Consider the following 57671-nt stretch of genomic DNA (forward strand, 5'->3'; position numbering starts at 1 on the left):
TGAGGAACCGGCGCAACTTCCGTCAGGCATCTGGAAACATCCCGATGACAATTGGATGCCTCGGGCAAAAGTTGATGATGCGGTGCCCGTTTGATTGATGGCCAAAACATTTAACCCTCCTGCGAAGGTTGAGGTGGCTGTGGTGGTGGCGGTGAAGTATGCACCGACGATTTCTCCGACGACGCTTAACTTGGCGTATGGGGAGGTGGTGCCGATGCCGAGGTTGCCGGCGGAAGTAAGTGTTGTAGTTGCCACACCATTACCAAATAATAAATTCCCATTACCCCAACCAAAAATTGCATTGGTCTGGTTATGATACATTTCCAAATAGTCTGTCGCATCTGTTTCGTCTGATGAGTAAATCCTTAATACGGGGTTGGCTGATGTTGTAAGAGGAGACCTGTTCGCATTGTCAGTATCCGCAGAATCAATAATATTAATATACCCGGACTGGTTGGCAGACCCTACACCTATCCCAATTTGAAGACTATCATTCCCTATCGTTGTCCAACGAAATTTTGAATCGTTTACAGTAGTTCCAATATTAATAAAAGAGCCGTCCTCAAAATAATAACCAGTACTAAAAGTTTGACGTATTTCGTCTCTAAATTCAGCAGCAGCGCCTGTTGTAGAGTCAAAAATATATCGGTTTGCCGTAGTCTCAAAATTAATTGTCACATTTTCATTATTCACCCCCCCTGTTCCCCCAAGTGTGAGTAGCCCTGAGGCAGCAGAAATATCAACTCCTGTTGAGCCGCCAACCGTAAGTCCTCCCGCAAACGTTGAGGTGGCTGTGGTCGTTGCATGAAAGTACGGAGCAGCGATCTGTCTCCAGACTTCAAGGCCTCCTGAAAATGTTGAGGTGCCAACACCGGAAACCAGAATGTTTTGGGTTGTCGTTGAAGTAAGCGCCGATTGATTGAAGACGTTCGTGGTGAGATTCCAGTCTTTGAAGTTTTCCCCAATGAAGCCCAATGATGAAGTGGAGGTCAGGGTGTATCCGCTTGAGGAGTTTCCGACAAGCAGTTGTCCGTATGAGGGAGCGGAGGTTAAGCCTGTGCCTCCGTAGAGAACTCCGATTGACGTGGTGGCGGAAACGATTCCTGCGTTTGCTTGGAGGGGCCCATTGAGAGAACCGAGGGAGAAAGCTGTTGTTGAGAGAGTTGTGCCGTCAAAGGTAAGCGCACCGCTGTCGGTAAAGAGGCCGCCTGTGGTGATGAATGGAATTCTTCCTGAAGTGAGGCCTGAAACTGAAAGAGCCGTCGTTGAAGCGTATGGAAATGTGGAGGCGGTAGTTGACGTCGCCTGGAAGTACGGAGCAGCGATTTGTCTCCAGACTTCAAGACCTCCGGAGAAAGTGGAAGTACCGGTGCCATCAATAACCAGGTTGTGGGTGGCGGTGGAAGTTGCTTTGAGAGAAGCTTGGGAAAAAATGTTAGTGGTGATTTCGAATGCTTGGCCGAAGGAAGAACCGCCTCCGCTTCCACTACCGCAGGCAACTCCTGTTGACGTGATTAAGCCACTTGCCGCTTCCAGACAACCGTCGGAAAGTGAGGAGATGGTTAAATCGCCATTGACTAAAACATCGCCGCTTGAAAATGTATTGCTGGAGAGAACACCGAAACTTCCCGAACCGCTTGTAATGTTGGCATCACTCCAGCTTCCACCCGTAATTGAGGGCGACGTGATATCGACTCCCGAAGGAAGATTGTTAATTACATTGAGTAGCTGAACGGGCTGGGGGACAGAAGGAGAAAAGTAACTTGCACCGCCTCCATTGTTCGTAAGAGAGTAAATTTTTTGAAGAAGGGAGTTCGTTGTTTCGCTCAGACGCGTTTCAAATTCACTTTTAGTGACTAGATTTGAGGTACTTACAGAGTCCCCCTTATTAACGGCCGAAACCACAGAGGGTTTCTGTGGTTGAACAACGGTCGTCTCTTTGACGATTATTGTCGTTCCCGGCGGTGCACCTGTTTTAGGACGGGTGAGGTCGACAACGTATGTTGGAATTTCAATACCCCCGTACAAAAATTCATACACAAAACTATTTACGCTTCTGTATAAATCTCGCGATGCAATATCCACCACCTGCTTCGTGCCACTAAAAATATTAGCACCTTGATACCATGATGAAATTGGGCGACTGGCCAAACTTGGGAGTTGTTCCGCGGCCTTTTTTTGTTTTTCTGAAGTAAATGAGAAAGTCAGTTTTTTATTCTCCGCCTCAAAAGTGTCATCCACTTTTTCTGTTCCGAAAAAAGAAAAGAAGTCGACAGCGATTTTTTTCTTCCCCTCATCAATACTTTGATTTAATGCATGAAGAGAATTTTTAAAGGATCGCGGAATATGATTAATTGTTTGAAATAAGGATGGGTATGTTTTTACAGTTAACACATCCTGTTCGGACACAAGCAACTCTTTGGTTTCTCCCACAACAGCGGCAGCCAGGTGTATTGCTTTGCGTGCAGTGTTTTCAAAAGCGCGTGCAACTTTTTCTGCGGATACCGGATTGGTATACAAGTAACCTCCGAACACCACAAGAAGAATCACGAACGAACTGACAAGCGTGTCTACTGAAAATGAGAGGGGTTGGAAAAAATTTCTGGCAATTTTCGTAGTTGGCTTGGAAATACGAGATGAAGAGGTGGTAGCTTTGGAAAATGCTTTTGAAGGTAAAATCGGACCTGTTATTTTCTCCTTTTTCCCATTCGGGGTATTGGCACTCTTATGCTTGAGAATTGATTTTTCACTGACAAACCAACCCCTACCAACAAAGGTGCAATCTATTTTCCCGAGACGACAAAGTTGTCCGATGTAATCTCGTTCATAACCAGTAATCTCGGCTGCTCGTCTAGCCGAGATATATTTTTCACCCCTTATAAGGAGATCATCAGCCATTACTTATATTATATGATTTTGGGGCTGATTTTTATATGATTTTTTCAAAAAAACTGTGGATAAATAAGGCTATCTCGGGTGAGTCTCGTTTACCCGAGATAGCCTTATTTTAACCGAGATTTGAGGAGTTTTATTTTCTCGGGTTGCCGAGTTTTTCTTTGATAAGCTCTGCAAGAGCCTTGGGATTGGCACTTCCCTTGCTTTCTTTCATTCCTTGGCCTACAAGGAATTGGAGTGAAGCTTCTTTGCCGGAAAGATATTTGCTTACAACTTCCGGATTTTTTTCAATAATTTTGGTTACTATGGACCCTAATTCTTCTAGGTCATTTTTCTGTGCGAGCCCTTTTTCCGAAACAATTTCTTTCGGACTTTTCCCGGTCTCATAAAGTATTTTCAAGGTATCTTTTGCTCCGCGGGAGGAAAGTGTGCCTTCCTTGATCATCTTTATTATTTCAATAAAAAAATCTGTTTTTATATTCGTTTGGCTACCTTGAATGGCAGAGTCTCGAAGTAGTCCCGCCATGTCGGATACTATATAATTTCCCGCCAAGCGAATAAGTTCGGGGTCATTTTTCACATGTTCTGTGACAGCCTCAAACATTTCTCGGAGAAAATCATTTTGTAAGAAAATTTCTGCATCACTTGCGCGAAGACTGAATTTTTTTATATATCGCTCTCTTCTCTCCCAAGGTAACTCTGGAAGTTCTTTTGAAAGTACTTGTGTATTGAATTCGGGAATTTCCGAAATAAATAACTTCGGCAAATCGGGGTCGGGAAAATATCGGTAGTCATGTGAGTCTTCTTTTGTACGCTGTGAGAAAGTTATGCCCTTTGTTTCATCAAAACCTCGGGTTTCTTGTGCAACTTTCTCTCCCCTATCAAGCAACTTTGATTGCCGTTCAATTTCAAATTCAATGGCGTGTTCAACAGCCTTAAATGAGTTAAGATTTTTTACTTCCACTTTTGTTCCAAGCGTGCTGTCCGCACTCACGGAGATGTTCGCCTCAACGCGCATTTCTCCTTTTTCCATATTTGCATCTCCCGCTCCCAAGTATTGTAAAAGTAATTGGAGCTCCTTTGCAAAGGCGACTGCCTGTGTGCCATTCTCAATTACAGGTTCGGTAACAAGTTCCATCAAAGGAACGCCTGCACGATTGAAGTTGACGAGACTGTGTTCTTCCTCATGTGAAGAACTTGCAGTATCTTCTTCAAGGTGGATACGACTGAGCGCAATTCCGCTGATCATTCCACCGGTAATAAGAGGATGCTTGTATTGACTGATTTGATATCCCTTGGGAATATCGGGATAAAAATAATTTTTTCTATCAAACTCAGAAAAATCGGCAATGGTTCCCTTGGCGGCTATCCCCACCCTAAGCACATGTTTAACCGCTTCTTTGTTAATAACAGGAAGCGTTCCGGGGTGACCCATACAAATGGGGCACACGTTGACGTTTGGACGCTTTTCTTCGCTGTCATTTTTTGAATTGCAGAACATCTTTGTTCTTGTTTTGAGTTCCGCGTGTATTTCAAGACCAATAGTCGCTTTGTACGTTCTCATTATGTTGTTTTTTCAATATCCCGAAGAAGTTTAACAATTCCATCTTTAAGGATTTTTACGGAGATTTCATCGTTAATTGAAACTGAAAAAACAACAGGAAACGTCTTTCTGGCTTTTTTTATGATTTTTTCGTGCTGTTCTGGAGAGACGAGGTCAGATTTTGTGAGAATGATAGCTTCTTGTTTTCTTGCAAGATCGTGCCCATATTCTTCAAGCTCTTTTCGAATAGTTCGGTACGGAATTTTTAGGTCTTCATGTTCGAGAGAAATGCAGTGAAAAATCATTTTTGTCCTCTTTATGTGCCGCAAGAAAGTGAATCCGAGTCCCTTTCCTTCGGAGGCCCCTTCAATGAGACCGGGAATATCCGCAAGAATGAAACCGTAGAGGTCTCCGAGATTCGGTTCTAAAGTCGTAAAGTTATAATTCCCCACTTTAGCGTGAGCACGAGTCAAGGCATTTAAAAGACTTGTCTTACCGGCATTGGGGAGACCGATAAGCCCGGCATCGGCAATAAGCTCAAGTTCAATAAGAAATTTTGCCTCTTCACCGTCTTTCCCCGGAGTGGATTCCATCGGTCGGACATTGGTTGATGATTTGAAACGTTCATTTCCAAGTCCCCCTCTTCCTCCCTCAAGCAGAAGAACAGACTCTCCTTCTTTGAGAAGATTTCGAACTGTTCCCGTATCAAGATTGGTAATAACCGAGCCCGTTGGAACATCGACAATGAGGTCTTCGCCGTCTCTGCCGTGCTTGCTTTGTTTTTCTCCAGCTTTACCATCTTCAGCTTTTAACACTTTTATATGCCTGTAGCGTTCAAGAATGCTCAAATCGCGCAAAGCATGAGCGTAGACATTGCCTCCCTTGCCGCCATTTCCTCCATTCGGACCTCCAAATTCCTTTCCTTTTTCATGAAGCCAACGGACAACGCCGTCGCCTCCGCGGCCCGCCTTAATGTCAATCTGAATTTCGTCTATAAGTGCCATGTCTTTAAGTATACACGCTCGCCTTAGTTGGCAAGCGCCAAACGAGCGAGTGCGATTGCTCCTTCTTTTGATTTTGCAACTGCAATAAAACGATTATTATGGCAAAAAACTGCATCGGAAACACCGGAAATGAGGGCAAGTTCCTTATCCCTTTTTCCTGCCCATTTTTTTGGAAAAAGCTTTTTGGAAACAAAACTATGCGCTGTTTCGGGCACAGCCTCGACTCTCCACGTCAGATTCCCCATTTCAGGACGCACTACAAAAAGAGTCTTGCGTTTAGCTAGTGCGTCTTTATAGGGATAATGCTTATTCATCACAAGAAAACGCTTGTCTTTTGTCTTTTTATAGATACCCTCAACAATACGCAATCCGTGCTGTTTATTTTTGACACGGATAACTTCACGCTTAAGAAGTTCTTTCGCAATGCCGACAAGATAGAGGAATGCTTTGTCAGTCGAGTACTTTGTTTCTTTCCATGTTGGGCAAAATGCTTGTATAAAATCATCTACGAGATAGGGCCTGATTTCCCCATTCGCTTTGAAAAAAAACGCTCCATTGTCTATTGCATCCACCGATTCAACTATTCTTTTTTCAATGATTTCGGCGGTTTTTACCGAAGCACAGATGCGTGCTCCGAATTTTTTCCACACAAGTCCGAAAGAGGCATAGGGAATTTTATTTTTTCTTATGCCACCCCCCCCTCTTTGGTGGTGGTCAAAGCGATTCTTTTTTTGATTGTACACAGTTCCGACATCAACAACGTAATCCGCAGAAGCAAAAAGATGCGGATCGCGTGTACGAATAATCCGTACTTTCTTTTTTATATGCAAACATAGTGTTGCAACCGCAAATACGTCATCGGCATGGAAATTACCGCTATGCGTTACGATAGTAATAGACTTAGTCATCGTCTCTTTTTATTATTTTTTGGATAAGGAAACTTACCGCCGATATAAGCAAGGTCGCAAGTACCGCATCAAAAAAAGAACCGACGGAAAAACCCGAAACAAAAGTTGAAATAAGCCAGAAAAGAAAACCGTTAATCACGAATGTAAAGAGACCGAGTGTGAGTATATTCAGAGGAAGCGTCAAAATAACAATGATTGGTTTTATGAGCACATTAAAAAGACCCCAGATAAAAGAAACCATGAGGGCGGTGCGAAAACCGTCGATAACAATGCTTGGAAGCAGTTGCGCCGATAAAAGAAGTGTGAGGGCCGTAAAAAGCCAGGTAAGAATAATATTTATCATGCTGTATGATTGTAGACTCTTCCCGTCATAATGCAAGGAGAGATTACGCGGGTTTTACATGAAGATTTTTTTGAGAAACCGGTCGCCCAAAATTGCGATAGAAAAATTTTCTTATCTCTTCAACAATCAGCACTGTTGAGGCAACAAAGACAATGAGCATCCAGTCATGCAAAGATAGCGCGGTTGTGTGTAATATTCCTTGTGCAATAGGATTATAAATAACAAATGTTTGCAATGCGATTACTATAACCGTTGAAAAAACAAGATAGAGATTTGAAAAAGGATTCAGAGAAAAAATGGAAGCCTCTTCGGATCGGCAGTTCCATACATTCAACCATTGGAAAACCGCAAGCGTCGTCAAAGCAATCGTCCAGCCCTTGACTATATCCACTTCATAAAAACGGCTAAAAAGGTACAGGGAACCTGCGGTCATGGTTAGCCCTAAAAGGATTACCCTCTGTATCATGAGCGGGTCGACGAGGTGCCGGCGGCGTTTTCCAAGACGCTCCAATGTCAATTTTTCTTTCGGTTCCATCGCCATAGCAACAACAAGGAAACCATCCGTAACAAGGTTGAGCCATAGGATTTGGGTAGGAAGAAGAGGAAGAGGAAGTGCCAAGAAAAGCGCAAATACTATTGTAAACAGTTCCCCCACTCCTGTTGAAAAAAGATAGAGCAGGACTTTTTTTATAGTGTGATAAATGTTTCTTCCTTCTTCCATGGCAAGGACGATACTTTTAAAATTATCGTCAAGCAGGACGATGTCTGCCGCTTCTTTGGTGACTTCCGTCCCCATTTTACCCATGGCGACACCCAAATCCGCCGCCATCAGGGAAAGAGCATCGTTAACGCCGTCGCCAGTCATCGCGACAATCTCTTTGTTTTTCCGATAACTTTCTATGATGGCAAGTTTGTGTTGCGGAGTAACGCGCGCAAAAACAGTGGTTTTTTTGAGTTTCGCGAGCAAATCTTTTTCACTCATTTCCGTAAGTTCTTTTCCCGTTACAATTTCATCGCCCTCCCTCCAAATACCGGCGTCTCTGGCAATTGCCTTCGCTGTCATTCGATGGTCACCGGTAATCATTACCACCTTCACCCCTCCGGCGCGTGCTTGTTCTATGGATTCCCGGACACCCTGCCTCAGTGCGTCTCTCATTCCGTATAGACATACGAGTGTCAGTTTTGATATTGAGCCGATTGTAATCTCTTTCGGAGCCCGTTCGTTAACTGCAGCGGCAATGACACGCAAGCCGTCCGAAGACATTTTTTCGATAGCGGATTCAAACGTCTCCCTTTCTTTCTGGGTAAATTTTTTTGTTGCGCCATTTATCCAGACGTTATCACACAATTCAAAGATTTTTTCCGGTGCACCAATCACGGTGAGGATGGCGGATTCGCGCATGTCATGCAATGAGGCGTGAAAATTTGTTTCGGCACTCATGGGGATATCGACGATAAGCGGAGTTTCTTTTTCAAGTTCGTTTTTGTGAAAACCGATTTTCTTGCCAAAGACGGCAATGGCGGCTTCGGTCGGGTCTCCCGAAATTTTCCACTGCTTTGCTTCCTCGGAAAGATACACGCGCGCCATTGAACCAAGGGAGGCGATTTTTCCGACAAGCAACAACTCTTGATGGTTAAGTGGGTCGATTACTTCTTTTTCAAGTAATATGTCTCCCTCCGGCTCATAACCGTTCCCCGTCACATCAAACCGTTTATCCGAGACAAATACGCGTTCAACCGTCATTTCATTTTTCGTCACTGTGCCGGTTTTATCCACCGCGATAACAGTGGCATATCCAAGCGCATCAACCGCCTGCAATTTTTTCACAAGGGCATTCTGTTTTCCCATACGGTATACTCCTGTCGCCAAGATAAGCGTAATAACAATTGGCAACCCTTCCGGAATAACAGAGACAGCTATAGCAACCGATGTAAAAAACATTTCTTCGAGAGGAATGCCACCAAGTATACCGAGTACGAAGATAAAAACACTTGCAGAGAGTATTGTCAGACTAAGTATTTGCGAAAGATTTTTTATATCCTCCTTGAGAGGCACATCCGCGTCTATGGAAGACATTTCTTTAGCTATACTTCCGATAACCGTATTGAGACCAGTGCCCACAACAATGGCCTGGGCAGTTCCTGAAGCGATAAACGTACCCTTAAAAAGCATATTTTTTTGGTCGGCTGTAGGTAATTTTTCATTTCTGAGAATAAGCGTATTTTTTTCAACCGGTTCAGATTCTCCGGTGAGCGCCGCTTCGTTGAGTTTGAGATTGTATGTTTCGAGTAGTCGAGCGTCGGCGGAAATTTTATCACCTTCTCCGAGTAAAATAATGTCCCCGGGAACAATGTGGGCATCCTCAACAACCAATTCCTTTCCTCCCCGAAGAACCCGCGCATTTGTTTTTGTAAATTGTTTAAGCGCACGCAGTGTATTTTGTGCTCTTCCTTCCTGAACCGCTCCAATAATGGCATTCACGAAAAGCACAATAAGGATAATGACGGTGTCCACAAACTCTCCGAGAAAAAAGACAATAAGACTTGCAATTAGGAGAATATAAATGAGAGGGCTTTGAAACTGCCTCAAAAAAATTGCCGCAACACTTTCTCCCTTGGATTCGGGAAGTTTATTTTCTCCTATGGTTTTTAGGCGCGTCAGCGCTTCGTCGGAAGATAAACCTTCTTCAGAGGATTCAAACGCCTTAAGAACGTCACGTGCGTCTTTGGTGTGCCATATTATTTTTGAAAGGTCTATTTCCATCTTGCTTACACCGATTTTTTAAGCATGGAAGAATGTATTTCAAGAAGTGCAAAAAAGAGACTGAGCACCACCGGTCCGGCAATAAAACCTACCGGACCCATCACCTCAAGCCCTCCGACAATTGAAATAAGGATGAGAAACGGGTGAATTTTCATTCCCCGTTCAATAAAAATTGGCCCGAGAATATTGTCCACAAGCCCGACTATAAACACCGCCCACAGGAACAAGCCAACGGACGCAAGTAGGTTCCCGGAAAAGAAAAGGAAAAGTATCGCTGGAATAAATACCAGGCTAATACCGAAAAGAGGCAGAAAAGAAACAATCATCGTGATAAAAGCCCACAATACGGCGCTGGGAAGGGAAAAAAGGGCAAAGCCGATACCCGTGAGAATTCCTTGCACCACCGCGATGAGAAGGTAACCGTTAATAACCGAGCGTACGGCAAGTCTTAGTTTGCCTATAATCGCCTTGTCATGCGTGTCCGGGAGCGGACTGACGGAAATAAGATAATCGGTAAAACGCCGGCCATCTTTGAAAAAATAAAAAATGGCAATAATAAGAAAAAGAAACCCCACAATACCGCGCAACACACCGGAGAAAAACGATCCGAAATTATCAAGCACCCATAATAATCCTTGTTCGGCGTAACGCCGTATGTCTACATGTTCCGTGATGTCAAAAGCCACTCGCGGATTAACTTTCTCGATAAGTGATTCGAATTGTCGCAGTACGTTATTAAAAATTTCCGGGATGCCATTTTGCCCGAGACGGACATATAAGTCGGTTGCTTCCTGGAAAAGAAGGGTCCCAAAAAAAATACACGGGGCAAGGATAAGAACCAATACAAGCATTACTGAAACGAAAGCTGCCACCCCTTCATGGTTTCCGCATAGTAAATTAATACGCCGATGAATCGGCTCAAATATAATTGAGAAGACAAGACCGAGGAAAAGTATCGCTATATAGGGTTTAAAAATAAAAAACGTCAGGATTATTACTCCCCCTATAAGAAAAAAGAAAAAATATGACTGAAGACGGTGGACGTTATTTTCAGCCGACATATTCACTTTATAATAACACACGCCTCTAAACTCTGTTCGTTGTACTTCGCTTACGGATGTACATCAACAAAATAAGGTACGCAAATGTAGTGAAAGACATTACGGGAATAGTGATATAACCAAATTCTTTGAAAAATATTTTTGAACATTCCGCGCCTTCTGCGGTACACGGCAGAATGGAAAGGCCGCCCCATTGAATATAAGATTGGTAGAAAGCGAGGACAATTCCCACAAGAGAAAGAGCGAGACTATAGTAAATGGCGGTATTGTCTTTTTTCCATAAAGCAACAGCGAAAATAAAGAACTGGGGGAAAAGAAAAATCCGCTGGTACCAGCATAGCTCACAGGGAGCGAATCCTATGACAGATGAGAAAAACATCGAGCCTAAGATGCCTGCTCCCACCGTAAAAAGCCCGTATTGGAAGGCATAGTGGCCTATATGGGAAAATATTTTTTGATGCCATTTCCCCGATCCTAAAAAAAGAAACAACAACAAAAACGGGAAAAACACATCACCGACAAGCGTAAGTGAAGAAAAAATTTGAACACTTAAAAGAGAAGACTCGAACATGTGTGTATTACTGGGTTGGTATTGGCAACTCGCAACCCGTTTTCTCCGACAGATAATCAAGAGGAATTGTTCCCGTTACACGTTCCCCATCCGCAAAGTCCCAAGTCGGGTAGGCAGTAATACCTTTATCTTTACATGCTTGCAGCTGACTGTTTCCATCCGGTGTCGAGCACTCGATATAGGGAAGTTTCTTCATTGAACGACCAAACATCGCTTTTTGATTAGCACAGTTTGGGCACCAAAATGCACCGTAAAATATGGCTTCTTTATCTTTAAGGCAAGCAGTAAAAGCGTCGAGTTCTCCGGGCTTGTCCGGTGTGGTTATTAGGAAAAAAAGTCCCGCGCCAATAACGGCAACTGCAAGGAAAGGTATAGCGTATTTTTTCATATTGTTTTGATTATAACTTCTTTGTTGTTTAGCACAAGTTACCGGATATTTTATTTCCTTTTTGTAAATCGATATAGAATGAAAAGAGAAATGGCGCCTACAATAAACCACAGAATAATTTTTTCAAGTCGGTCAATGTGCGCCGCGTATGTAAAATATAACTCTCCTACTTGAGCACCAATGAGAGCAAGGATAAAGGCTCTGATAAAAGATCCGATAAACGTTACCAAGAGGTATTTCCATACATTCATTCTCATAATTCCGCACAGCGCTGAAATGGCAACCGAAGGAACGAGAGGAATTGCGCGAAGGAACAAAACGGTTAGTTCGTCTTTATATGTGGAAGTAAATTTGTTTCGTGCAGTATCAATGTCCTGCCAACTGACACCCAGCCATTTCCCCCACCTGTCTATCACCGGTTTCCCGCTTGCATACGCAAGACCATATACAAACAAAGAACCGATGGAAACCCCAAGAGCAGATGGCAACACCACGATAAAAAAAACGTCGGAGAAAAAGGCCGGAGACCACCCTACGTGGGCAGGCAACAAAAATCCGGCGGTAAGCACAACAGCCGCGGAAGGAATGGGAGCAATAACTTCTTCTATAATCGTTGCAAAAAACACACCCCAGGCCCCGAGAGGCAAAAGGACAGTTTGTATGAAATTAACGAAACTTGAAATCATGAGGAGTGGTTATTTAATTTTATTTTTCAGGTCTTCTTCTTTTTTATGGCAAAGCTAATTCCTTTTTTGCCTTGGGAAACCGCAAATGGGATTCCTTCCCAATCCCTAACTTTGCGAATTCGTTTGTTTATCTTCCAAACCGTAGAAAGTAATTCCAAATTGACGCCGCGTTCTTTTCCCGCGCCAAGAAACGCAATCATGTCTTTAGGGAAACATTTTCCACCAAAACCACGTTCGGGTGTAACAGTGAGATGAGAATCATAGATACGGTGGTCGGCGACCACCATCGTTTTTACCTCCTCATATGGAATACCCAGTTTTTGGCACATATCAAACATTTCATTCCCAAAAATGACTTTTGTAGCAAGATACATATTAGCCATGTACTTTACCATTTCAGCGGTCGTAGGGTCGGTCGTGAAAATTTTTGTTTTAGGAAACCTGTTCTTGAACAGCAAAGTCACCCGCTGTAACACTCGATTGTCATAAGCGCCGATAATGATGCGATCCGGGTGTATCGCGTCTTTCAGGTATTGCGCTTCAGCTAAAAATTCGGGACTAAAAGCAAATTTTGTTTTGGGATATTTTTTTTCAAGGAATACCGTTGTGCCCGGTGCCACGGTTGATTTTATGACGATAATTTTATCGGTTCCGTTTGTATACAGTGTTATTTTTGAAATTACATCTTCAATGATAGAAAGGTCGATGCCGGATTCATCCAGTTTCATCGGTGTCGGAAGACAAATAAAAATAAAATCGCTTTTTTTAACGACAGTATCAAGAGGCGACGATTCCTTATATTCGTCATAAAACGATACAAGGTAATCCTTTTTTATTTTAGGACGAGAGAAACTGTACGCAAGCGCTTGTCCGACGATTCCGTAACCGATAACGGCAATAGGTACCGGTTTGTTATGCTTTTTCCCCCGATTATTTACCATGGCATTTTTTGAATTTTTTGCCGCTTCCGCACGGGCACAGGTCATTGCGTCCCACATCTTTAAATTTGGAAGCGGTTTGATTTGCCAAAGTGGGCCCTAAAATAAGATTGGCTTGTTTTTCAATGTCCTGCATTTCTTGAGGAATATTTTTTATTTCTTCTCCCTTTAGATTCGGGAGAAGATGGAGCACCTGTTCTTTGATGGAAGACTCCATGTGCTTGAAAAGTTGCAGCCCTTCTCTTTTGTATTCGACAAGAGGATCACGTTGTCCGTACGCGCGTAAGTTTACGCTGTTGCGCAAATAGTCCATCATTTCAAGATGGTCAACCCAAAACGTATCAACCGCCTGAAGGATGAGAATTCGGAGGGTGCGGGCAAGGGCTTCGTTGCCAAGTTCCGTTTTCTTGACTTCAAGTGTTTTCTTTTCTTCTTCAGTCGCGATATCCGCCAGACTTTCAAGATAGGCCGTAAGTGCTTCGTTGCCGCCGGTTAAAATTTCCCGGCGACGTTTGTAGATAATGTTGCGTTGGTAGTTTAAAACATCGTCAAATTCCAAAACGTGTTTTCGCGCATCAAAGTGAAAACCCTCTATTTTCTTTTGGGCGGACTCCAAAGAGCGTGTAATCAAGCCGTTTTGAATCGGCTCGTCTTCTGGAATACCGAACTTACCCATCATATTTTTAATGGTGTCCGTGGCAAAAATTCGCATAAGGCTGTCTTCAAGCGACACGAAAAATTGCGTTTCCCCTGGATCTCCTTGGCGGCCGGAGCGGCCGCGCAACTGATTGTCGATGCGGCGCGCTTCGTGTCGTTCGGTCCCGATAACGTACAGTCCCTCGGACCCTTTCACCTTCTCATATTCTTCTTTCGAAAAAGGATTCCCCCCGAGTTTGATGTCAACCCCGCGGCCGGCCATGTTTGTTGCAATGGTCACTGCTGCTTTTTTACCCGCCTGCGCAATGATTTCACCTTCCCGTTCATTGTTTTTTGCGTTCAAAACTTCGTATTGGATTCCTTCGCGTTTCAGATACTCGGAAAGTAATTCGTTTTTTTCTATGGATACCGTACCAATCAGGACCGGCTGGCCTTTTTGCGTCAATTCTTTGACCTTGCGTACTACAGCTTTGAACTTTCCCTGTTCCGTTTGGAAAATCAGGTCATCGTGGTCTTTTCGCGCGACTGGCCTGTTCGTAGGAATTGGAAGAACAGGCAGACCGTATACTTTATAAAATTCTTCCGCAGACGTGAGCGCGGTACCCGTCATTCCAGAAAGTTTTTTATACATTCGGAAGTAATTTTGGAACGTGATGGAGGCAAATGTGCGCGATTCTTTTTGAATGGCAACTCCTTCTTTCGCTTCAATCGCCTGATGAAGGCCCTCGGACCACCTTCTTCCCGGCTGAAGTCTCCCCGTAAATTCGTCCACTATGATGACCTCCCCGTCGCGGACGACATATTCTTTGTCATTGGTAAAAAGGGCTTTTGCTTTAACCGAAAGTTCAAGATGGTGCACGTATTTCATTCCCCGTTCCGTATAAATATTCTCAACACCAAGAATTCTTTCCGCATTTGAAATTCCCTCGTCGGTAAGAGTAATGGCTTTCAATTTCTCGTCAACCGTATAATCCGGTCCTTCTTTGAGCGATTGTGCAAGCCGGGAAAATGTTTGGTATAGGTTTTCTGACTGAGATGTGGGCGCTGAAATAATGAGAGGCGTACGGGCTTCATCAATAAGAATCGAGTCGATTTCATCGACAATGGCATAGTGGTACTCGCGCTGTCTTAGGCGTGCCGTATCGACTTCCAGATTATCGCGCAAATAGTCGAAGCCGAATTCATTGTTCGTGCCGTAAGTGACATCCGCCGCGTACGCTTCTTTTCTGCTGCATTCGCGGAGAAAATCGTAAACAACTTTAAATGAACCCACTTCATCGCGGGTCTCGTCTTTTTCCTTATGTGCTGGGTCGTACAGGTATGATTTTTCATGATTGATGACTCCCACCGAAAGACCGAGGGCGGCATATATTTGACCCATCCACACTGCGTCGCGTCTCGACAAATAATCGTTGACCGTTACCACATGCGCACCTTTTCCCTCAAGGGCATTGAGATAGGTCGGAAGTGTCGCGACAAGTGTTTTTCCTTCTCCCGTTTTCATTTCGGCAATACTTCCTTTATGAAGGACGATGCCCCCGAGGAGCTGAACGTCGTAATGGCGTTCGCCGAGCGTTCGTTTCGCCGCTTCCCGCGTTACTGCAAACGCCTCGGGAAGGAGGGAGTCAAGTGTTTCCCCTTCCGTGATACGGCTCTTAAATTCATCAGTTTTTGCTTTAAGTTGGTCGTTTGTAAGGGGAGAGATTGAACTTTCAAGCTCGTTAATTTTTGAAACAAAAGGGCGCAAAGCATCAAGCTCGCGCGCTTCTCTCGAACCGAACAACCCCTGTAAGGAAAACATGATAAAAGAAACTTTAACACAAAATAGGCTTCGTACCAAACAACCAAACGCAAAACCCATCTGTCTTAGGCAGATGGGTTTTGACAAGCGTTACGGAGAAGAGAAAACTAACGTCGTCTCTTTTTTGCTGCTTTTCTCTTTACAGTCTTTCGCTTCTTAGCAGCCTTTTTCTTTTTTTTGGCCATTTGTATTGCGCGACCCGTCGCTAATTACGACTGATCGTGATTACTGCTAAACGCTTAATAGTGCGTGATCTCGAAATTTTATTTCAGTTGAAGAAACAAATTTCTTACGACCTTATATTAATTATCGTATATGCGAATGGACAACACAATGTTTTTTCTTGTACAAAGTGTTGATAACTGCAATTACTTAAAATCACCGATAAAACATACTTCCGGTTCAAGGATAACACCTGTTTTTTTTCTGACAGAGTCAATGACAAAATCACTCATTTCCTTTATTGCCAAAGATTTTGCTCCACCAAGGTTGACTATTGCAAGAGGTTGTCTTTCATAAAGACCCACAGAGTCTTTCTTGAATCCTTTTAGTCCGCACACATTGTCCAGTATCCATGCTGTTGGAATTTTTTTCTCGCCGGAAACAAGGGAAAACATGGGCATTGCCGGAAAACTCTTTTGCAATATGTCGGCCTCTTTTCTTGAAAGAATAATATTTTTAAAGAAAGAACCTGCTGTTCCGTATTGATCAAGCGGAGGAAGTTTTTTTGAACGAATATCAAGAATGATGCGGCGGATGTCCGAAACGTCTGGATTTTCTATAGTGTGTTCCGCAAGATATGTCCGTATGTCTCGATAGGAGGTTAAGAGCGGAGCCGTTTTTGTTAAGAGAAAAGTGACTGACAGTACGACGAGGCCGCTGCCTTTCTTTTTTTTAAATATGCTACTGCGATATGAAAGCTCACATTCTTCCGGTGAGAGGGAAAAAATCTTGGCCGATTCAATGTCAAAAACTTCAACACTAAACAGTGTGTCTTTTATTTCGGTTCCATACGCTCCAATGTTTTGGACGGGTGCCGCACCGACAGTCCCCGGAATGCCCGATAAATTTTCAATGCCGTGAAGACCTCTAGAAACACTTTCTGAAACCAGAGAATCAAAATGAACTCCCGCGGCGGCGGTTACCAGCGTGGTATCGGCATCCTTCGTTTTGAAATGAATCCCGGAAGTTGTTATTTTTATAACAAGACCGGGGAAACCGCTGTCGGAAATCAAAATATTTGAACCCTCCCCCAAAATTAAAAAAGGAATTGATTCTTTTTTTGAAAAAGAGAGAGCCGTACGGATGTCATCAAGGGAGAGTGCCTCGGCAAAATAACGCGCCGTTCCCCCGCTTTTGAATGTATTAAACGATGCGAGAGAAATATCTTCTTTGATAAAAAGCATGGACTGGGGACGTCACGTCCGTTCATGACGGGCGGGGCTAGCTCCAAAAATGTCTATTGTGAGTGCGACCGCCCGTCGTGAACGGGCACGACAGAGTATATAGAGAATAGTAACAAAAGCCTCCTTACAAACGCAAACCCCCTCCGAAGAGGGGGCTTACGCAGACATTCTTATTTGGTAGCTAGCGCTTACACGCGCTCACAGACCATACAGTAGCATACTTTGCAAAAAAACACAAGCTAGGGATTTCTACCTGCCCTAATTTCATTTATGTAGTACTCACCCTGATTTTTGAATTCCGGATTCAGTTGTATCACCTCTTCAATATCTGCAATAGCCAGAGATCGGTTTCCAATCTGCAAATAAATACCGGCCCGTGAAAGACGATTACCCGTATCCTGAGGGTCAAGTTCGATTCTTTTTCCCAATATTTCAAGGGCACGGACGTACTCTCCTTTTGCGGCGTATGCTTGTAAAATTCGGTTGTCAAAATACAGCACTTCTTGCGGAAGAGAGACAAGGAGCTCTTGTTCAAGTTTTTTATCACCGGCATAAATGGCACCCATTGCGTAAATGATTTTTGCTGTCAGGAAAGAGGGCTCGAGTTCGTAAGCGGTTTTAAAAACTTCAAGAGATTTGTCATACTCCTTTTTCCCAAGGTAGGAAGTGCCAAGTTCAAAATATGCGGTTTGTTTTTTAGGCGAAGATTGCGTTGCCTGCGTTGCATACTGTTTCCCTTTATCATAACTGCCGAATGCATTAAACGAGACCGCGGCAAAAAGTTGATAACGAGTATCGTTTGGAGTAAGGGCAAGGTGTTTTTCGAGTTCTTGGGCGGACAAATTTGCAAATTGGACCTTAATATCGTTTGGAATTGACGGGTTCCGTACAAGAGTTGTCGCAGTTAACGAAAGCTGCTCACGGATTTCCGGACTGCCAAATGAGTTATACGCGAGGGCCTTTTTGAAATATTCAAGGTTGAGACCAAAGTTGCTGTCTTTTTGAGGTGAGATCGCTTGTATCAGCGCCTTATTTGTTTGAATCGGAATAATGTTTGCGGTGTACAGTATGAATAACAAAAGAATTGCAGTAACAGCGGAAGTTGTTTGTATACCCCGTTCTTTTACATCAAAAGAAAAGAGGTCCCAATCCTTGGCCGCAAGGGAGTGGATAAAAGCAAGAACGGAGAAAAACATGAGATAACTTGTCAAATTATCAAAAACGAAAAGATTGTGGAAAAAATAGGCGGCAAACAAACCGGTGAGAATGCTTTTGTCACTTGAGGACAGGGTTTGTACCCTCCAAAGATACTTTATACCCAACCAAAAAAGAGAAAGGTAAAGGACCGATCCGAAAATTCCTCCGGCAACCAACCAATCAAGGGCGGCGTTGTGGGTACGGTCAAACCAAGTCTCTTGGTTATACATTCGCGGGTCATAATGTTTGTTGAATACGTAGTTAAAGCTTTCTTGTCCCCACCCAAAAATCGGACGCTCAAGGAAACCTTTTATCGCCATCGGCCAGACATAATAACGAGCTTGATTGGGTGTATTGCTTAAAGAAATTTCCGCAAACCGAACAAGGGTAGGATTATTTTTAACAAAAGCCGAATCTTTTATCGTTATAAAACCGAGAACAAGGAAGATAAGCCCTCCGATAATTCCTAGGGAAATATTTCGGAGAATTTTGTTTTCTTTTTCCTTAAACACAACCAAGCAAGCGGAAAGAAAAATTCCTCCGATAAGACCAAGAATAGCGCCTCTCGTTTGAGTCTCGTAGAGAACAAAAAGAAGCAAGGGGATTAAAAGCCCATACGCCAAACGAAGTGAGTTACCGCGGGTTCTTATGAGAAGAAAGAGTGCAATAAAAATATGAAAGACAAGATAAATTGCCAAATACGTCGCATTGCCAAACGTTGCGTCCACGCGCACACCTCCCTGGTTGATGGGAAATTTCCCCATAAGTTGCAATACCCCGTATATCGCAATCCCCAAACTCGCGACCAAAGACGTATTAAAAAATCTTATCCATAGCTTTTGGGTAGACAACACACTACTCATGACCGCAAAAAATACAACCAGGTGAAGAATAGTTATGAGACCTTCCATTCGCTCATAGTTACTCCAGAAACTTTTTGATGGATTTTCTGAAAAAATTGCCGATATTGAAAGAGAAACAAGAAAAGCGAGAAGCGCACCGAAAATCCACGAAAATTTCGGACGATATTGTTTATTAAGCAGAAAAAGGACAATCCATAGCGCGGCGATTATTTCTACAATAATCCTAAACGTAAAACCCTTACCAGTGATAAACGGAAAGAACATTGAACGGTCAACCAAAAACGGAATAAAGAGAATGCCAAACAGACCGATAAAAATAAGGGCTTTTAGTACTTTTTCGATTTGTGTATTCGTAGGCATATATGTAAAAGATACGTACAGAATAGTACAAAAGCAACTGAAAAACAAACACTCGAGACGGTATACTTGTTTCAACATAGAAAAAACGATAGTGTAACAGTAATATACGAACCAGCAATGGTAGGAAAAACAAAAATGACCCCTAAAAGTAAAACTTCTTCCCCTAAAAAAGCTCTTATTACGGGTATTACCGGACAAGATGGCTCGTATCTCGCCGAACTGCTACTGGAAAAGGGATATGAGGTCCATGGTCTCATACGGCGCGCGAGCGCATTTAACACAAGCCGCATTGATCATTTATACAGGGACCCTCATATTAATGGTATAAAAATGTACTTACACTACGGGGACCTTTCTGATGGAAGCAATTTGAATAGAGTTCTTGAAAAGATACATCCTGATGAAATCTATCATCTTGGAGCTCAAAGTCATGTGAGGGTCAGTTTTGATATACCCGAGTATACAGGGGATGTAACCGGTCTTGGAACACTTCGCATTCTTGATGCGATACGGGATACCGGTATACAGACACGGTTTTACCAAGCGTCATCCAGTGAGATGTTTGGCAACGCTTCAGAAATACCGATTAAAGAAACGACACCCTTTTATCCCCGCTCACCCTACGGCTGCGCCAAAGTATACGCATACTGGATAACGAGAAATTATCGGGAAAGCTACAATCTGTTCGCCACAAACGGCATTTTATTCAATCACGAATCCCCACGTCGCGGGGAAACTTTTGTGACAAGGAAAATTACGCGTGGGCTCGCGCGCATTAAGCTTGGGATAGACAATAAACTTTTCTTGGGCAATCTTGACGCGAAGCGGGATTGGGGATACGCGAAAGATTATGTATACGGTATGTGGCTTATGCTGCAACACAAAACTCCTGATGATTTCATTTTAGCTACCAATGAAACTCATAGTGTTCGAGAATTCGTTGAGGAAGTAGGAAAATATCTCAATATGAGTATTGTATGGAAAGGAAAGGGTCTCAATGAGAAAGGTATTGATGAAGACACCGGAAAAGTGATTATAGAAATAGACCAAAAATATTTCAGACCCGCAGAAGTTGATATTTTACTGGGAGACTACTCAAAAGCAAGAAAAAAACTTGGATGGAAACCAAAAACAAAATTCAAAGAACTTGCCAAATTGATGACCGAGGCGGACTTTGAAGAAGAACGTAAAGAAGTAGGCTTGGAACATGAATAAGAATTCAAAAATTTATGTTGCGGGACATCGAGGACTTGTCGGGGGAGCGATTACCCGCGCCCTTCAAAAGAAAGGGTACAATAATCTTCTTCTACGCACTCGTGAGGAATTAAATTTACTCGACCAAAAGACAGTGCAGGAGTTCTTTGAGAAAGAGTGCCCGGAATATGTATTCCTTGCCGCGGCAAAGGTTGGAGGAATTATGGCAAATAAGACCTTGCCCGCGGAGTTCATCTATGAAAATCTTACGATTCAAAATAATGTTATCGAAGCATCACACTCTACATCTGTAAAAAAAATGCTTTTTCTTGGAAGCTCCTGTATCTATCCAAAACTCGCTCCTCAACCAATTAAAGAAGAATATATCCTCACAGGGCCTCTTGAGGAAACTAATGAGATGTACGCTGTCGCAAAAATTGCGGGTCTTATGATGTGCCAAGCTTATCACAGCCAGTATGGAAACAATTTTATTTCTGTTATGCCGACAAATCTTTATGGCCCGAACGATAATTTTAATCTTAAAAGTGCCCATGTCCTTCCGGCATTAATACGAAAATTTCATGAGGCACGTATCACCGGAAAAAAAGAAGTGGAGGTATGGGGTACTGGCACAGTTCGACGCGAGTTTCTTCATGTTGACGATGTGGCGGACGCTTGTCTTTTTCTGATGGAACACTACGACAAGCCGGAAATAATAAACATTGGCACAGGAGAAGATGTGTCCATACAGGAACTTGCCAAACTTATACAAGAAATCATCGGCTTTTCTGGTCAAATTGTGTGGGACCGCAGTAAACCCGACGGCACCCCAAGAAAACTACTTGATGTGTCTAAAATCAATTCACTGGGCTGGAAACATAAGATACCGCTTAAACAAGGACTTGCCATGACGTATGAGTGGTATAAAAACCAAAATTCCAAATGAAGCGGGTGATACTTATTGACACCTATTGACACTTCCCTGTTTTTAGGTAGAATTTATTTAATTATGGATGAGGAAATAAAATCTCACGCTGTGTACACAACTGAAGAAACCCGTAAACTTCTCAAAATAAGCAACAGCACAATCAAGCGCCTTTTAAAGAAGGGACTTATTAAAGCGAACAAAGTAGGGGGTCAGTATCGGATTCTGGGAAAAGAAATCCTTCGCGTCATTTCTCCCAATTTAGAAAAGAAAGCAACAACATCATATATGGGTTTTAAGAGAAAAGTCGTGAATAAAATAAATAAGTGGTAAATATGAAGTTTCTTCACCCGTTCACACTTCCTATAGGAACGATACGGTCGGTATTTGCTATTTTCCCCAAGGCTTTTAAGGGGTATGGTTCCAGAATTTTTATGCTGGCAACGTTGGGGTTTCTTGTGGGAATTTTTGAAGGTATCGGAATCACTGCGCTTGCTCCCCTCTTTTATTTTTTCAACGGAGAAACGGAACCACCGACAGATCTTGTATCCGAAACAATTGCGCGTCTTTTTTCCTTCCTGCATCTGCCATTTAGCCTGCCGGCAATTTTAATATTTATAGTTTCCTTATTCATCCTAAAATTCATAACTAGCGTATTTTATACATACTTTCTGACTCGCATTCAAACTGGCTATGAATTGAAAACCGTGCACAATCTTCTCAAAAACACCTTGGAAGCAAACTGGCCGTATCTTGTAAATCAAAAGTTAGGCAAACTTGAAACACTCGTCAAAATAGACACTCATTACTGTGGAGAAATGCTTCAGGCTACATCGCGAATCTTGATGATGTTTGCAACCCTTTTTGCATATCTTTTACTCTCCTTAAACATTTCTCAAGCCGTTACCGCTGGAGCATTTGTGTTTGGAGCTGTAGTTCTCTTTTTGTATAAACCGCTATTTTCCTTTGCTCGATCAATATCTCGCCATATCTCAGAGTTGAACGTTTCAATTGCCCACCACATAAACGAAAGCCTTATTGGACTAAAAACCATAAAGGCTCTTGGAGCAGAAGAAAAAGTCATATTACGAGGGAACGACCTCTTTAACCGGTTACGAAATAAGCAGCTCCGTCTCACGCTCTTTTCCAAAATCACCACAGAATCTTTACAGCCTTTGAGCATGGTTTTTTTGAGCATCATCATAGCCTTTGCATTTTACCGTACCTCATACAATCTTGGAGCGCTAGCCGCACTGGTATACCTCATTCAACATATTTTCCAACACATCCAAAGCATTCAGGGAATGGCTCAGAATATCAGCACAGTGATTCCTTACGTAGAAAATATGACTTCCTACATTGGAGAAACGCAAAGGGCTAGAGAGAATTATGCGTCTGCCGAGAATGAAAGTGTTTCGTTCAGCAAGTCAATCAGTTTCAAATCAGTGGCATTTTCCTATGTTGAGAGAAAGCAGGTTATCAATAAGATATCGTTTTCCTTGAAAAAGGGAGAGATGGTTGGCTTTATCGGCCCTTCGGGAGCGGGGAAAACAACTATTTTCGATCTTTTTCTTCGTTTTCTTGTCCCTACCGAGGGGGAGATCTTAATTGACGATAAAAATATAAGTTCATTGGGTATATCCGCGTGGCGGAAAAACTTGTCATATGTTTCCCAGGATGTATTCCTTCTCAACGACACCATATCCAATAACATTAAATTCTTTGATGACTCCGTGACAGAAAAAGACGTTCATACAGCCGCTAGATTAGCAGAAATTTACGATTTCATTGAAACGCTGCCGGAAAAATTTGATACGCAAGTGGGAGAAAGAGGCGCTCTGCTTTCTGTCGGACAACGACAACGCATCGCTCTTGCTCGCGCCCTTGCTAGAAAACCTGAAATTTTACTCCTTGATGAAGCTACAAGCGCCCTGGATAACGAATCAGAGCAGAGAATACAGAAAGCCATCGAAAATTTACGAGGTAATATGACCATACTCGTGATAGCCCATCGACTTTCAACCGTACTTAACACGGACAGACTTCTTGTAATAGAAAAAGGGAAAATTGTTGAAGAAGGCAGTCCCCAGGCCTTGCTTAAAGATAAGGAAACATATTTTCATAAGGTACACAATCTGAGAACCTAGGCAGAAATTGTAAGTACTTACATAATTTAAAAAACGACATGATAGATCATCTTAAAAATATATTTCGACCAATAACACCAAAAATAGTCAAGAAAATCTATAAATTTTTCAGAATTGACTTGGAAGATTATGTTCTGTTACCAAAAAGGAACCTGCAGTACGCATCAGACGGGCTCTATACTTTTAATAGCGCGGATTTCAGAAAGGACCCTCTTTTTAAAGAATCGTATGATTTGGCCCGCAAAATCGATGACGATCAGCTGCTTAGCCAAAACGACATACCATGGAGAATGCATGTGCTGTATTGGGCAGGAAATCATGCAAAAAATATTCCGGGTGACTTTATTGACTGTGGAGTCAATACCGGGTTTTGTCCCCGCTCGCTCATGCATTACATTGGATTTAAAAAATTGAATAAGAGGTACTTTCTCCTCGACACTTTCTCCGGTCTTGACCCAAAGTACAGTACGGAAAAAGAACTGATTGGCAATAAATTTTATAGTACCCAGACAGGACTTTATGAAAAAGTGAAGAAGACATTTTCCGGTTTCAATGTCAGCATCATAAAAGGATCTGTCCCTGACACTCTTTCTCAAGTAAAAACACCCGCGATTTGCTTCTTGCACCTGGACATGAACGCTGCGGCTCCAGAACTAGCGGCTCTTGACTTTTTTTGGGAAAAAATTTCTAAGGGCGGAATAGTTCTCTTTGACGATTATGGTTTCAAGGAACATGCCGACCAAAAAAAGACACAGGATGTATGGGCAAAAAAACATAACGTAGAAATTCTTTCCTTACCTACAGGACAAGGTCTTCTTATTAAAAAATAAAAACCGGGACAACTATAACCATCATGAAGCAGCTATTAAAAAAGCTTATCCCGTTAAAACTTCTTGTCGTCTATCGATTCATCAAAAAACAACTCCGCCCTGTTCCAGAAGATGAACAGGTTCAATTTGACGCTTTAAGCATATACAACGGCCACTTCAATGTAACGTACAAAGGCATTCGGACATTGAAATGCCCCTTTGATTACGTCATGTATCAGATGATCATTACTTCCCTTAAGCCCGATCTAGTCATCGAGATCGGAACCTCATATGGAGGCAACGCTCTCTATATTGCAGAGTTAATGGATACAATAGAGCATGGGAAAGTACATACTATTGATATTGTGGGAAAATCTGAGGTAGTGCATCCTCGTATCACATTTTTCAAAAACGGCTGGGAAGGATACGATTTAAAAGAAACAAAAAAATTCTCTAAAATTCTTATTATTGACGATGGTTCCCATATGTATGAGGATGTTTTGAGTACTTTACATAAGTTTGCTTCGGCCGTCTCCGTAGGCTCCTACTATATAATTGAGGATGGTATTATTGACGAAATCGGTAAAAAATTCAACGGTGGACCATTGAGGGCGATACGGGAATTTCTTCCGGAGAATAAAAATTTTGAAGTTGATAGAACATACTGCGACATGTTCGGCAAAAATGCGACGTTTAACGTGAACGGTTACTTAAAGAAAATCAAATAGCGTGGCAAAAGTATTTATCGGAATGGCGACATATAATGGAGAACGTTTTTTAAGAAAAGCGATTGATTCGTTCCTTGAGCAATCATTTACGGATTTTACTCTTTTTATCTCCGATGACGGCTCAAAAGACCGTACTCCTGAAATTTGCCTTGAATACGCGCAAAAAGATAAAAGGGTTGTGTTCTACAGGCAAGAAAAGAATCTGGGAATGTTTCCCAACTTCAAATTCACGCTTGATAAAGCTGATGCCCTTTATTTCATGCTTGCCTCCCAGGATGATTTCCGGGAAAAAGATTTCATACAGACCTGCATTGAGAATATGGAGAAGAGAAACATCGACGTTGCAATGACAGGTATAGCGGATGTAGACTCATACGGAAGGAGCATGCGGGAAATGGATATAAGCATATTTTCCGGAAAACCAAGTGTCGCACAGATAACCAGATACGTACTGCAACCGGAAATACTCGGGAAATGCCATTTCATGTATAGTCTTTTTAAGACTTCCGCAATGAGGAAAGCCTGGGATATATATCCGATGAGAAAAGAGTGGGGAACGGATTATCATTTCAGCTTGGCTGTCGTAAGCCACTTTGATGTATATGTAGATAAGAGAATTCTGTTCAAAAAACGGCCCGGAGGGCTTACAAGTCCGGACGCGCTCAAAGGAGACAGTCCTGATGCAGTCAAAAGAATCATTATTAAGGATCCGAAAAACCACATGTTTCCTTTCGGAAGATTCCAGCAGTATTTCCAGGGACATATGGAGGCCCTTGAAGGCACGCCGTACCGCCCACTTGCTGCATTATTGCTTTCCCTCCGCTTGCCGCGAGCCCTTTATATTCACATAAGACAGAGAGATATTAAAAAATTTATCAAAAAATTCTTCCACATATCATGATTCCCCTGATGAAAAATGCATTTTTGAACGAAAAAGACACAAAGAGAGCTTTGGCTGGTTTTATTATGAAAGCAGGTAAATTAAGTATGGGAGAGAAATGTGCGGAATTTGAAAAAGCTTTTGCAAAAAAACAGCATGTCAAACACGCGGTTCTTTTTAACTCCGGCGGAAGCGCAAATTTGGCCATGCTTCAGACAGCAAAAAATCTTGGGATACTTAAAGACGGAGACCAAATTGCTTTCTCCGCGCTTACATGGGCAACAAACGTCATGCCTATTATCCAGCTTGGAATGAAACCTGTCGCCGTGGACTGCGAACCGACAACCTTAAATTCCATGTCCAATCATCTCGTAGAAACACTGAAAAAAAATAAAAAGATAAAAGCTTTCTTTATTACAAATGCGCTTGGTTTTGCCGGAGACTTGGGAAACATTAAAAAAATCTGTAAGAAAAACAACATAATCCTTTTTGAAGATAACTGCGAAGGACTCGGGACCGAGCTTCCCGAAGGGAAAACAGGGAGTTTCGGGCTTGGGGCAAGCTTTTCTTTCTTTGTTGCTCACCATATGTCCACGATTGAAGGAGGAATGGTGGTGACCGATGACGACAATTTCGCCGAAATGCTCCGTATTGTCCGCGCCAATGGTTGGGATAGAAACTTGGAAACTCATCAACAAAAGAAGTGGAGAAGCAGACACGGCGTTAAATCTGAATTTCACTCAAAATATTCCTTTTATGACTTGGGATACAATCTGCGGCCGACGGAAATAACAGGGTTCTTGGGTCTGTACCAACTGGCACTCTTAGATGCAGGTTTGAGAATTAGGGAAGAGAACCACAACCGTCTTGAGAAAAAATTAAGGGAAAATCCTGACTTTATACCTCTCGACAGAAGTCATGTAAAAAAACTATCCCCTTTTGCCTTTGTGGTTATATGTAAAACTCCCGAACTGCAGGAAAAATACAAAACCCGTTTCGAAAAAGCGGATATAGAAGTGCGTCCCATAATATCCGGAAATATTCAAAGACAGCCATTTTATAGAAAATATATCACAGCAAAAATAGCATACCTTCCAGGAGCGGAGTTTCTTCATCACAACGGTTTTTACTGCGGAAATTATCCGGAACTCACCGAAAAAGATATTCAGACCATAGAAAACTGTTTAGAAATAAAACAATAAAGAGTCCTTTATGATAATAGTAAATTTAATTGGAGGATTGGGAAACCAGCTGTTTCAGTACGCCGTCGGGAAACGCGTCGCCCTTGTCAATCAAACGGAATTAAAACTTGATATTTCGGGCTTTGAAACATATAAACTTCACGCATACAGTCTTCAGCATTTTAATATCGTCGAGCAAATTGCAACGTCAAAGGAGGTCGCTTGGTTTAAAAAATATCAAAAGAAAAAAGGACGCATTTGGTTTTTATATAATAGACTCATTGCCAATGATGCTATATATATTCAGGAAAGGGGCTTCCCTCTTAATCAAAAGGTGATGGACTTGAAAAGCCCCGCATACTTGGACGGGTACTGGCAAACTGAAAAATATTTTAAACAGATTGAAGACATAATCCGCAAGGAGTTCACGGTAAAAGACGAACTGACCGGCAGAAATAAAGAGGTTGCGGAAGAAATCAAAAAGACGAGTTCAGTGAGCCTGCATGTCAGACGCGCCGACTATGTGACCAATGCGAGAACAAATGAGCACCATGGCACATGCGACTCTGCGTACTACAATAAAGCCGTTTCAATAATTGCGGAGAAAGTAGAGACTCCTCATTTTTTTGTTTTTTCAGACGATATGGATTGGGCTAAAAAGAATATTATTCTCAATTACCCCATCACGTACGTTGACCACAACAGTGCTGCTACAAATTATGAGGACTTGCGTCTGATGAGCTTGTGTAAGCACAACATTATCGCCAATAGTTCATTCAGCTGGTGGGGAGCGTGGTTAAATAATAATCCGCAAAAAACCATTATCGCGCCGCAGAGATGGTTCCTTACGGATAAAATGGATACGCGCGATTTGATACCCAATACCTGGATTAAAATATAAATATATGTGTGGAATATTTGCGGTTGCCAGCTTAAAAGAAGATGTCCCTTTGAAAGGGCTAAATATTGCCCTTACCTCCTTATCAAAAAGAGGGCCTGATGATCGCGGGATTCTCACGTTCCCCCACTGCGTGCTGGGGCAGACACGCCTTTCAATTATTGACCTTTCAGGCGGACATCAACCGATGCGTGATAACACATATCCGCTTGCTATTACATTCAACGGAGAAATTTACAACTATAAGGAAATCAAAAAAGAGCTAGAGAAAAAAGGACATGCTTTTTCTACCAATTCAGACACGGAAGTGATTTTAAAAGCACATAAAGAATATGGCGTTGATTGTTTGAAACACCTAGACGGTATGTTTGCCTTTGCAATTTGGGATGAGGGGAAGAAGTCTCTTTTTATAGCACGTGATCGATTTGGGAAAAAACCACTCTATTATGCATTTGATAAGCTCGGTAACTTGATGATTGCCTCCGAAATAAAAGCGTTATTTGCTTCCGGTCTAATCAAAGGAGAAATAGACCCAGAGGCAATAGACAATTACTTGGCGCTCATGTATATCCCACCGTGGAGAACAATATACAAAAATGTTTTTACACTCGCTCCTGCCGAATATGCGCTATACAGGAACGGAAAATTAGAAAAGAAAAAATACTGGGAACTTGAGTTCAATCCCATTTCTATCGAATACAATGAAGCTAAAGAGGAGATCAAACGGTTATTTACGGAAGCAGTAAAAAAGCGCATGGTAGCAGATGTCGAAATAGGAAGCTTTCTTTCCGGTGGAGTTGATTCAACCCTCGTGACAATGTATGCACAAGAATATACCACTCACCCACTTAAAACCTTCTCTCTTGGGTATGGCAATTATAGAAACGAGCTTCCCTACGCTGAAACCGCATCTACAAAAATTGGCACTGATCATCATACTCTCCAAGCTAATGAAGACCTTACTCATGTGCTCAAAGAAAGTCTTGCGTACTTTGATGAACCGCATGCGGATTCTTCTGATTTCCCCCAATCCCTTCTCTCACAGTTTGCCGCGCAAAAAGTTAAAGTTGCCTTATCCGGCGATGGAGCGGATGAACTCTTTATGGGGTACGGCTGGTATAACAAGCATATGAACCTTTCATGGAAAGCGCATACATTCGAAAAAATGTTTCTTAATCCTTTTGAGGGGTATGTACGCAATATTTCAATTTTTAGCCCGAGTGAAAGAAAAAGATTATGGGGACAAAATACTTATGTAAAAGAATTTCTTAACTCGAGTGTAGGAAGGGAAAGTTTAAATTCGATCGAAAAAATAAATATCTATGATCTCACTACGTACCTTCCCGGACAGTTACTAACAAAAATCGACAGAATGAGTATGATGCATTCTCTTGAAGTACGCTCTCCTTTTCTTGACCACACCCTCGCTCAATTTGTATACAATCTACCGATCAAATACAAGATGAATAGAAGTGAAAATAAGATAATTCTTAAAGATATCCTTGCTGAAAGCATGCCGAAAGAGTTTGTGTATCGTAAAAAACAGGGTTTTGGCGCTCCGGTTGAAGAATGGCTTAATACCCCCCGACTTAAGGGTTTGGTCCTTGAAAAACTCGGAGATAAAGCTTCGATATACTCTATCCTTAGAAAGGAAGAGGTCCAGAACATTGTCAGTTCCTTTTATAGCAAAGGTAAAAAGCTTCTGTATTATAAAGTATGGGTGCTTCTGTGTCTGGAGTTGTGGCTTGAGTCGCACATCGCAGATATCTCATCATGATACACACGCTGTTACAGTACATTACTGCATATAAAAACAAGATTACGAACAAATTGTGGGGTGTGGTTTTTCTTTATACTAAGAAAAAGAAAAAAGGCACAGTGCTCATAGCTTACATCACAGGCCCTTTTACGCTTGCCCCCGGAGAATATTTTACCGATCCTCATTCAAATTATTGGGTTACAGCCGAAATGGCCCGTATATTTCTAGAACGAGGATACGATGTTGACGTTATTAACTGGAACAATGTCGCATACAAACCAAGAAAACATTACGCGTGCGTTCTTGACATAGATAAGAATCTGGAAGGATGGAAACCGTTTCTAAGTAAGGATTGCGTGAAAATATATTTTATCAACGGATCATATTGGAAATTCCAGAATGAAGCCGAACAGAAAAGGCTACTTGCATTGCAGAAACGCCGTGGGGTACTACTTTCTTCCCACAGAAACGTATCATTTTCAAAAAATACAGAACTTGCTGATTTTATTGCCGGCTATGGCAATAGCACGGTTCATGGGACTTTTCCGGTTCCCGAGGGAAAAATTATTCCCCTTCCAGTTCCGGCAATGGATACGTATGATTTCCCAGAAAATAAGGACTTCGAGAAGGCGCGAACACATTTTCTTTGGTTCGGCGGTGGTGGGGCAATGCTAAAAGGTCTTGACCTTGTGCTTGAAGCATTCGCCGCCCTTCCCCATCTCAAGCTTTCAATAATAGGCCCTGCAGCATTTGAAAAAGAGTTTGAGGAAACATATGCAAAAGAACTGGCTCTTCCCAATATCATCCGCTACAGCCGCCCCAAGATTCAAAAAGATGGGACGATCACAACCGACGGGATAGATATTCGTGACATTCTTAATCAATGTGGGGCCGTCGTATACGTGTCAGCCTCTGAAGGAGGAGGTGGGGCAGTAGTACATGCGATGCAGGCCGGTATTTTCCCTATCGTTAGTCCTAACACAGGAATCAGTGAAAAAGCTCCGAGCAAAGTATTGTCTGGTCCTACAATCGAAAATATCCATGCGGCCGTTCAAGAATTCTCACAACTCTCACCAGAAAAAATAAAACAACTCTCCAAAGAAGTATGGCGATTTGCTCAAAAATATCACACCAAGAAATCTTTCACTGAAGCGTTTGAGAACCTTGTAGATAACATTGTTAAGCTCAAATAAAGGGTATTAAACCCCTTTGTTGCCGTCTCTCGTTCGGGAGTGAAAAAAGAAGATACTTTTTTCACTCCGCTCACTCGCTAGGCAATAAAAGCTCGATACCCTTTATTTCCACGATTGTATTGCTTCTATAGCAGAGTCAATTTCCTCGTCTGTAAGTTTTAAAGAGGATGGGAGCCACAGCCCGCGGTTAGAATAAGAAAAATCTTGCGTGCTGTCTCCGTGAATTTTGTAATGGGAAAAGGGTTTTTGGGTTGTAATCACGGGATACATTTTCCTTGTGCCAATGCCCTTTTCTGCCAAATGAGCAGCTAATCCCTCCCTGTCGTCCACATATGCGTCCACAAACCACGGTGTTCCCGTATGAGGCCGCATCATTTCCGAAAGAGAGTCGTAATATTTTTTGTATATTTCAGTTTTTCTTTTAAGCCTTAATTCGATCTCCTCAAGCTGGTTCAACATAAACTGAGCCTGTATGTCTGTAAATTTAAAGTTATATCCTATAGAGTCATGCTCATCTCCTCCACCAAACTCCCGCCCAAAGTTTTTCAATTTCCTCACGTTTTTTGCTATTTCATCATCATTGGTAACTATACATCCCCCATTACCCGCCGATATTATTTTGTGTGGAGAAAAAGAGAAACAGCCGACTTTGCCGAAAGTCCCTAGATATTTGCCGTTATGTTTTGAACCGAATGACTGACATGCGTCTTCTATAATATGCAAGCGAGGATGTGCAGTGACAACATCTTCAATCCCGCAATCCCTGCCATTTAAAGAGACGTGGACATACGCATCGAGACCTTCAGGGATCTCATTATTTGAAACGAATGAAATTTCCGCTCCCGCCAATTCCGCAGCAGTAGCGGTTGCTATCATGGTAAGAGAGGGTATGCCGACTTTTTTTACACCTAACGCTTTAAGGGCCAAAAATATCGCAACAGTTCCGGAACTGACCATGACGCAATGCTTTACGCCTAGAAATTCCGCTATAGTCTTTTCTACTCTTTCCGTTATTTTAAATTCTGCACCCAAGCCGTCGAGATCGTACTGGGGTATCTTTATAGTCATAACAATATTTTATCGTCCTCGTGAGGACCATTTTTGAACTCATAGAACGCAGCATCCTTCAGTACTTCAATCTTATAGCCTCCATCCGCCAAAAAAAGACACTGCCCGGCAGACACTTCATATGCTCCTACATCTTTACCCTCTCTTTCACATACCGTTATGAGCAGCTTTCCTTCCGTGACAACAATAGCTTCCTGTAAATCAGGGATTGACCTGTCAATTGCCGAGTGGGTGTGTTTGGCAAACACGTGTCCAACTTTTCTTCTCATCATGAGAAGCTGCAGAGACCATTTTGAGTCAGTGATTGGGTGTGTGCCATCCTGTATGTCGGAATTGTCGACGAGAAGTGCTACTATCTTATTTCCTGATTTTATTTCAGTTATCATAGGTATTAGTTATCGTATGGATGTTCCAAATCATAATCAACCATCTTGTGAACAATATCCACAAATTTCATCTTTGGTTTCCATCCAAGAGCTTTCTTTATTTTTGAGGCGTTTCCGAGCAACAAAGGCACTTCGTTGGGCCGTTTGTATTTGTCATCAATTTTTACGTAATCTTTCCAATTAAGCCCAACATAGGAAAACGCTTCTTCCAAAAATTCCTTTATAGTGTGGGTTTCGCCAGTCGCAACAACATACACATCAGGCTTTTCCTGTTGCATGATAAGGTAAATCGCTTCCACAAATTCAGGGGACCATCCCCAGTCCCGTTTTGCGTCCAAATTACCGAGAAGAAGTTCGTCCTGCAGCCCCTTTTTGATTCGAGCTACAGCACGTGTCACTTTTTTTGTAACAAAAGTACCCCCCCTTCTCGGGCTCTCATGATTGAACAGTATTCCTGTAGTGGCAAAGAGACCATATCCATCGCGGTATTGTCTTGTAAGATGGTAAGCGGCAAGTTTTGCTACTCCGTAAGGACTCTGAGGCATCATAGGAGTCTTTTCATCGTATGGGGCAGGAACACCCGGCACACCGAACATTTCCGAGCTTGATGCTTGATAAAATTTGGTATGCGGAGACAGTTTGCGAATCGCCTCAAGCACATTGAGTACTCCGACAGTATTTGTTTCAAGAGTATATTGAGGCACTTCAAATGAGACTTTGACATGAGACATCGCTCCGAGATTGTAAAATTCATCGGGCTGAATTTCCGATACCAGGGATGAAATAGAGGGGCTGTCGGTTAGGTCCCCGTGGTATGTGTGAAAATTTTTATTTACGTATAGATGATCTATCCGGCCTGAAGCGAAAGAAGAAAGACGGCGCATTATTCCGTGCACTTCGTATCCTTTCGATAACAGAAGCTCAGCCAAGTAGGAACCATCCTGGCCTGTAACTCCAGATATAACTGCCTTCTTTATGCTTTTTCTGCTTTTATTTTTCATCCTTTTTGCATCCTGATATTTAGCTTAAATTCTAACTTTAGCACAGATTTTTTATAAAAAATCCGAAATAATATTGACTAATCTTAACTTTAGTGATATAATTAACGTTAGAAATTGAATCTTTGTTGCAGATAATATAACCAGATGGTATAAGGAGGAAAGCGTAAAATGGAAAAATTTGACACTTCCACACTTAAAAGCGTCGGCAAAGACGTTTTCATAAGCCCCCTCGTTTCTATTGTTCGCCCGGAGCTTGTAGTACTCGGAAATCACATCTCTATTGACCCGTGGTTCCATTGCACTACTGCCCTTGAGATTGGTGATCACGTTCATATCCAAGCTCAAGTTGGTATCATCGGCGGAAAAACAGGAATTCTCAAAATGGGAAATTTCACAAATATTTCCATCAAGGGAACCATCATCTGTGTTTCAGAAAAGTTCTACGGCAAAGGTCTTATTGCCACCCCGGGTATCCCTGAGAAGTTCTTGGATGAATACAAAACAGGCCCCGTGATTTTTGAAGACTTTGTCAACACAGGAGCTAACGTCACTGTACTTCCGGGAATCACTCTTGCCGAAGGATCGGTTATTGGTGCATGTTCTCTGGTTACCAAAAATACCGAACCGTGGACAATATACGCAGGTATACCAGCCCGTCCTATCGGGACTATCGGCAATCGCCCGAAAGAAAAAATGCTCCAATATGCTAAAGAAATGGGCTACCGCTAAAGTGGTTTAGCCAAGAAGTTCCAAGCGGGGTTAACCTACACAGGTTAACCCCGCTTATCTTATATTAAAGCCAAATATGATAAAATTTTGCGTATGAAAGAAATATCCCTCTCTTACCTTATGGTTACGAAAAACAAGCTACCCTACTTCAAGGAATCGATCCAAAAGCTTATAAAAGAAAAAAAAGAAGATGAGGAAATACTGGTAGCTGACGGCGGAAGTTCCGACGGCACAGGAAAGTTTCTTTTTGATCTTAAAGAACGCGGAATGATAGACTACTGCGTGTCTGAACCCGACTTTGGTGAAGCCCACGCCCTCAACAAGCTTTCATTTGCGGCAAAAGGCAAGCTCATCACTATAGTTACTGATGATGACGTCTTTCATTATCCGACCATACGGGCCATGAAGGAGTTTATGCGGAAGCATCCTGAAATCGATATGGTAGGTCCTAATGGTGGTTTTAAGAATAGTGATACGACAAAATCAGTTCGTCCATTTTACTATGAAGACAATTATAGAGAGTGGCAAAAAAACCACACCCCCTTCGCATTCTGCTGCCTTGCTCTTGTATATCGGCGCTCTTCCCTCTCATTACTGGGGCTTTGGAATCCGGCATTTAAAAAGCTGGACGCTGAATTCTCTCTTCGCAATACTTCTGGAAAAGCCAACGTTGCATGGTACACGGGACATGCGTATGTAAATATAAGCACTCCGCAAAGCACAAGCCTTGTTTATATGAAAAGAATCAAAGACGAGACCGATTTTTTGGATAAATTTTATCTCGGAAAAAATCCAGATCCTTTTGTAATAGAAAAATTCAAAGTTCTTAGAAACAAATTACGGAGCGGGTCTTTTTTTAAACAGAAACAGTCTCCCATCGCCATGGAAGAAAAACGGCCAAAACTGGTTACAATAGCCGAAGAATGGTTGGAAAAAATAAATAAAGAAAAGAAATTGGAGTTTATCCAAAATTGATAACTGTCCTTATGAAAAAATACGGAGCGTACCCCCTCATTTCAGTTATCATACCGACTCATAACAATGCCGGAAGCATCGGCCTTGCGATCGAGTCAATGCTTACACAAACATATCCCAACATAGAAATCATAGTTGTTGATGATCATAGCACCGATACTACCGCTGACGTTGTCAAAGATATCGTACGGAAAAATCCAAACGTGTCATATTATCTTTTGCCCTGGGATGACCCTGTCCGATTCAGTAAGACAGGACGGAATATAAATGCAGGGTACCTTGCCCGAAATTACGGACTGACTAGAGCAAAAGGAGAATGGATTACATTTCAAGATGGTGACGATGCTTCTCTGGCAAATCGAATCGAAGCCCAGTATGATTTGGCGTTAAAACATAATGCTTCTCATGTATGTATTCAGTGGATGAGATACTCACCCGATCTAATTGGCAAACAACTTGATGTTGAACGGGTGCTTCTCGAGCACCCAGATGCGTTTATAGATAAAGAGTATATTACCGCTCTTGCACACTCATCAAAGGGAATTATTATTCCTCTTTTAGGAAAATTGAACAGTAAAATTCCGTTTGAAATTAAAGCTAAACGCGTCATTAATAAACTATTCTTCGGTTCATTGGCTTCATACCCGGGCTCGGGAAACAGCCCTCTTTTTAAACGGGAAATCATTGATAAAGTACGATTCAGAAAATCAAGCGAGCGTGTTTGGCCTTCATTTGTGGGGCGCGGAGCTGATCGGGATTTTAATTTTCAGGTTTCCGAGACTTTTAAAAATAGTGTTTCCTTCAATCTGCCACTTTACTTATATAAGTCCAAGAGACAGAATGAGGGCTTTGAGGGTTATGAGAAATACCTCAAGCCATAAGCGTGTTTTTAAGTGTCCAATCCTATGCACCAAAAAGAAACCGTAAAACAAAGGCTCAAAAAAATTCCCTTATTAAAAATCGGGGTAATTTCTTTCCGGATACTCCGGGATAAATACGGCATTATCGCAAAATTAAAACTACTTTCCAGTTTCTTTTCTGACTATCGGCAATACAAAAAAATCAACAAAAATGAGGGCTTTTCTCTCAGTATAGAAGACCTGTATCCCCGCATCTTTGATAAAACCAGTGATACTCCCCTTGACCCTGTGTATTTTTTTCAAAATACATGGTGTGCAAAAAAGGTATTTGAGGTTAAACCTTCCCATCATTATGACGTTGGTTCCGATGCAAAATTTGTCGGTTTGCTTTCACAATTCACCCCAACAACAATGGTTGATATCCGGCCGCTTCCCCTTACGCTTGAGGGGCTCTCTTTTATGCAAGGCGACATAACGCATTTGCCATTCAGGGATAATGAAATTGCCTCCTTAAGTTCTATATGCGTCATAGAGCATATAGGGCTTGGAAGGTACGGCGACCCTCTTGATTCATTCGGTTCCGAGAAAGCAACCAAGGAGCTCACACGGGTTCTTGCACATAGTGGAAACTTGTACATTTCGGTGCCTGTCGACAAAGCAAACATAACGTACTTCAACGCCCATAGGGCATTTACACGCGAGTATATTCTTTCGCTTTTCCCCTCGTTGTCGTTGGTTGAGGAAAGATATATTTACGGAAACACAATATATAGCGCATACAATCCGGATAAAGGTTTCGGTACGGGGCTGTATCATTTTAAAAAACAATGAACAAAGACAGAAAACCGATTATCATCTTGCAGCATGGCGGAGGTGAGCTAGGCAATCAGCTTTGGAATTTTGTGAGCATATATGCGTATTGCCTTGAAAAAGGATACGATTGCAGAAATTATTCTTTTTTTGAATACGGGAAGTTCTTCAATATCCCGGTAAGCAGTCCACTTATTGACACGTTCTTTTTCTCCCCTTTTGCTTCGTACACTAAACGGCGCAATGCTATGCGCGTAAAAATATGGAGATTCTTATACAAAATCTTGTTCATTATGCCTGTAAGACTTTTCTTTGGAAAAAATATAATATCGTCAAAAAATATCGAAAAGAAGGTGTATTACCTTCCCCCAACCGAAACATCGAAAGAGCTGGAAAATGCGGAGCGAAGGGCTCGAATGTTGTACATGGATGGATGGCTGTTTAGAAATCCCGTTGGAATGAAAAAATACAGGAAAGAAATAATCACATATTTTGCACCTCAAAAAGATATTTCGGCATCAATTGAAAAGACGCTCGGCGATTTGCGGGGAAAATACAATTATCTTGTGGGGGTACATATCCGCCAAGGAGATTACACGACATACAAAGGCGGAGAGTATCTTATACCTCAAAAAAGAGTGCGAGAGATTTTGGATGAATACTTACACATAAACGACAAGGACTCGGCCTCAACGTGTTTTGTCATAACAACGGATGGAAAAGTGGATGAAGAAATTTTTAAGGGATTACACATTGTTGTAAACAACAAGAGCGCGGTTGAAGATATGTTCACGCTTTCAGGATGCGACGTGATAATCGGTTCCGACAGCAGTTTTGGAAATTTTGCCGCCTATTATGGAGATATCCCCCATATTGTATTCAAAAAAGAACCGATGGACTGGGAATACTACAAAGGCAAAAGTGATTATTTCGAAAATAAATACTGCACCTTGGTGCATTATTAGGATGTTTTCTTTCGACTCTCCTTCTTGGCCCAGTCTATATATTGATCAATCCCCTCCCAAATAGAAGTTTTTGGAACATATCCAAGACTTTTTGCAAAAGAAATGTCAGCCGGGAAACGGGACACTTCTCCAGGACGAGCGGGGCCGTGCACCACTTTTACGTTGAATTTTTTGGCAATATAGTCCGCAATATCCTTTATTTTTGTATCTTTGCCGCTTGCGAAATTAATTGCTTTGCCTGCAAGCCCTTTGGTATTAAAAACAAGGTCATATGCCTGCACTATGTCACTAACATGACTGTAATCCCGTGTGGATTCACCGGTTCCAAAAACAGTGAGATCTTTCCCTTGCAATCCTCGGGCAACCAAAATCGGAATCAGCGCGCCGAACGGACCGGCATTCTGTTTTTCTCCAAAAACATTAAACGGACGTGCAATTGTCACATCTACTCCAAACGATCGGTAGTATGCATAACTTAATCTGTCAGCAGCGGCCTTAGAAGCAGCATAGGGACTATTTGGTTTTAATTCAGCGGTTTCACTAAGCAGCTCTTCGTCTTTGAGGGTGTGCCCGTCCCCATATACCTCGCAGGTAGAAGCCGCAATAAGTCTGTTTTTGTATTTTTTTACTGCTTCCAAAATGTTAAACGTTCCCAAGACATTTACTTGAAGAAAAATACCCGGATCTTGGAGAGATTCATCAACATTGACATGGCCAGCCAAATGGAAAACCACATCATGTCCTCGCACACTTTTATCAACAGTCTCCCTGTCGGTAATACTGCCCCAAATAATGGTGATTTTGCCTAGAATATCCGCCAGGTTGTTTTCCGAAAACTCAGAATAGGTGGTCAAAACTGACACATCGTGACCTTTATTTACAAAATGTTTCGCCAGGTGACTTCCCTGAAATCCTCCGCCGCCAGTAATTAAGATCTTCATCCGATAGTTTTAAACCAATAATCGCCTTAAAATAGCACATTTTAGAGCCAAAAACAAACAATGCGGGGAATCGTGTTTTGATTTATACTAGGAGGCGTCTTAAGCCACTCTAGAATTTCATATGAATAACCAAATAAAGTCTGCTTCGTTTTTGCCACATTCTGTCCCTCTGTGGATCTTGGGCAGCGCTTTGGTTATCTCCATTTTTGCCTTCATTGTCATAACGCAATTTGACACAACCCGACTGGCGCTATTCGGGCCTACTGCAAAAATATATCTTACGGCCATTCAAAATGGGCTCATGTCTGCTGTTTCCATACTGGCGCTTGCTTTTGTATCTTTTTTGTTTTTTAAAAAGAAAATTGAAAAGGTGAGGGTTCAATTTACGAATTTTTACTTTTCATTAAGCAACAAAAAACAAAACACTCTTGTGTTGGTTTTATGCATGTTGTTTGTCTTCGCAAGTAATGCAGAAAATATCATACACGGCTATTTCAACATGGATGACCTCACTGTAGTCGGACTTAATCACCTGCTTCCCTTTTCAAAAGCGGTAATCACTCCCTATGGTAATGACCACGCATTCCCTCTTTTCATAACGGAAATGAAAATACTCGACGTGTTGTTCGGTCAGAATCCGATTCCTTATAATTTCTTTTTTCTTATTTTATTTTCCCTGATTCCGTTTTTTGTATATCTCTCCTTTAAGAAACTAGGTTTGAATATGTTGAGTTTTACAACATTTCTCATAGTTTTTGCGGGCGCACCTGCATGGACAGAGATCATTACCGGCTTTTATATCATGTCCATATATCCTCAGATACTTCTTTTCTTCTCTATAGCCTCATGGAGCTATCTGGCGTGGAGAGAATCACATACCCCCAAACACATACTTATTTTTGCTCTTTCGCTTATGCTCGCGTTAGCAAGCGATACCTCGGGAATATGGGTTCTTCCAGTGATTATTCTGTTTATGCTTGGAGTTCATTACTTTAGTCCCCAGCCTTCCCAAGCGGAAAAACACATATGACATTTTTAAAGGAAAACAAAATCCCCCTCCTTGTAGTCTGCGTTGTCGCGACCCTTTTCGGGATTTTTCTATATGTAACATTTTTTATCATCCAACCGGGAACATTTTTGAGTTCCCTTGATGGTGATATCTTGGTTGCGACAGAAGCTCAAGGGAAAGAAGCCAATTGGAAACCGGCCCTTCTTGCGGAAAATTTCGTATCTTTATTCAGCTCGGGAGTATCTCTTTCGGCAATCGCCCCCGATATAGGGAAAATTGCCACTCATCCTTCAATAAAAAGCTCTGTGGAACCCTTCTGGCCTTCCTTTGAGACGGGTATCTTCATTGCTAACCTTTTAGTCCTGTATATCGTCATACGGCATGCCTCACAGGGTGAAAAAAGATTTATTTTTTTTCTGTTATGCGCAATAGGTATCACTATTTTTATGGTCATTCTTGCACGGCCTGACCACAGCATCATCCCTGATTTTGACTATCGGTATGCAGGACCTCCTTTTTATTTTTACTGTCTCTTCATCGCTTTAAGTATTTCTATAGCAACAAAAATCAAAAAAGAGTATGCGATAGGAATTATTGCGTCGGTTTTGGTCGTTATTCTCGCTTCACAACAAGCCTTTTCCTTCCACGGCGCACGACTAGCTCAAGAATCGAAAATGAGACAAGAAGCGATTGTTTTGCTCAACAACAGTCTATTAAGTGAGCTTGGAAGGCTTGAAAAAAGCGAAGAGCAGCTGGTCATACCAAACCTCACCGGCGCTCATATATTCCAGGGCATGCCGGGCTACACCCTTGCCGATTATTTACTCTTTTTCAACAAAAAAATTCCCGTTCTTCTTGTTCAAAATGTCTACATGCCCCGTGACGTTAAAACTCACATTGTGGAGACGACAAAAAGCCTTCGAGCTTCAACAAGCCCAGAATTTATCGAAGCCCTTAAACAGGAAGGGACAATCCGGTCTTATTACACTTCTCCCGTATGGTTACTTTATAGCAATATCGAAGGCCAAAGAATATCTTCATCCGAAACCTCATTAGAAGGAAATGGAAATGTGATTATACAAAAAAGTGAGTTTGATCCGGAAAAATTAAATGTGGTAGAATTTTCTCTCTATACCGATAATGTCCCGGGAAATTTAGAGTTTACTTTCTCCTTCACAAGCGACTTTACTATTGAAGGAAAGGCAGGCGCAGTGAGAATTGATGATTACACGCCTTACACAATAAAAGATGGAAAACGCCTCTACCATATAGAGATAAACATGCTCCAGATTTATACATATGCCCTTTCACAGAATATCTCCGATTTTCTGCTTCATGTCCCCAAAGAGAAAAACCCCGTGGTCATGGGTGTTTATTTGAAATAGATTACTCCTGGTTTCCAAACTCGTTGGACAGCTGCTTGTCAATTTCCTGCAACTGTTCCTGTGCGTCAGCAATTTTGACAAGATTGTTTTCAATAATAAATTTAGAAACTACGAGACCCACGACATGATTTCCCGCTATGTTGTAGTGACCATCTTTAGGCCAAATAAGGGGTGTAGCTTTTGAATATGTACCAAAAACAGGATCAAGGTCAACGTAGGGTATATTTTCCTTCTCTAGAAAAGGAATAACCCGCGTATTGTCGTAAGGGGCCAGAACAAATAGTAGCCTCGCGTCTTTTTCTTCCGCAAATTTTTTGAAGTCTAAAATATTGTTCAGGTGCTTTTCGTACTCCGCATCAGTTTTTTCAATAGGCGTTCCTTCCTGTTGCGCAAGCACCCCTTGTTTCTCAAGTGCCTGTGTCAGTTGCGGGAATAACAAATCTATCTTTGCACGAATATCACTTTTGAAGAGATTGAATAAAACCGAACGATTCGTGACAAAACATCTGATACGGGCAACGGTTCTGTTGGAAGGGATAACAGGACTGCAATATTTTGTAAAATTGGCATACTTTTCTTGAGCCTGCTCTTCTGTCACACCGTTCTTAGCAAGATCCTTCACGAGATACCCATTGTAACTTGTGTTTTGGGGTGAATTTACGTCATCAGAAAAGTCATTATACGCGGTATATCCTACAATAATAAGACTGGGGGATGCGAAAGACCCTATAATCTTCTTGGCCTTCATCAGTTCCTGCTTTGTGCCATAGCCCACCACTCCACATTTGATCGTGCGCGTTCCCAATAGTTTTTCTATCCTTCTTCCCCACGTATCTTCAAAGGGAGTAAAACTCCATGTGAGACTATCCCCGCCTAGGTATATATAGGGTGTTTCTCCACTAAAGTCCGTATCAAAACAGCCCAGGTTGTTTGACCAAATGGGAAACGCCGCATCTTTGAAAAAATGGGTAGAAGTCGGAAAATTCTTTGCGATATCATAACCAAGCTCCACATCATCCACAAAATAATATTGAGGATAATTCAATCTGTAGATTGTTGCCTTGAGAGGCGAAAAATATAAAGCAACGTCAATTAAAACAAGCGTGATGATGGTGCTTGTAATTGTGAGGACAATATCCCCTCCATGTTTTTTAATCCAATTCATTGGCACTGGAATTAAATAGTCCTTGAGCAAATTCGGGCTGTTTTTTCTTATCAAAAAGAAAATCCCCTATGACTAGGTAGTCCATTTCAGTGTTCATAAAACAGCGATACGCATCTTCTGGAGTACAAACAATAGGTTCGCCTCGCACATTAAAACTCGTGTTTATGAGAATACCATAGCCGGTTTTTTCCTTAAAGAAGTTGATGAGTTTCCAATATTTTTCATTCGTCTCTTTAGGAACCGTTTGGATTCTCGCCGAATAATCAAGATGGGTTACTGCGGGAATGTCAGATCGCGGGGTATAGAGTTTTTCAAAAAGTGGCAAGTCTTGTGAAGGAAAAGGCTTTCTTCTTTTTTTCGCCACTGGTACAGTAAAAAGCATGTAGGGAGAGGGGGTTTTTGTTTCAAAATATTCTGAAACGTCCTCCTCCAAAACCGATGGAGCAAAAGGTCTGAATCCCTCGCGTTGTTTAATTTTCAGATTGAGTTTTTTCTGCATTTCAGGATTCCGAGCATCAGCTAAGATGCTTCTGTTTCCGAGGGCCCGCGGGCCCCATTCCATTCTTCCCTGCATCCAACCCACTACATTTCCTTGCGCTATAAGATCGGCGACCTTCTTCGCTAATTCCTCATATTCATCATATTTTTCAAACTCTGCCCCGTATTTCCTTATGGTCCGCTCTATGTCCGTTACAGAGTACTCGGGACCAAGATATGACCCGTTCATAGCATCTTTGCTTTCTCTTAAAACCCGATCCTTGCCTGCCCATATATGATAGCCCGCTAAAGCAGCTCCTAATGCCCCTCCGGCGTCGCCTGCAGCAGGTTGTGCCCATACATCCTTAAAGATGCTCGCCTCTCGTATCCGTGCGTTAACCACACAATTAAGAGCCACTCCGCCTGCAAGAACAAGATATTCAGAACCTGTTATTTCTTTTGCAGTTCTAGCGAGACGCACCATGATCTCTTCCGTAACTTCCTGTATTGCAAGCGCAAGATCAGAGTGCTCCTGTGTAAGAAGACTTTCAGCTGGACGAGGAGGAATGTTAAACAATGCTTCCCACTTTTTGTTATTGCACATTCGGTCACCAGTAGCAAAAGTGAAGTAACTCATATTAAGCGTTATGGAGCCATCTTCTTTGAGACTCACAAGCTCTGAAAGAATCTTTTCTTTGAACAAAGTAACACGTTTACTTCCTTTAGCTCCGTACGGTGCAAGGCCCATGAGCTTGTATTCCCCACTGTTCACCTTGAATCCGCAATAGTATGTAAATGCGGAATATAAGAGACCAATAGAATGAGGAAATTTCATTTCCCGAAGAATAGATACTTCTTTTCCTTCCCCAAGGCAGATAGTCGTTGTCGCCCATTCCCCGACCCCGTCAACTGTAAGAATCGCTGCGTTTTTAAATGGAGAGGGGTAAAAGGCACTTGCCGCATGCGAAAGATGATGTTCAGGAAATAGAAGTGGCGGGCGTTTGTGTATCTTTTTGCCTGTCGCCTCTTCAAGGCCTTTCCAAATGTTTGCACGCATAAACAGTTTTTCTTTTATCCACACTGGCATCGCCATGGAGAAGCTTGTAAGTCCTGTGGGAGCAAATGCATGGTAAGTCTCCAAAAGACGTTCGAATTTCAGCAGTGGTTTGTCGTAAAAAACAACGGCATTAAGGTCGGAAATTGTAAGACCGTATTCAGAAAGTACGTATTCTACGGCATGTGTTGGGAAACCGGCATCGTGTTTTTTACGAGTAAAGCGTTCCTCATGAGCTGCGGCAACAACCTCCCCGTCAATAACCAAAGCGGCGGCACTGTCATGGTAATAAGCGGAAATGCCCAAAATCCTCATTGGAGAAACAGGTTTTTCTGTCATGAACTAAAAAACAGTATAAATAAACGGGGCTATGGCGGTTCCTCCTCCAAATACAAGAATTGCTCCAACGACAACAAGTACAATTATGGCGGGCAGAAGCCAGAACTTTTTTCGTGTTTTTAAAAACCCCCAAATGTCTTTCAAAAAATCCATATAATTGATTAATGCATATTAATAAATTGTTTCAATATCTTGTTTTGTAAACATATGTCCCCTATCTGAAAAAGAAGTTGCGGCAGTACGCCAGGTAGAAATAAGTAATGTGTCCCCCTTCAGGACTCTCCGAATCGTTCCTATGGGGAAAATAATGACAAAAAATACGGCTGCAAAAAATATCTTCGGTACTATAAGGCCTAGTATCTCGACAAGCTTGAGCCATACCCACGCAAACGGGTAAAACACTTTCGGGACAAGAATGACAAGAACAAGAAGAACTATAGCCGCAGAAAAGAACCTTTCGTCGTATTTAAAGCCAAGAATCAAGGAAAAAAGTACCGTGATAAGGCCAGTGTCTGCAATCCATTTTTCTGTCATATAGAAAGACTATAACACAAAGGTTTATAGTAATCACTGTAAAATCTTTGGTCAGACAATCCTTACATCCGGAACGGCAATGATGAATTTAACACCTTTTTTACGCAAGTCCCTTTCTTTTTCCAAAATCGCATCCGCGTAATTCCAAGACAGTAAAAGCATATAATCAGGGGTTTCGTTTTTCAAAATATCGGGCGAAGCTACCGGAATACGCATCCCCGGAGTAAACGTGCCTTGTTTGGCAGGAGTCGTATCGGTAATACAATCAAGAATATCCGGACCAATTTGGAAATAATTAAGCAGGGTATTGCCTTTGGCGGGTGCTCCGTATCCAAAAATCTTCTTTCCCGCTTTTTTCAGGTCAATCAGGATTTTAAGAAGTTTATTTTTGTTTGATTTGATTTTGCTTGAAAAATTCAAATATGTTTCCTTTTTGACCAGACCCATTTTAATTTCACGATTTAAAAAATCATGCACCGCTTCAGAGATCTCCCCGGACTTTCCAACATATACCCGCATAGACTCACCGTGGATCGGTACCAGTTTTATGTCGTTAATAGTCATGCCCAGTGAATTAATCAGGTGTTTTAAAGAATGTAGCGAGTGATAATAGATATGTTCGTGATAAATTTGGTCAAATCCGCCTTGATTTATGAGATTGCCAACCCAATGAACTTCGAAAATAAATCGGCCATTCGGAGAAAGAAGCCCTTTGACTGCGGAAAAAACGCCTCGGATATCTTCTATATGGGCCATGACGTTGTTGGCAATGACAACTTGAGCTTCGCCCAATTCAGCTTTTATTTCCTTGGATACTTTTCCTGTGAAAAAATCGACTTTTGTCGGTACATTATTTTTTATTGCAATCTTTGCTATGTTTTGGGCCGGGTCAACCCCCAAAACTCTACACCTATCTTTAATTCGCGAGAGAAGACTCCCGTCATTGCTGCCAATTTCTACAACCAGGTTACTCGGGGACTGTATGTAATCTTTTACTATTTCATCCGCGAGAGAATTAAAATGCTTAACTAACGGATCGTTTGCGGAAGTTTCGTAGTGGTAGTTTTTGTAAAGCAATTCACTGTTAACTACATGGCTTAGTTGGACAGAAAAACAGTCATTACAAAAATTAATCGCGAGTGGAAAAAACATTTCAGGAGAGCGTAAATGCTCCTTGTGTACAAAAGCGTTTGCAAGCGGCATCAGTCCCAAATCAAGAACTGTGTCTAAATTTTTTGAGCCACAAATACCACATTTTGATTTTTGATGAAAGTTTTTCCATTCCGTTTCCAAATATTCTTTCAAAGCATCTTGCCAGGGGCGCATTAGTTTATGCCCAGACACCATAGCCTCATTTTTTACCCTGTATGCGCCAGGAAAATGGTCAAGCCCGACGGGAATGAGTTTCACATTCGGTTTTAATGTTTCAATAATAAACTTGGCGACCTCATATCGAGAGCATGCCCCAACGTTTGAGAGATGAAAAATACCCACTGCATTTTCTTTCAATAACCGCTTTAAAGCTTCCACCAAATCTTTGCCGAAAGTCGGCGAACCGTATGCGTCATCAACCGCCTTGATTTCTTCCTTATCAAGCTGTTTGATTATTTTGCTTACAAATTTCTTGTCTTGTCTCAATCCCCCGCCAAACATCCAGCAAGCCCTGGCTATTATATAATCATCCAACATTGCCCGCACAATCAGTTCTCCTTGATGCTTTGATTTGCCGTAAAAATTTTTAGGATTCGGCATATCCGTCTCCGCATACGGACCATTCTTCTCACCGTCAAAGACTCCCGCAGTAGAGATATATATAAGTTTCGCCCCCACATCCTTTGCGGCAATCGTAATATTATAGGTACCGACACTGTTGACTTTGTACGCATGGCGCGGGTCGCGGTCGCACAAGTCGACATCCGTTTCCGCGGCAAGATGGATAATCGCCTGAGGACGGTGGTGTCTTATTACTTTCATCACATGGTCTAGGTCAGTAATATCCAAAGACTCACGGTCCGTTTTAATCCCAAAATCAATGTAGGATCCGACCATACCCGAAGCCCCGGTAATCAAAACTTTGTTTAAATCTATTTTTCGGGACATATTTTGTTGTCGGGTTATTTCTTTCTCTTACTTATAAGAAGAGAAGATTCAAGCAATGAATCTATGGTGCCCGCATCATACCACCCGCCCTTTACTATGGAAAAATCAACGATTCCTGAACGTATGTACTGGTTTATAGAATCGGTCATTTCCAACTCTCCTCTCCGTGAAGGAGTTTGCTTCTGAATAAATGAAAAAACTTGATTGTCCATAATCCAGAAACCGGTCTGGGCATAGGCTGATTTTGGCTTTTTTGGTTTCTCTTCTATTTTCAGTATCCGTTTCCCGCTCTTATCAAATACCGGCACTCCGTACCGCTTTGGATCCTTCACTTTTTTAAAAAAAATCCGCACACCACTTTTGAATGTCTGTACAGATTTGGTAAAATCATCTTCAAAAATATTATCCCCCAAAATAACAGCAATGTTGTTTTTGTCCGCAAAATCTTCCGCGTATGAAAGCGCGTCGGCTATGCCTGCATTGTTTTTATCCTGCACGGCGTAGGAAAGTTTGACTCCATATTCTTTTCCCGAGCCTAAGAAATTTATAAAGTGTCCCGCATGTTCGCGCCCGCAGACAAGAAGGATTTCAAGAATTCCCGCTTTCCGCAGTGTTTCAATAGGATACATGATCATCGGTTTGTCATACACCGGCAACAAGTGCTTGTTTGTGACGAGAGTCAGTGGAAGAAGACGCGTACCAAGACCCCCCGCTAATATGATTCCTTTCATATAAATTTATTTTTTCTTATGGACGTTGTGAGCGCGCCACAAATCTATATGGGGGTTAAAAACTCCTGTTCTTTTTCTAACGTGATCAATCCATTTTGGATTATTGATATACCACTCCAGGGTTTCTTTAAAGGCTTTTTCAAAAGAATATTTTTGCTTCCATCCAAGTTCTTTCATAATCTTTGTCGGGTCAACGGAATATCGACGATCATGGCCCGGCCGGTCTCCCACATATTCTATCCATGATTCGTCGCGTTTAAAATGTTTCAAGATTCGTCGGGCAATGTCGGTGTTGTCGAGTTCGTTGTCCGCACCGATATGATACACTCCACCGGGTTTACCCTTAAGAAGACACAGCTCAAGGGCACTGCAGTGATCAAGAACGTAAACCCAGTCTCTTACGTGTTTTCCATCACCATAGAGGGGCAATTTCTTGCCTTCCAACATGCGCAACACGAAAAAAGGAATGAGTTTTTCGGGATATTGGTAGGGACCGTAGTTGTTCGAACAGTGGGTAACAACAACAGGAACTTTCCACGTGGAAAAATAAGCACGACACAGAAGATCTCCTCCCGCCTTTGTTGCCGCATAGGGCACGTTGGGAGCAAAAAGTGTGTATTCATGGAAACGTTTTTTGGAGTCAAGAGGCAAACTGCCATGAACTTCATCTGTTGAAACCTGGACATATTTTACAACTGACGGGTGGGCCTTCACCGCTTCGGCAATATTAAAAACTCCTTCAATATTTGTCTTAATGAATTCAAGAGATGCACCGTGGATACTTCGGTCAACGTGGGTTTCAGCGGCAAAGTTTATAACGTAATCGGGCTTATATTTTTTAAATACCCGATCAACCGTTTTCTTATTGACAATATCACCTTTTACGAAGCGGTAACGAAGTTTGGGATTCTCGGCTACATCCTTATTGTTGTCGCGATTTCCCGAATAGGTTAATTTATCAAGATTTATGATCCTGGTTTTAGGGTGTCTCGAAAAGATGTAGCGTATAAAATTAGAGCCTATAAAACCGGCTCCGCCACATACGAGAAGTGTCTTATTGTTGAATGTGAGTAATTTTGCCATATTTTCTTTCTAAACCTCTCCTTGTTTGCAAAAAAGATGCTTTTGCGCGAAAGTAGGTAACGCTTATTCTTACATAAAATGGCTAAAGGTCAAGGTTTTTGGGTGTTAAGAAGTTTTTATGTCTATTTTCTTTCTATGTTTTCCCAAAACCCAGCCGAGCCAGAAAGAAAGGATGAACCAGAAGATTTTGAGACCCCACTTTGCAAGCTGGTGCCACTTAGCGGTAAGTTGTGACTTTCCTATCCGCTCACTGAAAGAAATCGGAATCTCTATGAATTTTATCTTTTTGCTTACAACAAGAAGCAGGAGCTCTGTCGCGAAAAGGGCGTTGGTTGTACGCCAATAAGGGGCAAGAGAGAGTAATACTTCCTTCTCAAAGAGTTTGCATGTGCAGCCTATTTCAGTAAGAGAGTTAGTACCAAAAAAGACTTCGATTACTTTTGCCTCAAAGACATTGGCGAGCTTACGTATTAGACCCATTGAGGCTCCGTCCAGAATTGCGCTTCGATTTGTGCGTGTCCCCATAACTACAGGGAAATCGTGTGAATATACGAGGAATTTTTCAAGGTCCGCCGCAGAATATGTTCCGTCAGGCTCTGATAAAAATATATAATCTCCAGTTGCCTCTTTAATACCTCGTTGGTAACCGTGCCCATATCCTTGTTTATTTTCATAGACAAGGCGTGCTTTTGTTTTCTTCACTTCTTCATCTGTACCCGGCTCCGCATTGTTATTTACCACTACCACTTCATCAACAAAACCTGTAGCAAAATAATCATCAATCATTCTGCGGATTGACCCCTTTTCCCTATATGTAGAGAAAACAACTGAAACTTTTTTGCCTTGCCACATATGTTTATGTATCTAAGTTAACTCATTGTTAGAGCCGCATACCCCCATACCATAACACGGTCGACTTTACAGAAGAAGGTTGGAATCACGAGCTAACCCGCTTCCGCATAAAACGATTTTTTAGCCAAAAAGTCAATATTTTAAAAATAATTTTAATGCCGTGCCTGTATTTTATCTTTTTTCCTTCTCCCGTACTGCGCGGTATATACGATACCGGGATTTCAAGAATGCGATATCCTTCTTCAAGCAACCGGACTAAAAAAAGCATTTCGGATTCAAACCCACCCGCGTCGAAATAGCCGAAGGTTGATTTTGGAAATAACTTATACCCCATCAGGGTGTCCGTAAGAGTGGTGCTGTATAGAAAATTAATGAGCTTTGTGATGAACACGGAGCCGAAACGAGGTAAAAATTGACTCTTATGGTCCCGTGCGCCACGAAGTTCTCGGGAACCCATAACGGCGATCTTTGTGTTTTGGGAAACATTTTTCAACGCGGAAAGCAATAAAGGTATCTCTTCGGGTTTGCACTCAAGGTCGGCATCCTGAATAATGGCATAATCCCCGGTTGACACGTCAATTCCCGTCTTAACCGCGTTTCCTTTTCCGCCATTTTTTGAGAGATTTATTATTTTTATGCGTGAAGAAAAACTTTCCAAAATGGCAAGGGAATTGTCCGAAGAACCGTCATTAACGGCTATAATCTCAGTGTCCCATCCTACAAAGGGAACAGCCAAAAGGCGTTCGATAATTACTCCGACAGTCTTTTCTTCGTTAAACACCGGAACAATGACTGACAATTTCCGGTTCATATCATTTTCTCTTTTTTCATTGCTAAATAATTACAGGTCATGAACACCTCCTCTGTTTCCCTGTACTTTTTTATCTCCTGCAACCCCCATTGTGTTATCCGATAAATAACGTGTGTGTCCCCCAAAACGTACCAAAAATCCTGAAAAAATGTTTTTGAGTCGATGTCGCATCCTCCGAATTCAAATTGGATAAAATCAATGTGTTCCATCATTTTTTCCGCGCCCCTCAGCACTTTCAGTTCGTGGCCTTCGACATCCAACTTTAAAAAATGTATTTCCTGTATTCCATGTTCCCTGCAAAATTCATCAACGGTTGTCAGACTCACCTTTTCCTGCTCCGATACCGAAAGATTAAAATGCTCAAGCTTTCTCTGGTACAGAGATGTAAGTCCACCTTTATTTGCGTTCCCAAAAATCGGAGCAATTTCCTTTTTGTCACTGAAGCCTATATTGAAACAGTTATCGAAACGCTGTGCGAGATTTTCATACAATTTTTTCTGAGGTTCAAAGGAATATACAATGCAATGAGGAATACTCTCAATTACCGCTTCCCTGTAATCTCCCTTGTACGCCCCTACATCAAATATGGTAATCGTTTTGTTCCCGTAGACAGAAGATATGTGCCGCAGAGCCTTTTTTTCTCCGTTGGTATTTATGTCGGGATTTCCGAATCCCAACATAAACAGCATTTTACGGTGTATTTTTTGAAGAATTGAATACATACTACGATTTAAGAAAATTCATAATTTTTACCGCATACTCTCTCCATGTGTATTTTTTGACATCCTCATACGCATGCTGTGCTTTTGCCAAAGCGTCCGTTTGATTCTCAAGGACTTTCCGTATGCCTTCTGCAAGAGACGCCGGGTCGTCGGGTGTTACAAGAATAGCATTACCCTCGTTGAGCACTTCTTTGACCGACGGCAGATCTGAAGCGACAATGGGAACGCCGCTAGCCATATATTCAAACATTTTTATCGGTGACGTATGATGCACTGATTCTTCGGTAGCTGCGCTGTTAGGAAGCAGCAGGACGTTTGATGATTTTAAATATAAGGGAATTTCCTTTTTCTGCTTGTGTCCCGCAAATAAGATATTTTTTATACCGTCTGCTTTTTGGGAATATGTTTTTAAATCATCTTCATCCCCCCCTACAATAACAAATAAAATATCTGGGTCTTGTATTGCTCTGGCAGCTTCGATAAGCGTGTCTACGCCTTTCCATCGATATAAATTTCCGACATACATCGCTATCTTTTTGTCGACCGGTAAATTAAGTTTCCGTCGAATATTTTCTCTGTCTGCGGTCATGTCGTACTCTTCAATATCAACACCGTTTGGCACGGCAATTACCCTTTTAAAGCCGTTTTCCACTATTTTCCTTTTAGTCCCTTCCGAGTTGCACACCACTTTTATCTCCTTGTTTAAAAGTCTTGAAAAAATTTCCCTTTTCTTTGACCAGTTATGTACATTATAAATCGTCTCGTATTTTTTTACTTGAAAAATAAAAGCAACAAAAATATCACGCGTGTAGACAATCGAATCCTCATCGAATTTTTTAAAAATAAGCGCAAAAGAAAACCAAACCGACTGAAGATAAAACGCCAGGACACCGAGAAAACGGCTCATGAGTATAAAATCAACGGAACCAAGCGTTTCTGTTTTGAAATTTCTTTGCACACCATAATAATCAAAAATATCTTCGGTAAGATCGTTTTTCCTGTATGGATACAGAAGAGAGACTTCATTTCCGAGAGCGGCAAATTTTTCACAGGTCTTAGCTATTTGAAAACCGTGCGCCCGCTGGTTCGGCATCCGGGTATTTACAATGTAAACGATTTTCATACGTTCTTTGATTGAAAAATTTGCTTTTCTTTTTCCCGAAGGAATGGATACGCGGCAATAGTTAACAGTATCGGAACTACAGGAAGACGAAACCGTGCATTTGCCGTCAGACCATTGGAAGGTGTGGTAACCACAAAATACAGGATAATAATCAATGAAACAGCCACAGGAGCAGTTATCTTTTTTTCGCGCAAAAGCCTAGCACACCCGACAAAAAAAGACACCGTCACCGCAACCCAGAACAACCTCATTAAAAGAACGAGAATAAAAGGTGAAAATGCGTAGGAGTAAACTGTTTTTACAAATTCAACGGGGGAAGAGAAGAGGAGCATGATGGCCGGTTTAGAGAGAGGCATGTGCGGAGTGATGCCGGCATTTTGAAGGACCGTGAGCATGCCGTCATGTGTAAAAAAAGTAAACATGTTTATAGCCACAACCTGCGCAATTTCCTTTGGGTAGGGATTTATTATCTCAATAGCTGCTTTATTAAATTGGGAAGCATTTTTAAATGTCAAAATTTCCGAATGAATTCCCGGGCTCTCCAAGAGCTTTTTCTGCTCTAAGGCAAAACTCGTATTGTTATGCACTGCTAAAACCGAAGGCACGAATGTGAAATAGAGATTGAGAGAAGGTATGACAGTCATCCCGGGTGTCCCAAAGACTTTATAATTTCTATAGAGCCACGGCGAGAGCATTGAAAGAAAGATTATTAGAAAAAGCAGACTGTGCGAGATTATTTTTTTAAATGAAACATTTTTCCTGGAAACCCACCACATAATCGGGATTAGGAAGATTGGAAAAAACTGGACTGCGGGTTTTGTAAGTGCTGATATTCCCAAAAAAAATACGCTAAGTAGAAGCAATTTGACACTACCCTTTTCAAGATAAGAAATGAAAGAAAGTATGAAAAGCAAAAAGAGGAAAATAAACAGCGTTTCGCTAAAAAAGATCGACGAAAAAAGCATAAGGTTAGGTTCCAGAGCGAGCGCAATGCCTACAAAAAGGGCGATTTTTTCGGACGGAATGAGTTTGAGGGAAAGCATTCTTCCCAAAACGGGAATGCAAGAACCCATGATGATTTGTGCAATTACAGCAAACACGAAGTTACCGAACAAAAACAGAGATGATGAGAGAAAGAGTGGGTACAAAGGCACATGAATGGGACTTGGCCTGCCAGGAAACAGGGAAAAACCGATTCCATTGGTAATGTTTTTGGCAACCTCGAAGTACCAGTCGGAACCGTGTATCGTACCTTCAAAATCCCCTCCATAAGCAGACAAGTTAATAAAAAACAAAACGACTCTCGCAGACAAAGCGAGTAGAAAAATAAAAAGTGGGATTTTATACTTTTTGAGGAAATACATCAAAGAGAGGAGCTTTATTCTTTTTCGTTATATGGAATCGGCTGAACCTCTTCCCTGCTAAAAATAAATATTTTGTTGAACAAAAAAGAGACAACTGCTGTGATTCCAATGGTAAGAATCTGCGCAACGATATACCAGATATGCACTATGTCTACAAAAAAATACATAAAAGCCACGTTAAGCGCAAGCATCCCCCCTGCCAAAAATACATATTGGATCATCTGAAAGTGTACTCTATGGAGAGAGTGGTCTTTGAATGTCCAAAACTTCTGAAACCCAAAGGAGACAAAAGCGGAAAATATAAAAGCCCATACAACGCCCACAAGATAGGAGATGCCGAACACCTCAACAAATAGGGCGAGCATACCAACCTGAGAACCGGCCGCAATACACCCGGAAACGCCGTATTTGAAGACAACACGAAAATCCCTAAATTGGTCAATCAAGAATTTCACTATTCGCCTATTGTAGCACAGAGAAACCCCTTATACGGCCATCTTCTTCCCGTAGTGTTTTTCCACCATATCAAGCCCTTTTTCCTCTTCTTTGGTGTTTGACCACTCTGTTTTAAAAATATATCCCCGTTCTCCTTCCAGACAATATTTGCTCATACGGTAAAAAGGCGACAACGATTTTACTCTGGGAAGAAGATTGTTCTCCATTATGAGATCTCGAAGCGGTTTATCATTTTGGTTCCAATCGGTCAACTCTTTCATATCAAGTGTCGTAGTAAATTGCCCCTCGCGAGTAAGTGTCGTTCGCGATAAATCGAATGACCCTCCGAGCTTGTCCATCATTTCACGCGTGAAAAATTCAAATGAGCCGCGAAGTCCGAACGGCTTTGGAAGTCCGAGCCATTGTCGTAATCTCCTCTGGGCATTCCCGGTTGAATTCGTCAGGATAAGCCAATCTTCCTGAGGCAGGAGGTCCATAAACATCTGGTCAGTCAGGATAAAATTATCGTCATGTGTTATAAGCAATTTGTCATATTGCTTATAATCGTTTTTCTCGAGCCATTGGTTTGTATTACCGAAATCGCCCATAGTATTTGGTTCAAGCGAATATTTCCATCCTAAAGCTTCAATTTCTGCCACCGTCGCGACTTTGCGGTACAAAAGACGGTCATAGAGACTGCGGCGGTCATATCCCAATTGAGGTAATACATCTTTTTTTTCCTCTATAGCGTAGGAAGGATCTCTGTGCGAAACAACGAACATGTCAACTTGCCATCCGGCCGGCACTTTCTGTTGCGCGATTTGCTCAAAAAACCCTATCGGGAAATGCCATCCGCCCGCTATAACCGCTAGTTTTTTCATAGTAAAATTTTAAAAATTAACAAAATAACCCCTATAGTTCTTAGATTCGTTTAAGATATATCCCTCGGCAGTTGGGAAAATAGATCTCTGTATCAGTATACAAGCCTTTCCAAAAACTTCTAAATGTATACCGACTCCTCAAAAAACCAACAAAATTGAGCTTTTCGCCTCGAAAACGGTGCTTTAGGTTTCGTATTTTTTCTTGCGCGAAGGCAAGGAAGGTAAGCATATTCATAAGCCCTAAAAATACCCTCTTTACTCCAGCCTTATGCATTGCACGAAATATTTGTCTCCATTGTTTGTCCGAAAACTCACGCTCGTTGCGATAAATAAACACAATGCTATTTTTGTCCGCACCGATGTTCACCCAACTTATGTCATTGAGAGCATCAAAAAAATTCACCTTATCGCACTCAAGAAAGACGCTTCGTAGCCGTTCCACGCCTTCTTGTGTGTATTCAGATGCCACAATTTTAAGAGACGGTATTCTTTTTTTGAGAAAATATTCAAACACGCCCCCTCCGGAACCAACTGAGTAGAAAGTCCTTATCCCCTCTTTTTCAATGAGAGTAGCAAGCGCCTCAACGCGTTCCGGGAGCTTGTCGTCCTGTCCGTCTTTCCGCAATGAAAGATCCTTAAGCCACGTTTCCCTATCTTTCGGTATTCGATATCGCGGATGTTTGTCCCGAAGTATTTGCCATCGTCTTACAGCGTCTTTTTCTCCATGTATATTCTCTAAATAAGGATCAGCAACTCCAAAAGAAACATAATGTTTGACCGTAACAGGGAACGGTAAGCTGTTTATATATTTGAGAATCTTAATCATGACTTTCGTCAATCATCAAGAATTATTCAGAGAGTTAAATGTATCAATCACATAAGCAATTCGGCGGACATCATTGACTGAAACATCATGATGAAGCGGCAAAACAAGATATTCGTTTTCCAACCTGTCCATATTGGGGAAAGATTTCTTCCCACCGAAAATCGTGTACTTGTCATTTCTATAGTGATAAACACCGCTTTCAATTCCATTCTCGGCAAGATATTTTTTTAATTCGTCTCTCTTTGTCGTAAACACTGTCGCAAACCAGATATGGGCGTCGATGCCATGTTTTCTATACTCTTCTATCAGCCCTTTACGGTGAGTAATGAGAGAATCAATAACTTTCAAATTCCCCAAAGCAATCGCGGCGTTCACGTCATTCATATGATATTTATATCCCGCCTCTACAAGGTCAGCATCTCCTTGTTTTTGTTTTAAATCACGGTCATACCCGAACCATCGCAGTCGGCGCGCTTTCTTGTCGAGTTCGACATCTTTGCATATTAAAATTCCGCCGTCCCCTGATGTAAGTATTTTAATCGCCTGCAAAGAGACGCAAGTAAAATCGGCTTTTCCCCAGTAATCGGACCCGACAGCTTGAGCGGCGTCCTCAATAAGGAGAATATTTTTTCTCTTTGCCAGTTCCACAAGTTCTTTTAATCCCCTGTTGTTTCCACCAAAATGCACGAAGACAATCACTTTTGTTTTTGGTGTTATTTTTTTCTCAACATCACTTACCGAAATATTGAGGTCGTTTTCAATATCAGCAAAAACGATTTTTGCTTTTCGGCGGACCAAAGGAATGTTTGTTGCGGTACACGTAAGAATCGGAGTGATAACTTCATCACCTTCGTTTATTCCAGCAAGTTCGTAGGCTAACTCAAGAGCAGTTGTGCCGGAATTGAGACTACAAACATGCTCCGTATTAAACTTTTCGCCAAACTTCTTCTCAAACTCTTTGACACGCGGTCCTTCGGCAAGTTGGCCGCTCCGAAGCGTTTTTACGGCATTCCAGACGGCATACCAGCTTACATAGGGCTTAAAAAGCTTTATTTTCCTCATAGAATAAAGCAATTTTATCACACAAAGTCAGGGCGCTCTACCCTCATCATTTAGAGAAGATACCTTTGACAAGAGCAGTTTTTGTGATATAATGCGTTTCAGAACTTTGAAAATAACTTCTAACACGTAAAGGAGAGGGGTGTGCGAGTGAAAAATTCCTTTGAGGATTTAAGAAAAAAATTCAGGGAGTTTTATGTCGTTGTAAGAGATGGCCATGAACAGTCGAAGCGTGCCCACCGCGGACACGGCTTGGACCACGACGTCACAGTCGCCCAGATTGCGGTCATGATCGCACCGGACGAAAGAACGGCGGAAAAAGCCTGGTGTGCGGCAATGCTTCACTCGACCGACAGATTGGTTGAAAAAGGAAACAAGGAGAAGGAAGAGGCCCATATGAGAGCCAATCTCAAGTCTCTTCCGGAAAGATACTTCACTTCCGAAGAGAAAGAGGAAATCTTCCTTTCTGCTTATCGCCATGAGGAGTTAAACCAAGATGATCAATCTGTCACACAGCACGTGCTGATGGATGCCGACCGTCTGGCAAATCTGATGCCGGCAGTCATAATCCGAGCAGGCCAGTTATTGTCAGATATCCCCGCCCTTGAGCTTGAATACTTGGAAGGCAAAAGAAATCCGAAAACAACGTACCACGAACCAAAAAGTGTTCTGGACGATCTCCGCAACAATGTTGCGGAATATACTCCTAAGCTTCGCATGCCTAAGGCAAAAGAGCTTGCGATGAAGTATGTTAAGAGGCTTGATTACTTTATCAAATCTCTTGAGAGAAGTTATGAGGAGTTAGACCTGGTTGGAATTTCACTTTAAAGTGAAATTCCAACCAGAACGGGAGCAGAAATTCTGCTCCCGTTTTTTTATTACGACAA

At 41.9% G+C, this 57671-nt stretch carries 53 protein-coding genes; 19 read left to right on the plus strand and 34 right to left on the minus strand.

Going from position 1 to position 57671, the window contains the following annotated elements; translation table 11 throughout:
* From Q8O71_01165 to Q8O71_01230, 14 genes are all read right to left on the minus strand, one after another.
* Window positions 1-2898: hypothetical protein (locus Q8O71_01165; protein ID MDP2704990.1), on the minus strand; the 2898-nt coding region annotated here is incomplete at its 3' end.
* 130 nt (window positions 2899-3028) lie between these two features.
* On the minus strand, window positions 3029-4459 hold the full coding sequence (gatB, locus tag Q8O71_01170) for an Asp-tRNA(Asn)/Glu-tRNA(Gln) amidotransferase subunit GatB (GenBank protein MDP2704991.1): 1431 nt from the start codon (window positions 4457-4459) through the stop codon (window positions 3029-3031).
* Window positions 4459-5442: a GTPase ObgE gene (gene obgE / locus Q8O71_01175; GenBank protein MDP2704992.1), complete on the minus strand. Its 984-nt coding sequence runs from the start codon at window positions 5440-5442 to the stop codon at window positions 4459-4461. Before obgE ends, gatB begins: the two co-directional genes overlap by 1 nt.
* 23 nt (window positions 5443-5465) lie before the next feature.
* Window positions 5466-6350: an MYG1 family protein gene (locus tag Q8O71_01180; protein MDP2704993.1), complete on the minus strand. Its 885-nt coding sequence runs from the start codon at window positions 6348-6350 to the stop codon at window positions 5466-5468.
* On the minus strand, window positions 6343-6693 hold the full coding sequence (locus tag Q8O71_01185) for a phage holin family protein (GenBank protein ID MDP2704994.1): 351 nt from the start codon (window positions 6691-6693) through the stop codon (window positions 6343-6345). The genes Q8O71_01180 and Q8O71_01185 overlap by 8 nt, the downstream gene beginning before the upstream one ends.
* Window positions 6694-6736: 43 nt before the next feature.
* Window positions 6737-9457: an HAD-IC family P-type ATPase gene (locus Q8O71_01190; protein ID MDP2704995.1), complete on the minus strand. Its 2721-nt coding sequence runs from the start codon at window positions 9455-9457 to the stop codon at window positions 6737-6739.
* 5 nt (window positions 9458-9462) lie between these two features.
* Complete coding sequence (locus Q8O71_01195) at window positions 9463-10518, minus strand: AI-2E family transporter (GenBank protein ID MDP2704996.1); 1056 nt, start codon at window positions 10516-10518, stop codon at window positions 9463-9465.
* Between the two features lie 25 nt (window positions 10519-10543).
* Window positions 10544-11089, minus strand: a complete 546-nt coding sequence (locus Q8O71_01200) for a disulfide bond formation protein B (GenBank protein MDP2704997.1) — start codon at window positions 11087-11089, stop codon at window positions 10544-10546.
* Between the two features lie 7 nt (window positions 11090-11096).
* The gene (locus Q8O71_01205; protein MDP2704998.1) at window positions 11097-11477 is read right to left on the minus strand and encodes a hypothetical protein; all 381 of its coding nucleotides are present in this window, start codon (window positions 11475-11477) and stop codon (window positions 11097-11099) included.
* A 50-nt stretch (window positions 11478-11527) separates the two neighbouring features.
* On the minus strand, window positions 11528-12163 hold the full coding sequence (locus Q8O71_01210; GenBank protein ID MDP2704999.1) for a VTT domain-containing protein: 636 nt from the start codon (window positions 12161-12163) through the stop codon (window positions 11528-11530).
* A gap of 26 nt (window positions 12164-12189) precedes the next feature.
* Window positions 12190-13149, minus strand: a complete 960-nt coding sequence (locus Q8O71_01215) for a hypothetical protein (protein ID MDP2705000.1) — start codon at window positions 13147-13149, stop codon at window positions 12190-12192.
* A complete protein-coding gene (secA, locus tag Q8O71_01220; protein ID MDP2705001.1) occupies window positions 13094-15559 on the minus strand; it encodes a preprotein translocase subunit SecA in 2466 nt (821 codons plus the stop codon). Before secA ends, Q8O71_01215 begins: the two co-directional genes overlap by 56 nt.
* 368 nt (window positions 15560-15927) lie before the next feature.
* Window positions 15928-16965: a UDP-N-acetylmuramate dehydrogenase gene (gene murB, locus Q8O71_01225; protein ID MDP2705002.1), complete on the minus strand. Its 1038-nt coding sequence runs from the start codon at window positions 16963-16965 to the stop codon at window positions 15928-15930.
* Between the two features lie 239 nt (window positions 16966-17204).
* Window positions 17205-19385, minus strand: coding sequence for an O-antigen ligase family protein (locus tag Q8O71_01230; protein MDP2705003.1), 2181 nt, complete (start codon window positions 19383-19385; stop codon window positions 17205-17207).
* Window positions 19386-19502: 117 nt separating this feature from the next.
* On the opposite strand from Q8O71_01230, the gene gmd (Q8O71_01235) reads away from it, so the two are divergent.
* The 11 genes from gmd (Q8O71_01235) to Q8O71_01285 all read left to right on the plus strand — a co-directional run bounded on the left by gmd (Q8O71_01235) (window position 19503) and on the right by Q8O71_01285 (window position 31099).
* Window positions 19503-20600 (plus strand): GDP-mannose 4,6-dehydratase, encoded by a 1098-nt coding sequence (gene gmd, locus Q8O71_01235; GenBank protein MDP2705004.1) that lies wholly within the window; start codon window positions 19503-19505, stop codon window positions 20598-20600.
* Entirely contained in the window at window positions 20593-21525 is a 933-nt protein-coding gene (locus tag Q8O71_01240; protein ID MDP2705005.1) for a GDP-L-fucose synthase, read from the plus strand. Before gmd (Q8O71_01235) ends, Q8O71_01240 begins: the two co-directional genes overlap by 8 nt.
* A gap of 63 nt (window positions 21526-21588) precedes the next feature.
* Window positions 21589-21837 carry a helix-turn-helix domain-containing protein gene (locus Q8O71_01245; GenBank protein ID MDP2705006.1) on the plus strand — a complete coding sequence of 83 codons (249 nt, stop codon included), beginning with the start codon at window positions 21589-21591 and terminating at the stop codon, window positions 21835-21837.
* A gap of 2 nt (window positions 21838-21839) precedes the next feature.
* A complete protein-coding gene (locus tag Q8O71_01250) occupies window positions 21840-23651 on the plus strand; it encodes an ABC transporter ATP-binding protein (GenBank protein ID MDP2705007.1) in 1812 nt (603 codons plus the stop codon).
* A 38-nt stretch (window positions 23652-23689) separates the two neighbouring features.
* The gene (locus Q8O71_01255; GenBank protein MDP2705008.1) at window positions 23690-24481 is read left to right on the plus strand and encodes a TylF/MycF/NovP-related O-methyltransferase; all 792 of its coding nucleotides are present in this window, start codon (window positions 23690-23692) and stop codon (window positions 24479-24481) included.
* 23 nt (window positions 24482-24504) lie between these two features.
* On the plus strand, window positions 24505-25188 hold the full coding sequence (locus Q8O71_01260; protein MDP2705009.1) for a CmcI family methyltransferase: 684 nt from the start codon (window positions 24505-24507) through the stop codon (window positions 25186-25188).
* Between the two features lies 1 nt (window position 25189).
* Window positions 25190-26089 carry a glycosyltransferase family 2 protein gene (locus Q8O71_01265; protein MDP2705010.1) on the plus strand — a complete coding sequence of 300 codons (900 nt, stop codon included), beginning with the start codon at window positions 25190-25192 and terminating at the stop codon, window positions 26087-26089.
* 8 nt (window positions 26090-26097) lie between these two features.
* Window positions 26098-27270 carry a DegT/DnrJ/EryC1/StrS aminotransferase family protein gene (locus tag Q8O71_01270; GenBank protein MDP2705011.1) on the plus strand — a complete coding sequence of 391 codons (1173 nt, stop codon included), beginning with the start codon at window positions 26098-26100 and terminating at the stop codon, window positions 27268-27270.
* Window positions 27271-27280: 10 nt separating this feature from the next.
* Window positions 27281-28150 (plus strand): alpha-1,2-fucosyltransferase, encoded by an 870-nt coding sequence (locus Q8O71_01275; protein MDP2705012.1) that lies wholly within the window; start codon window positions 27281-27283, stop codon window positions 28148-28150.
* 4 nt (window positions 28151-28154) lie between these two features.
* On the plus strand, window positions 28155-29924 hold the full coding sequence (gene asnB, locus Q8O71_01280) for an asparagine synthase (glutamine-hydrolyzing) (protein MDP2705013.1): 1770 nt from the start codon (window positions 28155-28157) through the stop codon (window positions 29922-29924).
* Complete coding sequence (locus tag Q8O71_01285; protein MDP2705014.1) at window positions 29921-31099, plus strand: glycosyltransferase; 1179 nt, start codon at window positions 29921-29923, stop codon at window positions 31097-31099. The genes asnB and Q8O71_01285 overlap by 4 nt, the downstream gene beginning before the upstream one ends.
* Before the next feature lie 102 nt (window positions 31100-31201).
* On the opposite strand, the gene Q8O71_01290 is transcribed toward Q8O71_01285, so the two are convergent.
* From Q8O71_01290 to gmd (Q8O71_01300), 3 genes are read right to left on the minus strand one after another with little or no spacing between them, the layout of a single operon-like run.
* Complete coding sequence (locus Q8O71_01290; GenBank protein ID MDP2705015.1) at window positions 31202-32167, minus strand: DegT/DnrJ/EryC1/StrS family aminotransferase; 966 nt, start codon at window positions 32165-32167, stop codon at window positions 31202-31204.
* Complete coding sequence (locus tag Q8O71_01295) at window positions 32164-32553, minus strand: hypothetical protein (protein MDP2705016.1); 390 nt, start codon at window positions 32551-32553, stop codon at window positions 32164-32166. Before Q8O71_01295 ends, Q8O71_01290 begins: the two co-directional genes overlap by 4 nt.
* Before the next feature lie 5 nt (window positions 32554-32558).
* Entirely contained in the window at window positions 32559-33530 is a 972-nt protein-coding gene (gmd, locus tag Q8O71_01300; GenBank protein MDP2705017.1) for a GDP-mannose 4,6-dehydratase, read from the minus strand.
* A gap of 192 nt (window positions 33531-33722) precedes the next feature.
* On the opposite strand from gmd (Q8O71_01300), the gene Q8O71_01305 reads away from it, so the two are divergent.
* The 5 genes from Q8O71_01305 to Q8O71_01325 all read left to right on the plus strand — a co-directional run bounded on the left by Q8O71_01305 (window position 33723) and on the right by Q8O71_01325 (window position 37893).
* Window positions 33723-34283: an acyltransferase gene (locus Q8O71_01305; protein MDP2705018.1), complete on the plus strand. Its 561-nt coding sequence runs from the start codon at window positions 33723-33725 to the stop codon at window positions 34281-34283.
* 93 nt (window positions 34284-34376) lie between these two features.
* Window positions 34377-35258: a glycosyltransferase gene (locus Q8O71_01310; protein ID MDP2705019.1), complete on the plus strand. Its 882-nt coding sequence runs from the start codon at window positions 34377-34379 to the stop codon at window positions 35256-35258.
* Between the two features lie 11 nt (window positions 35259-35269).
* Entirely contained in the window at window positions 35270-36139 is an 870-nt protein-coding gene (locus tag Q8O71_01315) for a glycosyltransferase family 2 protein (GenBank protein MDP2705020.1), read from the plus strand.
* Window positions 36140-36163: 24 nt separating this feature from the next.
* Window positions 36164-36949: a DUF268 domain-containing protein gene (locus Q8O71_01320; protein MDP2705021.1), complete on the plus strand. Its 786-nt coding sequence runs from the start codon at window positions 36164-36166 to the stop codon at window positions 36947-36949.
* Window positions 36946-37893, plus strand: a complete 948-nt coding sequence (locus Q8O71_01325) for an alpha-1,2-fucosyltransferase (protein MDP2705022.1) — start codon at window positions 36946-36948, stop codon at window positions 37891-37893. The genes Q8O71_01320 and Q8O71_01325 overlap by 4 nt, the downstream gene beginning before the upstream one ends.
* On the opposite strand, the gene Q8O71_01330 is transcribed toward Q8O71_01325, so the two are convergent.
* Window positions 37890-38834: a GDP-mannose 4,6-dehydratase gene (locus Q8O71_01330; GenBank protein ID MDP2705023.1), complete on the minus strand. Its 945-nt coding sequence runs from the start codon at window positions 38832-38834 to the stop codon at window positions 37890-37892. The genes Q8O71_01325 and Q8O71_01330 overlap by 4 nt on opposite strands.
* Before the next feature lie 121 nt (window positions 38835-38955).
* Here Q8O71_01330 and Q8O71_01335 point away from each other — a divergent pair, with 121 nt between their 5' ends.
* Both Q8O71_01335 and Q8O71_01340 read left to right on the plus strand, forming a co-directional pair.
* A complete protein-coding gene (locus tag Q8O71_01335; GenBank protein MDP2705024.1) occupies window positions 38956-39864 on the plus strand; it encodes a hypothetical protein in 909 nt (302 codons plus the stop codon).
* A complete protein-coding gene (locus Q8O71_01340) occupies window positions 39861-41228 on the plus strand; it encodes a hypothetical protein (GenBank protein MDP2705025.1) in 1368 nt (455 codons plus the stop codon). The genes Q8O71_01335 and Q8O71_01340 overlap by 4 nt, the downstream gene beginning before the upstream one ends.
* A gap of 1 nt (window position 41229) precedes the next feature.
* Here Q8O71_01340 and Q8O71_01345 read toward each other — a convergent pair whose 3' ends face one another.
* From Q8O71_01345 to Q8O71_01420, 16 genes are all read right to left on the minus strand, one after another.
* Entirely contained in the window at window positions 41230-42393 is a 1164-nt protein-coding gene (locus tag Q8O71_01345) for a hypothetical protein (GenBank protein ID MDP2705026.1), read from the minus strand.
* A complete protein-coding gene (locus Q8O71_01350) occupies window positions 42380-44239 on the minus strand; it encodes a carbamoyltransferase (protein MDP2705027.1) in 1860 nt (619 codons plus the stop codon). Before Q8O71_01350 ends, Q8O71_01345 begins: the two co-directional genes overlap by 14 nt.
* Window positions 44240-44266: 27 nt before the next feature.
* Window positions 44267-44416 (minus strand): DUF5989 family protein, encoded by a 150-nt coding sequence (locus Q8O71_01355; GenBank protein MDP2705028.1) that lies wholly within the window; start codon window positions 44414-44416, stop codon window positions 44267-44269.
* Between the two features lie 18 nt (window positions 44417-44434).
* Window positions 44435-44797, minus strand: coding sequence for a hypothetical protein (locus Q8O71_01360; protein ID MDP2705029.1), 363 nt, complete (start codon window positions 44795-44797; stop codon window positions 44435-44437).
* Window positions 44798-44848: 51 nt separating this feature from the next.
* Complete coding sequence (locus tag Q8O71_01365) at window positions 44849-46897, minus strand: sugar nucleotide-binding protein (protein ID MDP2705030.1); 2049 nt, start codon at window positions 46895-46897, stop codon at window positions 44849-44851.
* A gap of 14 nt (window positions 46898-46911) precedes the next feature.
* Window positions 46912-47628: a sugar phosphate nucleotidyltransferase gene (locus Q8O71_01370; protein ID MDP2705031.1), complete on the minus strand. Its 717-nt coding sequence runs from the start codon at window positions 47626-47628 to the stop codon at window positions 46912-46914.
* Window positions 47629-47634: 6 nt separating this feature from the next.
* Window positions 47635-48711: a dTDP-glucose 4,6-dehydratase gene (gene rfbB / locus Q8O71_01375; GenBank protein MDP2705032.1), complete on the minus strand. Its 1077-nt coding sequence runs from the start codon at window positions 48709-48711 to the stop codon at window positions 47635-47637.
* A 105-nt stretch (window positions 48712-48816) separates the two neighbouring features.
* Window positions 48817-49563 carry a glycosyltransferase gene (locus Q8O71_01380; GenBank protein ID MDP2705033.1) on the minus strand — a complete coding sequence of 249 codons (747 nt, stop codon included), beginning with the start codon at window positions 49561-49563 and terminating at the stop codon, window positions 48817-48819.
* 85 nt (window positions 49564-49648) lie between these two features.
* Window positions 49649-50374: a glycosyltransferase family 2 protein gene (locus Q8O71_01385; GenBank protein ID MDP2705034.1), complete on the minus strand. Its 726-nt coding sequence runs from the start codon at window positions 50372-50374 to the stop codon at window positions 49649-49651.
* Window positions 50371-51054 (minus strand): FkbM family methyltransferase, encoded by a 684-nt coding sequence (locus tag Q8O71_01390; protein MDP2705035.1) that lies wholly within the window; start codon window positions 51052-51054, stop codon window positions 50371-50373. The genes Q8O71_01385 and Q8O71_01390 overlap by 4 nt, the downstream gene beginning before the upstream one ends.
* A gap of 43 nt (window positions 51055-51097) precedes the next feature.
* Window positions 51098-52219 carry a glycosyltransferase family 4 protein gene (locus tag Q8O71_01395; protein ID MDP2705036.1) on the minus strand — a complete coding sequence of 374 codons (1122 nt, stop codon included), beginning with the start codon at window positions 52217-52219 and terminating at the stop codon, window positions 51098-51100.
* The gene (locus Q8O71_01400; protein ID MDP2705037.1) at window positions 52216-53583 is read right to left on the minus strand and encodes a glycosyltransferase family 39 protein; all 1368 of its coding nucleotides are present in this window, start codon (window positions 53581-53583) and stop codon (window positions 52216-52218) included. The genes Q8O71_01395 and Q8O71_01400 overlap by 4 nt, the downstream gene beginning before the upstream one ends.
* Window positions 53584-53597: 14 nt before the next feature.
* Complete coding sequence (locus Q8O71_01405) at window positions 53598-54038, minus strand: GtrA family protein (protein MDP2705038.1); 441 nt, start codon at window positions 54036-54038, stop codon at window positions 53598-53600.
* Between the two features lie 30 nt (window positions 54039-54068).
* Window positions 54069-54899 (minus strand): hypothetical protein, encoded by an 831-nt coding sequence (locus Q8O71_01410; GenBank protein MDP2705039.1) that lies wholly within the window; start codon window positions 54897-54899, stop codon window positions 54069-54071.
* Window positions 54900-54939: 40 nt separating this feature from the next.
* Window positions 54940-55725, minus strand: a complete 786-nt coding sequence (locus Q8O71_01415; protein MDP2705040.1) for a hypothetical protein — start codon at window positions 55723-55725, stop codon at window positions 54940-54942.
* 15 nt (window positions 55726-55740) lie between these two features.
* Entirely contained in the window at window positions 55741-56787 is a 1047-nt protein-coding gene (locus tag Q8O71_01420; protein ID MDP2705041.1) for a DegT/DnrJ/EryC1/StrS family aminotransferase, read from the minus strand.
* Window positions 56788-56928: 141 nt separating this feature from the next.
* Here Q8O71_01420 and Q8O71_01425 point away from each other — a divergent pair, with 141 nt between their 5' ends.
* Entirely contained in the window at window positions 56929-57612 is a 684-nt protein-coding gene (locus Q8O71_01425; protein ID MDP2705042.1) for an HD domain-containing protein, read from the plus strand.
* Window positions 57613-57671 lie beyond the last annotated feature (59 nt).

It is taken from the genome of bacterium (assembly GCA_030690305.1).
Classification (GTDB): domain Bacteria; phylum Patescibacteriota; class Minisyncoccia; order Phycocordibacterales; family JAGLPS01; genus JBBUCK01.

Coding starts and splice junctions, on each gene's coding strand:
- Q8O71_01415 (MDP2705040.1), bottom strand. CDS start 55,725: ATGATTAAGATTCTCAAATATATAAACAGCTTACCGTTCCCTGTTACG.
- Q8O71_01260 (MDP2705009.1), top strand. CDS start 24,505: ATGAAGCAGCTATTAAAAAAGCTTATCCCGTTAAAACTTCTTGTCGTC.
- secA (MDP2705001.1), bottom strand. CDS start 15,559: ATGTTTTCCTTACAGGGGTTGTTCGGTTCGAGAGAAGCGCGCGAGCTT.
- Q8O71_01305 (MDP2705018.1), top strand. CDS start 33,723: ATGGAAAAATTTGACACTTCCACACTTAAAAGCGTCGGCAAAGACGTT.
- Q8O71_01315 (MDP2705020.1), top strand. CDS start 35,270: ATGAAAAAATACGGAGCGTACCCCCTCATTTCAGTTATCATACCGACT.
- Q8O71_01270 (MDP2705011.1), top strand. CDS start 26,098: ATGAAAAATGCATTTTTGAACGAAAAAGACACAAAGAGAGCTTTGGCT.
- Q8O71_01295 (MDP2705016.1), bottom strand. CDS start 32,553: ATGATAACTGAAATAAAATCAGGAAATAAGATAGTAGCACTTCTCGTC.
- gmd (MDP2705004.1), top strand. CDS start 19,503: ATGGTAGGAAAAACAAAAATGACCCCTAAAAGTAAAACTTCTTCCCCT.
- rfbB (MDP2705032.1), bottom strand. CDS start 48,711: ATGGCAAAATTACTCACATTCAACAATAAGACACTTCTCGTATGTGGC.
- Q8O71_01230 (MDP2705003.1), bottom strand. CDS start 19,385: ATGCCTACGAATACACAAATCGAAAAAGTACTAAAAGCCCTTATTTTT.
- murB (MDP2705002.1), bottom strand. CDS start 16,965: ATGCTTTTTATCAAAGAAGATATTTCTCTCGCATCGTTTAATACATTC.
- Q8O71_01385 (MDP2705034.1), bottom strand. CDS start 50,374: ATGAACCGGAAATTGTCAGTCATTGTTCCGGTGTTTAACGAAGAAAAG.
- Q8O71_01320 (MDP2705021.1), top strand. CDS start 36,164: ATGCACCAAAAAGAAACCGTAAAACAAAGGCTCAAAAAAATTCCCTTA.
- gatB (MDP2704991.1), bottom strand. CDS start 4,459: ATGAGAACGTACAAAGCGACTATTGGTCTTGAAATACACGCGGAACTC.
- Q8O71_01205 (MDP2704998.1), bottom strand. CDS start 11,477: ATGAAAAAATACGCTATACCTTTCCTTGCAGTTGCCGTTATTGGCGCG.
- Q8O71_01245 (MDP2705006.1), top strand. CDS start 21,589: ATGGATGAGGAAATAAAATCTCACGCTGTGTACACAACTGAAGAAACC.
- Q8O71_01345 (MDP2705026.1), bottom strand. CDS start 42,393: ATGAATTGGATTAAAAAACATGGAGGGGATATTGTCCTCACAATTACA.
- Q8O71_01310 (MDP2705019.1), top strand. CDS start 34,377: ATGAAAGAAATATCCCTCTCTTACCTTATGGTTACGAAAAACAAGCTA.
- Q8O71_01240 (MDP2705005.1), top strand. CDS start 20,593: ATGAATAAGAATTCAAAAATTTATGTTGCGGGACATCGAGGACTTGTC.
- Q8O71_01285 (MDP2705014.1), top strand. CDS start 29,921: ATGATACACACGCTGTTACAGTACATTACTGCATATAAAAACAAGATT.
- Q8O71_01185 (MDP2704994.1), bottom strand. CDS start 6,693: ATGATAAATATTATTCTTACCTGGCTTTTTACGGCCCTCACACTTCTT.
- Q8O71_01200 (MDP2704997.1), bottom strand. CDS start 11,089: ATGTTCGAGTCTTCTCTTTTAAGTGTTCAAATTTTTTCTTCACTTACG.
- Q8O71_01180 (MDP2704993.1), bottom strand. CDS start 6,350: ATGACTAAGTCTATTACTATCGTAACGCATAGCGGTAATTTCCATGCC.
- Q8O71_01335 (MDP2705024.1), top strand. CDS start 38,956: ATGAATAACCAAATAAAGTCTGCTTCGTTTTTGCCACATTCTGTCCCT.
- Q8O71_01420 (MDP2705041.1), bottom strand. CDS start 56,787: ATGAGGAAAATAAAGCTTTTTAAGCCCTATGTAAGCTGGTATGCCGTC.
- asnB (MDP2705013.1), top strand. CDS start 28,155: ATGTGTGGAATATTTGCGGTTGCCAGCTTAAAAGAAGATGTCCCTTTG.
- Q8O71_01370 (MDP2705031.1), bottom strand. CDS start 47,628: ATGAAAGGAATCATATTAGCGGGGGGTCTTGGTACGCGTCTTCTTCCA.
- Q8O71_01190 (MDP2704995.1), bottom strand. CDS start 9,457: ATGGAAATAGACCTTTCAAAAATAATATGGCACACCAAAGACGCACGT.
- Q8O71_01410 (MDP2705039.1), bottom strand. CDS start 54,899: ATGAAAAAACTAGCGGTTATAGCGGGCGGATGGCATTTCCCGATAGGG.
- Q8O71_01275 (MDP2705012.1), top strand. CDS start 27,281: ATGATAATAGTAAATTTAATTGGAGGATTGGGAAACCAGCTGTTTCAG.
- Q8O71_01250 (MDP2705007.1), top strand. CDS start 21,840: ATGAAGTTTCTTCACCCGTTCACACTTCCTATAGGAACGATACGGTCG.
- Q8O71_01380 (MDP2705033.1), bottom strand. CDS start 49,563: ATGTGGCAAGGCAAAAAAGTTTCAGTTGTTTTCTCTACATATAGGGAA.
- Q8O71_01340 (MDP2705025.1), top strand. CDS start 39,861: ATGACATTTTTAAAGGAAAACAAAATCCCCCTCCTTGTAGTCTGCGTT.
- Q8O71_01360 (MDP2705029.1), bottom strand. CDS start 44,797: ATGACAGAAAAATGGATTGCAGACACTGGCCTTATCACGGTACTTTTT.
- Q8O71_01400 (MDP2705037.1), bottom strand. CDS start 53,583: ATGTATTTCCTCAAAAAGTATAAAATCCCACTTTTTATTTTTCTACTC.
- Q8O71_01290 (MDP2705015.1), bottom strand. CDS start 32,167: ATGACTATAAAGATACCCCAGTACGATCTCGACGGCTTGGGTGCAGAA.
- Q8O71_01325 (MDP2705022.1), top strand. CDS start 36,946: ATGAACAAAGACAGAAAACCGATTATCATCTTGCAGCATGGCGGAGGT.
- Q8O71_01365 (MDP2705030.1), bottom strand. CDS start 46,897: ATGTCCCGAAAAATAGATTTAAACAAAGTTTTGATTACCGGGGCTTCG.
- Q8O71_01210 (MDP2704999.1), bottom strand. CDS start 12,163: ATGATTTCAAGTTTCGTTAATTTCATACAAACTGTCCTTTTGCCTCTC.
- Q8O71_01390 (MDP2705035.1), bottom strand. CDS start 51,054: ATGTTGGGATTCGGAAATCCCGACATAAATACCAACGGAGAAAAAAAG.
- Q8O71_01355 (MDP2705028.1), bottom strand. CDS start 44,416: ATGGATTTTTTGAAAGACATTTGGGGGTTTTTAAAAACACGAAAAAAG.
- Q8O71_01255 (MDP2705008.1), top strand. CDS start 23,690: ATGATAGATCATCTTAAAAATATATTTCGACCAATAACACCAAAAATA.
- Q8O71_01395 (MDP2705036.1), bottom strand. CDS start 52,219: ATGAAAATCGTTTACATTGTAAATACCCGGATGCCGAACCAGCGGGCG.
- Q8O71_01350 (MDP2705027.1), bottom strand. CDS start 44,239: ATGAGGATTTTGGGCATTTCCGCTTATTACCATGACAGTGCCGCCGCT.
- Q8O71_01215 (MDP2705000.1), bottom strand. CDS start 13,149: ATGACCTGTGCCCGTGCGGAAGCGGCAAAAAATTCAAAAAATGCCATG.
- Q8O71_01330 (MDP2705023.1), bottom strand. CDS start 38,834: ATGAAGATCTTAATTACTGGCGGCGGAGGATTTCAGGGAAGTCACCTG.
- obgE (MDP2704992.1), bottom strand. CDS start 5,442: ATGGCACTTATAGACGAAATTCAGATTGACATTAAGGCGGGCCGCGGA.
- Q8O71_01195 (MDP2704996.1), bottom strand. CDS start 10,518: ATGTCGGCTGAAAATAACGTCCACCGTCTTCAGTCATATTTTTTCTTT.